The sequence below is a fragment of the Serratia sp. K-E0102 genome, from assembly GCF_029962625.1.
GTDB lineage: Bacteria > Pseudomonadota > Gammaproteobacteria > Enterobacterales > Enterobacteriaceae > Serratia > Serratia sarumanii.
Genome location: NZ_CP124754.1, coordinates 1 through 57530 on the forward strand (window position 1 = coordinate 1; position 57530 = coordinate 57530).

Below are 57530 nucleotides of genomic sequence, written 5' to 3' on the forward strand. Positions count from 1 at the left end.
GTGTCACTTTCGCTTTGGCAGCAGTGTCTTGCCCGATTGCAGGATGAGTTACCTGCCACAGAATTTAGTATGTGGATACGCCCATTGCAGGCGGAACTGAGTGACAACACCCTGGCGCTGTATGCGCCTAACCGCTTTGTGCTGGATTGGGTTCGCGATAAGTACTTAAACAACATCAATGGTCTGCTGAATGATTTCTGCGGCACGGACGCGCCTTTGCTGCGTTTTGAAGTCGGCAGCAAGCCGATCGCGCAGGTGATCAGCCAGACCGTGACCGCCAGCGTCAGCAGCGCCCCTGCGGCTCCCGCGGCGCGCACGGCCGCGCCTTTGCGCCCGAGCTGGGACAACGCGGCGGCGCAACCCGAGCTCTCTTACCGCTCCAACGTCAACCCCAAACACACCTTCGACAACTTCGTCGAGGGTAAGTCCAACCAATTGGCGCGCGCGGCGGCTCGTCAGGTGGCGGACAACCCGGGCGGCGCCTATAACCCGCTGTTCCTGTATGGCGGCACCGGCCTGGGTAAAACCCACCTGCTGCACGCGGTCGGCAACGGCATCATGGCGCGCAAGGCCAACGCCAAAGTGGTCTACATGCACTCGGAACGCTTCGTGCAGGACATGGTCAAAGCGTTGCAGAACAACGCCATCGAAGAGTTTAAGCGTTACTACCGTTCGGTCGACGCCTTGCTGATCGATGACATCCAATTCTTCGCCAACAAGGAGCGTTCGCAGGAAGAGTTCTTCCATACCTTTAACGCTCTGTTGGAAGGCAATCAGCAGATCATCCTGACCTCGGATCGCTACCCTAAAGAGATCAACGGGGTGGAAGATCGTCTGAAGTCGCGCTTCGGCTGGGGGCTGACGGTGGCGATCGAGCCGCCGGAGCTGGAAACCCGCGTGGCGATCCTGATGAAAAAGGCCGACGAAAACGACATCCGCCTGCCGGGCGAAGTGGCGTTCTTCATCGCCAAGCGCCTGCGTTCCAACGTGCGTGAGCTCGAAGGGGCGCTGAACCGCGTGATCGCCAACGCCAACTTTACCGGCCGGGCCATCACCATCGATTTCGTGCGCGAAGCGCTGCGCGATCTGCTGGCGCTGCAGGAAAAGCTGGTCACCATCGACAATATCCAAAAGACGGTGGCGGAGTATTACAAGATTAAAGTCGCGGATTTGCTGTCCAAGCGGCGTTCGCGATCCGTTGCCCGCCCGCGCCAGATGGCGATGGCGTTGGCGAAGGAACTCACCAACCACAGCCTGCCGGAAATCGGCGATGCGTTTGGTGGCCGCGACCATACCACGGTGTTGCACGCCTGCCGGAAGATCGAGCAGCTGCGTGAGGAAAGTCACGACATCAAAGAAGATTTCTCCAATTTAATCAGAACATTATCTTCATAGCGCTATGAAATTTATCGTTGAACGTGAGCATCTGCTAAAACCGCTGCAACAGGTGAGCAGCCCGCTGGGCGGCCGCCCGACCTTGCCGATCCTGGGCAACCTGCTGCTGCAGGTGACGGAAGGCTCCCTGCTGCTGACCGGCACCGATCTGGAGATGGAGATGGTGGCGCGCGTCGCCCTGTCCCAGCCGCACGAGCCGGGCGCGACCACCGTGCCCGCGCGCAAATTCTTTGATATCTGCCGCGGCCTGCCGGAAGGGGCGGAGATCGCCGTCACGCTGGAAAGCGAGCGCATGCTGGTGCGGTCCGGCCGCAGCCGCTTTTCGCTGTCCACGCTGCCGGCGGCGGACTTCCCGAACCTGGACGACTGGCAGAGCGAGGTGGAGTTCACCTTGCCGCAGGCGACGCTGAAGCGCCTGATCGAAGCCACCCAGTTCTCGATGGCCCATCAGGACGTGCGTTACTACCTGAACGGCATGCTGTTTGAAACCGAAGGCGAAGAGCTGCGCACCGTCGCGACCGACGGCCACCGCTTGGCGGTGTGCTCGATGCCGATCGGCCAACAGCTGCCGTCACATTCGGTGATCGTGCCGCGTAAAGGGGTGATGGAGCTGGTGCGCCTGCTGGACGGCGGCGATTCGCTGCTGCAGCTGCAGATCGGCAGCAACAACATTCGCGCCCACGTCGGCGATTTCATCTTCACTTCCAAGCTGGTTGACGGCCGTTTCCCGGACTATCGCCGCGTCTTGCCGAAGAACCCGGATAAAACGCTGGAAGCCGGCTGCGATCTGCTCAAGCAGGCGTTTGCCCGCGCGGCGATTCTCTCGAACGAGAAATTCCGCGGCGTGCGGCTGTACGTCAGCCAGAACCAGCTGAAGATCACCGCCAACAACCCGGAGCAGGAAGAGGCGGAAGAGATCCTCGACGTCAGCTACGACGGCGCGGAGATGGAGATCGGCTTCAACGTCAGCTACGTGCTGGACGTGTTGAACGCGCTCAAGTGTGAAGACGTGCGCCTGCTGTTGACCGATTCGGTCTCCAGCGTGCAGATCGAAGACGGCGCCAGCCAGGCGGCGGCCTACGTTGTCATGCCAATGCGGTTGTAGTCTCGTTACCTTGAATTACAGCACCGTCATCGGTAAAGAGATTGCATGGCTCTGACGCGTTTATTGATTAAAGATTTCCGCAATATCGAGGCGGCGGATTTGGCGCTGGCGCCGGGATTCAACTTCCTGGTCGGCGCCAACGGCAGCGGCAAGACCAGCGTGCTGGAAGCGGTGTATACGCTCGGGCACGGCCGCGCCTTTCGCAGCCTGCAGGCCGGTCGGGTCATTCGCCACGACCAGCCGGAGTTCGTGCTGCACGGCCGCATCGAAGGCGCGGAGCGCGAGCTGTCGGTAGGATTGAGCAAGAGCCGTCAGGGTGACAGCAAAGTACGTATCGATGGCAGCGATGGCCACAAGGTGGCCGAGCTGGCGCAGCTGCTGCCCATGCAGCTGATCACCCCCGAAGGTTTTACCCTGCTGAACGGCGGGCCGAAATTCCGGCGCGCCTTCCTGGACTGGGGCTGTTTTCATAACGAACCCGGTTTTTTCACCGCCTGGAGCAACCTGAAACGGTTACTGAAGCAGCGCAATGCCGCGCTGCGCCAGGTGAGTCGCTATGCGCAGATCCGCGCCTGGGATCAGGAACTGATCCCGCTCGCGGAGCGCATCAGCGAATGGCGGGCGGAATACAGCGACGCGATCGCCGCGGATATCACCGCGACCTGCGCGCAGTTTCTGCCTGAATTCGCCCTGAGCTTCTCCTTCCAGCGCGGCTGGGACAAAGAGAGCGACTACGGCGAGCTGCTGGAGCGCCAGTTCGAGCGCGACAGGGCGTTGACCTATACCGCGGTGGGGCCGCATAAAGCGGACTTCCGCATTCGTGCCGACGGCACGCCGGTAGAGGATTTGTTATCGCGCGGTCAGCTTAAGCTGCTGATGTGCGCGTTGCGCTTGGCGCAGGGTGAGTTTCTCACCCGGCAGAGCGGGCGGCGTTGCCTGTATCTGATTGATGATTTTGCCTCCGAGCTGGACACCGGCCGTCGCCGGTTGCTGGCCGATCGCCTGAAAGCCACCCAGGCCCAGGTTTTTGTCAGCGCGGTGAGCGCTGAACAAGTGACCGACATGGCCGGTGAAAAGGGCAAGATGTTCCGCGTGGAACAGGGTAAAATAGAGGTTCAACCACAGGACTAAAATGAGCGAGAAACGTTGATGTCGAATTCTTATGACTCCTCAAGTATCAAGGTATTAAAAGGGCTGGATGCGGTGCGCAAGCGCCCGGGCATGTATATCGGCGATACCGATGACGGCACCGGTCTGCACCACATGGTATTCGAGGTTGTGGACAACGCTATCGACGAAGCGCTCGCGGGCCACTGTAGTGACATTCAGGTCACCATCCATGCCGACAACTCGGTATCGGTACAGGATGACGGCCGCGGCATTCCGACCGGCATTCACCCTGAAGAAGGGGTTTCAGCCGCAGAGGTCATCATGACCGTGCTGCACGCCGGCGGTAAATTCGACGACAACTCCTATAAGGTTTCCGGCGGCCTGCACGGCGTGGGCGTCTCGGTGGTTAACGCCCTGTCGGAGAAACTGGAGCTGGTGATCCGCCGCGAAGGCAAAGTGCACGAACAGACTTACAGCCACGGCGAGCCGCAGGCGCCGCTGACCGTGGTGGGCGAAACCGAACAGACGGGCACCATGGTGCGCTTCTGGCCGAGCCACCAGACCTTCACCAATGTGACCGATTTCGAGTACGACATTCTGGCCAAGCGTCTGCGCGAGCTGTCCTTCCTCAACTCCGGCGTGTCTATCCGCCTGAAGGACAAGCGCACCGACCGTGAAGATCACTTCCATTACGAAGGCGGCATCAAGGCGTTTGTCGAGTACCTGAACAAGAACAAAACCCCGATCCACCCGAACGTGTTCTACTTCTCGACCGTGAAAGACGACATCGGCGTGGAAGTGGCGCTGCAGTGGAACGACGGTTTCCAGGAAAACATCTACTGCTTCACCAACAACATTCCGCAGCGCGACGGCGGCACGCACCTGGTCGGTTTCCGTACCGCGATGACCCGTACGCTGAACAGCTACATGGAGAAGGAAGGCTACAGCAAGAAGGCCAAGGTCAGCGCCACCGGCGATGACGCGCGTGAAGGTCTGATCGCCGTGGTGTCGGTGAAGGTGCCGGATCCCAAGTTCTCTTCTCAGACCAAGGACAAGCTGGTCTCTTCCGAGGTGAAAACCGCGGTTGAAACGCTGATGAACGAGAAGCTGGTGGATTACCTGATGGAGAATCCGGGCGACGCGAAAATCGTGGTCGGCAAAATCATCGACGCGGCGCGTGCGCGCGAAGCGGCGCGTAAAGCGCGTGAGATGACCCGCCGCAAAGGCGCGCTGGATCTGGCTGGCCTGCCGGGCAAACTGGCGGACTGCCAGGAACGCGATCCGGCGCTGTCCGAACTGTACCTGGTGGAAGGGGACTCCGCGGGCGGCTCTGCCAAGCAGGGGCGCAACCGCAAGAACCAGGCTATCTTGCCGCTGAAGGGGAAAATCCTCAACGTCGAGAAAGCGCGTTTCGACAAAATGCTCTCCTCGCAGGAAGTCGCGACGCTGATCACCGCGCTGGGTTGTGGCATCGGCCGCGACGAGTACAGCCCGGACAAGCTGCGTTACCACAGCATCATCATCATGACCGATGCCGACGTCGACGGTTCGCACATCCGTACGCTGCTGTTGACCTTCTTCTACCGCCAGATGCCGGAAATCATCGAGCGTGGCCACGTGTTCATCGCACAGCCGCCGCTGTACAAGGTGAAGAAAGGCAAGCAGGAGCAGTACATCAAAGATGACGAGGCGATGGATCAGTACCAGATCGCCATCGCGATGGACGGCGCTACGCTGCATACCAATGCCAGCGCACCGGCGCTGGGCGGCGAGCAGCTGGAAAAACTGGTGGCAGAACACTATGCCGTGCAGAAGCTGATCGGCCGCATGGAGCGCCGCTACCCGCGCGCGCTGCTGAACAACCTGATCTATCAGCCGACGCTGAACGAAGGCGATCTCAGCGATGAGGCCAAGGTGAAAACCTGGATCGCTTCGCTGGTGCAGGCGCTGAACGACAAAGAGCAGCACGGCAGCAGCTATGACTTCGTGCTCTTCGAGAACCGCGAACGCCAGATGTTCGAACCGGCGCTGCGCATCCGCACCCACGGCGTGGATACCGACTATAAGCTGGACTTCGACTTCATCCACGGCGGCGAATACCGCAAGATCTGCCAGCTGGGCGAACAGCTGCGCGGGCTGATCGAAGACGGCGCGTTCATCGAGCGCGGCGAACGTCGTCAGCCGGTGGACAGCTTCGAGCAGGCGCTGGAGTGGCTGGTGAAAGAGTCGCGCCGCGGCCTGTCGGTGCAGCGCTATAAAGGCCTGGGCGAGATGAACCCGGAGCAGCTGTGGGAAACCACCATGGATCCGGAAAGCCGCCGCATGCTGCGCGTGACCGTCAAGGACGCCATCGCTGCCGATCAGCTGTTCACCACGCTGATGGGCGATGCGGTTGAGCCGCGCCGCGCCTTTATCGAAGAAAACGCCCTGAAAGCGGCGAACATCGATATCTGATGCGTTAATGGCTGTGAAAATCCGCGCCGGGCGACCCGCGCGGATTTTTTTACGCCTTTTTTGGCGCTGACAGCCAAGGCTGAAACGCGTTAGCATGGGAAAAAACCACTGGGAGAAGCGTTGAATGGCTATTGAACTGATTGCGATCGACATGGACGGCACGTTGCTGGATCCGCAGCACCAAATCACGCCGGCGGTAAAGCAGGCTATCGCGGCGGCGCGGCGCAAAGGGGTGCACGTGGTGCTGGCCACCGGGCGGCCTTATGTCGGCGTGCAGGACTATCTGCGCCAGTTGGACATTCAGGGCCCCGGCGATTTTTGCATAACTTACAACGGTGCGCTGGTGCTGCGCGCGGCCGACGGCGCCTGTATTCTGCAGGAAACCCTGGGTTTTGAGGACTATCTGCACTTCGAGCAGATGGCGCGCGAGCTCGGCGTTCACTACCAGGCGTTTGACTTTGACACCCTGTATACCCCGAACAAAGACATCGGCAAATACACCATACACGAGGCGGAAATGACCGGTATTCCGTTGAAATACCGCAGCGTGGAGGAGATGGATCGCCAGATGCGTTTCCCGAAAGTGATGATGATCGACGAGCCGGCGCTGCTGGACAACGCGATTGCGCGCATCCCGGCGGAAACGCGCGAGCGTTACACCATTCTGAAAAGCGCGCCTTACTACCTCGAAATCCTGCATAAGAACGTCGATAAGGGCGCCGGGGTGAGAATGCTGGCCGAGCACCTCGGCGTGGCGCGGGAAAACATCATGACGCTGGGGGATCAGGCCAACGATACGGCGATGATCGAGTATGCCGGCGTCGGCGTGGCGATGGGCAACGCCATTCCCGAGCTGAAAGCGGTGGCGCAGTTTGTCACCGGCGCCAATACCGAAGACGGCGTGGCGCGCGCCATCGAGAAGTTCGTGCTCAACGCCTGATCAAGTGGGGCGCTGCGGCGCCCCTTTATATTGCCGCCAACACCCCTTTGGCGATCTGCAGATCCTGAATCGCCAGCCCGGTAAGATCGGCGATGGTGATGTGCTGCGGCTCGCTTCGCAACCGCCCGCCCTGCGCCAAGACGGCGCCCATTTCGACGATTGGCGTTGAAATCAGCCTATTTTGCCGATAAGCCGTCGCGATCTCGCCATAGTCAGCGCACTGCGCCAGCGCATCGACCAGCAGTGCGTCCGCGCGAGCCACCAGATCGGTCGCCAGCTCCTGCTTGCCGGGCGCGTCGGCACCCACGGCGGTGATGTGCGTGCCGGGCCGAATATCCGCCGCCTGTAAAATCGGTTCGCGGCTGGGCGTGGTAGTGACGATCAGCTGACAGTGCGCCGCCAGTTCCGCCGCATCCTGCGTAACCCGCACCTGAAAACCTTCGGCCTCGGCTTCGCGCCGATACGCCGCCAGCGCCTGATCGTTGCGGCCCCACACCCACACTTCGCGGCAATCGGTCACCGGTTTCAGACATTGCAGCTGCAGCCGGGCCTGCAGGCCGGTGCCGACCATGCCGATCGCCTGAATATGCGGCGGCGCGCACAGTTCGGCGGCGATGCGGCCGGCCAGTGCGGTGCGCAGCGCGGTCAGCCAGCCCTCATCCTGCAGCAGCGCCCGAGGTTCGCCGGTCTGGGCGGAGAACGCCACCACCAGCCCCTGATTGCTGGCCAAACCGCGTTCGGCGTTGCGATAGAAACCGGCGGAGACCTTGACCACGAACAGCTCTTCGCCTTCCAGCCAGGCGGATTTGATGCAGCAATCGCCGGCGGCTTGTTCGAACAGGAAGTGCTGCACCGGCGGCTGTTGCACCCGCCGTTGCGAATAGGCGATAAAACCCTGCTTAAGCAGCGGGGTTATAGCCTCGGCGTCGAACGCGGCGAGGATTTGCTGCCGATTAAGGATGTGCATCGGCGATGGCCTTGAGGTACTTCTCCAGCACGATGTTTTTACCACACAGCACCACCGCCACTTTTTTTCCCTGGTATTCCGGCGCCAGCTTGATCGCCGCCGCCAGCGCCACGCCGGCCGCGCCTTCGATAATCCACCGATCGCTGGCGGCGATCCGGCGCATCGCGTGCTTGATCTCCGTCTCGCTGACCAGCACTTTGCGGTCGATCAGCTGTTGGCACAGCGGGAAGGTCACGGCGCCCGGCTCGACGCCGCCGGCGGTGCCGTCGGACAGCGTTTCTTGCTCTTCCACCTGGAAGATGTGGCCCGCTTCCAGCGCGCTGTACATGCTGGTGGCGTTTTCCGGCCAGCAGGCGATAAGCTGCGTGTTCGGCGACAATTGCCGCAGAACGGTGCCGATACCGGCGATATAGCCACCGCCGCCGACTGCCACGAACACGGCGTCCAGACCGGTGAGCTGTTCAACCAGCTCCATGCCGCAGGTGCCCTGGCCGGCGATCACCTGCTCATCGTTATACGGCGAGATATAGGTTTTTCCCTGTTCGCGGGCGGCCTGTTCCCCGGCCAGTTCGGCGTTCAGCGCATCGCCCGGCACCCGTTCCACGGTGCCGCCCAGCGCGCGGATGGTGTCTAGCTTGATGCTCGCCGCCGTCTCTGGCGCATAAACCGTGACGCCAACGCCCATCAGCTGCCCCGCCAAAGCGACCGCCTGGCCGTGGTTGCCGGTAGAGGCGGCGATCACGCCGCGCCGGCGTTGCTCGCTATCCAGTAACCGCAACTTGTTGCTGGCGCCGCGAAATTTAAAGGAGCCGGTGTGCTGCAGATGGTCGCATTTCAGATACAGCTCGCAGCCCAGCTGCTGTGAAAGCAGCACGCTGCGCTCCAATGGCGTGACCCGTACCTGAGGGCGCAGCTGTTGATGGGCAGAAACAATGGCATCGAAGAGGGGGTTCATACCGGCTCCAGAGTTTTTGTACTTAAAAATCCAGTTTGTACTTTTTTGTATTGATTGTAAACCCCGTCGCCCGGCCGCCGGGCAAAAGCGGGCACGGCGTAATGTGATCGCACTGGCGGCGAAAAATAATCATTAACGTATAGTTTAGCGGCACGATTTTTTATTTATTTGCGTTAAGGAAGTCGCAACCGCTCATTATTTTAATAAGGGAACGACAATGAAAAAAATATTACTCGCCTCATTAACCTACGCCGCGCTGACACCGTTTGGTTTCGCCGCCAAAGATGTGACCACCCAACCGGAGGTTTATTTTCTGCAAGAGTCGCAATCGATAGACAGCCTGGCGTTATTGCCGCCGCCGCCCGCCGTTGACAGCATCGATTTTATGAATGACAAGGCGCAATATGATGCCGGGAAATTATTGCGTAATACCGAACGGGGCAAACAGGCTTATCACGACGCACACGTAACGGGGGATGGCGTCGCCGCCGCATTATCCGGCGCTTTCGGTACGGAAATCACCCAGGATAATACGCCGGAGCTGTTCAAGCTGGTGATGAAAATGCGTGAAGACGCCGGCGATCTGGCTACCCGCAGCGCCAAAAATCACTATATGCGCATTCGGCCGTTCGCTTTTTACCATGAGCCCACTTGCCGACCGGATGAAGAGAGCACGCTATCGACGAACGGCTCTTATCCTTCCGGGCACACCGCCATCGGTTGGGCGACCGCGCTGGTGCTGGCGGAGATTAACCCTCCCAGGCAGGGGACGATACTGCAGCGCGGCTATGAGATGGGCCAGAGCCGGGTGATTTGCGGTTATCACTGGCAAAGCGACGTGACCGCCGCGCGCTTGGTCGCCTCGGCCATCGTCGCCCGACTGCACGCGGAGCCCACCTTCGCCGCGCAGTTGCAAAGGGCCAAAACGGAATTCAACGCCCTGAAAAAATAACCTTGCTTCACGCGGCAGCGCGCCATATGAAACGCTGCCGCCGATCCGGTAAGATGGCGACTCAGTGCCGGCATGCGCAGGAGAACCGCCATGAGCCATCGGGAAAAACAGCTGACTTTCGACCCTCGCGGGCATCAGTTAACCAATATCAACGTCTGGACGCCGGACAGCCAATGGCTGGCTTATGACGTGCGCCCGCGCGGCGCCTCTTTCACCGGTCTGAGCATCGAGCGGGTCAACGTCGCCAGCGGCGCGGTGGAGGTGGTTTATCGCGCTCAGCACGGCGCCCACGTCGGCGTGGTCACGGTCAGCCCCGATGCGCCGGCGCGCTATGCCTTTATCCATGGGCCGGAGCACCCGGACAGCGCCTGGCAATATGATTTTCACCACCGCCGCGGGGTGATCGTCAGCGAACCGGATCGCGAGTTGGCCATCACCCTCGACGCGCTGGATATCACCGCCCCCTACACCCCCGGCGCGCTGCGCGGCGGCAGCCATGTGCACGTTTTCAGCCCGGACGGCAGCCGCCTCAGCTTTACCTATAACGATCACGTCATGCACGAGTGCGATCCGGCGCGCGATCTGCGCAACGTCGGGGTGGCCGTGCCGCTGCACGGGGTCAATCCGCCGAAACAGCATCCGCGCGAGTATGACGGCAGCCACTATTGCGTGCTGGTCAGCGAGACCGTGCCGCAGCCGCAGCCGGGCAGCGATCAGATCAATCGTGCTTACGAAGAAGGCTGGATTGGCCGCGAAGGTTACCGTAAGGCCGACGGCAGCCGGCAGCGCTGGGCGCTGGCGTTCATCGGCGATACGCTGTCCGCCGCTGGTGAAAAGCTGCCGGAGGTGTTTATCGTCGATCTGCCGGAGAACGATGCCGATTACGCCAGGGCGGGCGCTCTGCCGCTGCAGGGAACGGAAAGCGAGCTGCCGGCGCCGCCGCAGGGCGTCAGGCAGCGGCGGGTGACCTTTACCGGCGATCGTCGTTTTCCGGGCGTGGCCGGCGCACCGCGCCACTGGCTGCGCAGCTCGCCGGACGGCAGCCAGATCGCGTTTTTGATGAAGGACGACGGCGGCGTGGTGCAGCTGTGGACGGTGTCGCCGAACGGCGGGGAGCCGCGCCAGGTGAGCCACAGCGAGCATGATATCCAGTCTGCCTTCAGCTGGCACCCGCAGGGCGGGGCGATTGCCTTGGTGTGTGACAACAGCGTGATGCTGTGCGAGGTCGCCGGCGGCCGTCTGCAGCGTTTAACGCAGCGTAGCGTGCAGCCACCGTCGGGGGACGCCGTGGTGTTTTCACCGGATGGTAAGAAAGTGGCGTTTATGCGCGAGATAGCGGGGTTCAACCAGATCTTTGTGGTTGAGGTGTAAGGCGGGCCTGGCGGCCCGCTGCGTGTGTGATTAGTGTGTGGCGGCGCTGTCGTTGCCTTCGCCGGGATTGCCGGTTGCCGCCAGATTCTGCTGCTCGCTGCGCAGGATGCGCGCTTTTGGCGAGTCTGCGGTGGCGTCGTTGCCGGAACGCAGATAGTCGTAAGGCAGCAGTACGGTGTCCATCACCGCAGAGAACGGCAGATCCAGCGCCACCAGCGGCATCATCGCCCAGCTGGTGTTGTCGTCCTTCAGCATGTCCACGCTGGCGCGGGTGCCGGGATAGTAACCCTGATTCGGGCCGGTATGGCTCATCACGCTGGAGCAACCGCTGGTCGCCAACAACATGCAGCCCGTCGCTATCGCTTTCATCGTCGTCATTAATCCATCCTGCAGGGTTGCTGTGCCCCTAAAATTAAGCTGAGTTATAACATCCTGTCGCTGCTTTAAAAGAAGCAAAATCCCGCTCTGTGGCGGCTCTCTCACTTTAGTGTAAGTGGTAAAAAAACTTTCGCCTAATCGGTGCGAAGTTTTTTTGATCCTCGCCTGTTGAATTGATGAAATCAACCCCCATTTTATCATCAGAGCCGAATTGAGAATTCGCCGTAAGGGAATTCTGGCTTAATTAGCCTGTCCAGAGTGGAAGGCGTATTTATTTCAACCTCGCTGAAGTGCCTTAGGAGGCTGTTTTATGCGTAATTTTGATCTTTCCCCGCTATACCGTTCCGCCATTGGTTTCGATCGCCTGTTCAACGCGCTGGAAGCCGGCCAGAGTCAGGGCAACGGCGGTTATCCGCCTTATAATGTCGAGCTGGTGGACGAAAATCATTATCGCATCGCCATCGCGGTAGCCGGGTTTGCCGAGCAGGAGCTGGAGATCACCACGCAAGATAATCTGCTGATCGTGCGCGGGGCGCACAATAACGAACCGGCAGAAAAAACCTATTTATACCAGGGCATCGCCGAGCGTAATTTCGAGCGTAAATTCCAGCTGGCCGAACATATTCAAATTAAAGGCGCCAAACTGGAGAATGGCCTGTTGTATATCGACATGCAACGCATCGTGCCGGAAACATTAAAACCGCGCCGCATCGAAATTAAATAAATTTCCGTTTCGCCGGCAGGTACGCTGCCGGAAAATAATACCTAGCCTGCCGTCAGGGGGCTGAATAAACACATCTCGCTTAATGAAAGGAGTTGTTCCTATGCGTAATTACGATTTATCCCCGCTTCTGCGTCAGTGGATTGGTTTTGATAAATTGGCCAGCTCAATGGGCGGCCAGGAACCCCAGGGGTTCCCGCCGTATAACATCGAGAAAAGCGATGACAATCACTACCGCATTTCTCTGGCGCTGGCCGGTTTCCGGCAGAGCGAACTGAATATCGAAGTGGAAGGGCCGCGGCTGACCGTCAGCGGTAAACCCACGCCGCCGGAAAAACAGGTCGAATACCTGCATCAGGGCCTGGTGTGCAAAGAGTTCCAGTTGACCTTCACCCTGGCGGAGCATCTGCAGGTGTCGGAGGCCAAATTTGAAAACGGCCTGCTGCACATCGATCTGGTGCGTCAGGTGCCGGAAGCCTTGCAGCCGCAGCGCATCGCCATCGGGGCGACGCCGGAGCTGGAAGCCAAATAACCGACTGAAAAACGGTCATCATCATGCGGGGGAGATCCAGACGGGTCTCCCCCGCTGCGTTATGTGGCGCATGCCACAGTCCCCCCGTTTGTCCGATGTCATAATCCTTGTTAATTGTGTGTCTTTGGCCGCAAATTCCTTTTCAACTTTGGCAAGGATGTGACCTATGAGCGATATCGCCCTGACCGTCAGCATGTTGGCGCTGGCGGCCGTCATTGGGCTGTGGATGGGGAACTGGAAGCTGTACGGCGTTGGGCTGGGCATCGGCGGCGTGCTGTTCGGCGGCATCCTGGTCGGCCACTTCGCCCAGAGCGGGCAAATCAACCTGAACGGGGACATGCTGCACTTTATTCAGGAGTTTGGCCTGATCCTGTTCGTGTACACCATCGGCATTCAGGTCGGCCCCGGTTTCTTCTCTTCGCTGCGCGTCTCCGGGCTGCGCCTCAACGCCTTCGCGGTGCTGCTGGTGCTGACCGGCGGCGTCGTGGCGGCGGCGGTACACAAGCTGTTCGACGTGCCGCTGCCGATCATCCTCGGCGTGTTCTCCGGCGCGGTCACCAACACCCCGGCGCTGGGCGCCGGTCAGCAAATCCTGACCGATCTCGGTTCCGATCCGGCGTTGGTGGACGGCATGGGGATGGGTTACGCCATGGCCTATCCGTTCGGCATATGCGGCATCCTGCTGGTGATGTGGCTGATTCGGCTGTTTTTCCGCATCAACATCGAGCGCGAGGCGCAGGCGTTTGAAAGCAGCCTGGGCAATCAGCGTGAGCTGCTGCACGCCATCAACGTGGCGGTGCGCAACCCCAATCTGCAGGGCATGGCGATCAAGCAGGTGCCGCTGCTCAACGGTGAAGCGATCGTCTGTTCGCGCCTCAAACGCGGGGAGCTGCTGATGGTGCCGGCGCCGCACGAGCGGCTGGAGCTGGGCGACTACCTGCATCTGGTGGGCAAACGCGAAGATCTGGAGAACGCCCGGCTGGTGATCGGCGAAGAGGTGGACGCCTCGCTGTCCACGCGCGGCACCGCGCTGCAGGTGGTGAGGGCGGTGGTGACCAACGAGCAGGTGCTGGGCAAGAAAATCCGCGATCTGAACCTGAAGCAGAAGTATGACGTGGTGATTTCACGCCTCAACCGCGCCGGCGTGGAGCTGGTGGCCGGCAGCAACGTGACGCTGCAGTTCGGCGACATTCTGAACCTGGTCGGCCGGCCGGAGGCCATCGACGCGGTGACGGCAATCGTCGGCAACGCCCAACAAAAACTGCAGCAGGTGCAGATGCTGCCGGTGTTTATCGGCATCGGCCTTGGGGTGCTGCTCGGCTCCATTCCGCTGTTCGTGCCCGGCTTCCCGGCGGCATTGCGGCTGGGGCTGGCCGGCGGGCCGCTGGTGGCGGCGCTGATCCTGGGGCGCATCGGCAGCATCGGCAAGCTGTACTGGTTTATGCCGCCGAGCGCCAACCTGGCGCTGCGCGAACTGGGTATCGTGCTGTTTCTGGCGGTGGTCGGATTGAAGTCGGGTGGCAACTTCATCGATACCTTGCTGCACGGCGAGGGGCTGACGTGGGTCGGGTACGGCGCGTTGATCACCGCCATTCCGCTGCTGAGCGTCGGTATTCTGGCGCGCACGGTGGGCAAGATGAACTACCTGACGCTGTCCGGCATGCTGGCGGGATCGATGACCGATCCGCCGGCGCTGGCCTTCGCCAACGGTCTGCATCCTACCAGCGGCGCCGCCGCGCTGTCTTACGCCACCGTGTATCCGCTGGCGATGTTCCTGCGCATCATGTCGCCGCAGCTGCTGGCGGTGCTGTTCTGGACGCTGTAACGCTGCCCGACTACAGCCGGTAAGGCATTAACACGCCGTTGTCAGTGCCAAAATCTTTGGGGTTGCGGGAGATGAGCGTTCGGAACCCCACCTGCGCGGTGGCCCAGACAATGGCGTCCGGCAGCTTCACATGCTGTGAGTGGCGCAGTTCTACGGCGCGTTCGGCAACTTCATCGGTAATAGGCAGCAGCAGGAATTGCCCTAAAAACTGGCGCGTTTTCAGCTCCAGCGCCGGCCCCTGTTTTTTGGCACCCACCATCACTTCCATCCAGGTGATGGCGCTAATAGCCGGGTTGATGTGGTATTCGGTCAGAACGTCTTTGGCTTGAGGAATGCCGTTGAGATAATCGATCAGGATATTGGTGTCGAATAACGCCCGTTGAGCCACCATTATTCCCACTCCTCGCGCTGACGATTTTCGTAGTCTACGCCATCGCCCATCGCCCCGGACCAGAGCCCGAAAGCATTGCTGGGATCTTCAACGTGGTTCTCCGTCAGATAACGGGAGACGGCCTGACGGATGATTTCGGCCCGGGGAACGTGGCGGATATTTTTCAGATTGTCGAGCTGCCGCAGGTCTTCTTCAGGTAAATCGATCACGATGCGAGTCATCGCTAGCCCTCCAAAAAAAAGATATACGATATATGCATCGTATATCTTTATCGGTCGATTTTCAATCAGCTGGCGTTATCCTTCCTGATGCGCGCGTTCGATCTCTTCCGCCAGGATCGCCACGCCGCGCTCGATTTTCTCCGGGTCGGGCACGTAGTTCATGCGCATGCACTGGTGGGTGTGCGGCCATTCGTGCTCCAGCCCCGGGAAGAAGTAGTGGCCCGGTACCATCAGCACGCCGCGCTTTTTCAGGCGCTGATACAGCACTTCGGTGGTGATCGGCAGATCCTTGAACCACAGCCAGAGGAAGATAGCCCCTTCCGGTTTGTGGATCAGGCAGCGCTCCGGCGACAGGTAACGGCGGATAATCTCGATGGTGTGCTCGACGCGCTGTTTGTAGAACGGGCGAATCACCTCGTTCGACAGGCGTAGCAGATCGCCGCGCGCAATCATTTCCGTCGCCATCGCCGGCCCCATGCTGCCCGGCGACAGGCTGATGATGCCGTTCATGTTGGTCAGCGCGGTGATCACCTTCTCGTCGGCGATCACGATGCCGCAGCGCGAGCCCGGCAGGCCGAGCTTGGACAGGCTCATGCACAGGATGGTGTTCGGGTTCCACAGCGGCGTGGCGTCGCTGAAGATGATGCCGGGGAACGGCACGCCGTAGGCGTTGTCGATCACCAGCGGAATGTCGCGCTGCTGCGCCAGCAGGTCGAGCTTCATCAGCTCTTCGTCGGTGATCACGTTGCCGGTCGGGTTGGTTGGCCGTGAAACGCAGATCATGCCGATGTCGTCGCCGATGGTGAGGTGTTCGAAATCAACGTGATACTTGAACTGGCCGTCCGGCAGCAGCTCGATGTTCGGTTTGGCGGAGACGAACAGCCCTTCGTCCAGCCCGGCGTCGGCATAGCCGATGTATTCCGGCGCCAGCGGGAACAGCACGCGGCGGCGCGAACCGTCGGCGTAGCGGCCGGCGAACAGGTTGAACAAGTAGAAAAACGCGCTTTGGCTGCCGTTCGTCAGTGCAATATTCTGTGGCGAAATCTCCCAGCCGAGCTCGTCGCGCAGCAGATTGGCCAGCGCTTTCAGCAGCGCGTCCTTGCCTTGCGGGCCGTCGTAGTTGCACAGCGCTTCGGTCAGTTTGCCCTGGTCGAGCATCTCCTGGCACAGCTGTTTGAAGTAGGCTTCCATCTCTGGGATCTGCGCCGGGTTGCCGCCGCCGAGCATGATGGCACCGGGGGTGCGCAGGCCTTCGTTCAGGTCGTCCATCAAACGGGTAATGCCCGCATAACGGGTAAATTTTTCGCCGAAAAGTGAGAAAGTCATAGGTGCAGCAGTACTGTTTCTTAGCAGGTAATCCCCCACCATACCGCCAGACAAACCCCGCTGCAATGCGGCCGACAAATCGGCCAATGGGCACAAACTTCGCTCATTGGCCGATTGGTAGCATATTACGCTGGATTATTGTGACCGTTCGCCGGCCCACACCACCATCACCTTATCGTCGCCGAGCCGGCGGCTGAAGGCATAATAGGCGGCGTGCGGTTGCGGGGTTTGCACGCCGGCGCCGATCGCCGGATGGCGAGCGCGGAACTGCCCCAACCGTTGCCAGTGGGCCAGCAGCGGGGCTTTTTCCCCCGGCAGCTCACGCCAGTTCATGTCGGAGCGGGTGCCCTGCAGCGGATCGGAACCGGTGGGGCCGAGCGGGCGGCCGCTTTCATCGCCGTAGTAAATCTGCACCGCGCCCGGCGCCAGCAACAGCAGGTTCGCCGCCCGCTGTTGCAGCGGCAGCGAGCCTTTGGCGTCGCTGGCGAAGAACAGCCGGGTGTCGTGTGAAGAGAGGTAGCTCAGCACGTTGAAATCCTGCAGCCGCTCGGCCATCTGCCGGTAGGTGGCGTCGATGTCGGCAAAGCAGCCCAATGCCTGCGCCGCCTGGTCCTGGAAGTCGAAGTTGATCATCGCGTCGAAGCCGTTTTGGTAATAGTCGCTTTTCATCACCCCGTGGCCCCAGGCCTCGCCGGTCATCCAAAACGGCGCGTCATCCAGCGCCTGCTGCGGATGATCCGCTTTCCACGCCGCCAATGCCGCCGTGGCGCGCTGCTTCAACAGCGCCAGCGTCGGTTTTTCCACGTGCTTGGCGGTATCGACGCGAAAACCGTCGATGCCGTAATCGCGCACCCACTGGCTGAGCCAGACGGTCAGGTAATCGCGGGTGGTGGCGCCGGGAATGTCGCGCGCGGCGGTGTCGGGTTTGTGGCGATAGAACAGCGGCAGGCCGCTGGCGCCGGGCGCTTCGGTTTTGATGTCCGGCAGGAAGGCCAGCGACATCGTCAGATCGTCATAGCCCGGTGAGTCATAGTCGCCGATGTCGGTGCGGATCCAGTTTTTCCCCCACCATTGGCGCCAGCCCGCCTTGTCGCTGAAGTTGATGTAGTCGTTGAAACTGTGCCAGTTTTGCCCTGGCCCGGGGCGCCAGTCGCCCCAGTTTTTCCCCAGGGTTTTCTCCACCTCCGCGCCTTGCAGATACAGCGAGCCGAAGTGAAACGTCTGCATATCTGCCAGCGTGGCGTAACCGACATGGTTCACCACCACGTCGAACAGAATGCGAATGCCGCGCCGATGCGCTTGCTCGACCAGCGTGCGCAGCTCCTGTTCGGTGCCCATGTTGGCGTCGAGGCGAGTCCAGTCGAGCGCGTAATAGCCGTGATAGGCGTAATGCGGGAAATCGCCTTTGGTGCCGCCGCCGACCCAGCCGTGGATCTGCTCCAGCGGCGAGCTGATCCACAAGGCGTTGACGCCGAGCTGCTGCAGATAATCCAGTTTTTGCGTCAGGCCGGCCAGATCGCCGCCGTGAAAGGTGCCTATTTCCTGCAGGCCGTCGCTGCGGCGCCCGTAGCTGTGGTCATTGGCCGGATTGCCGTTCTCAAAGCGATCGGTCAGCACGAAGTAGACCGTGGCGTTATGCCAGCTGAACGCCGCCGGTTTCGCCGTGGTGGCGGACTCCAGCAGCAACAGGCCGCCGCTGGCGGCGGCGGGCTGCAGCGTGATTTTTCCCTGGTTCACCTGCGCCGTTTGGCCGGAATAGAAATCGCGCAGCGTTTCGCCTTCGGCGAAGGTGGAGGCGACGTCGACCGTGACCGGTTTGCCGTCCCAGCGCGGGCAGCTGCGGGCAACAACGGCGGCGCTTTCCGGCGCACTGCGCAGGCTGAGCTGCAGCGTCGGCGTGCCGCTGCGGGTGTCGATGCGCACCTGATAGTCGCCGGCGCGGAACTGTCGCCAGCTGGCCGGCGGATGGGCGCCGCAGGGCTGCAGCGACAGCGTCTGGTTAAGCTTCACCGCCTCGGCCGGCTGCCAACAGTGGTTATCCTGATACAGGCGCAGCGGCAGCTGGCCTTTGGGCAGCGCGGCCTGGCTGGTAAACAGCCCGGCGGCAGTTTCGTCGAAGGCCGGGAAACCCGGCAGCGTCCAGCCGGCCAGCGCCGAAGGCGACAGCAGCATCAACAAGGGCAGGGGTAACAGTTTCATGGCTCTCCTTACGCGCGGCAGGAAGCGTTTTTCTCGCAGGGTAGCGCCCAGTGTGGCAAACGGCGGAAAAATAGCCTCCTCCCTGCGAGGGTTTTTTGGGGAGGAGAGAAAGGGCGGAGCGTTTTCGGATTGATTCGGCTTGGCTTTGCGCGCGCGCTGCGGCAGATTAAACGATGAACATCAAAGGAGGTTAGCAATGACGGACAAAAACTGGCGAGAAGAGATCGTTCAGGCAATTCAGGATGCCGAATTGCAGCACTTCGCCGAAGAACATCAGCTGCAGGCGCTGTTCGCGCCGCAGCAGGAAGAGCAACACGGCCGGTTATCCGCAGACCACCGGCCGCGCTGAGTTATTTCCGCAACAGCTGCGGGTTGACGCAGTTTTCTTTCACCGTGCCGGTCAACGCGGCGATCAAATTATCCACCGCGCAGGCGGCCATGCCGTAGCGCGTTTCATGGGTGGCGGAGCCGATGTGCGGCAACGCCACCACGTTCGGCATGCTGAGCAGCGGTGAGTTGGCCGGCAGCGGCTCTTTCTCGAACACGTCCAACCCGGCGGCGTGGATCACGCCGTTTTGCAGCGCTTCGATCAGCGCCTGCTCATCCACCACCGGCCCGCGGCCGGCGTTGATCAGAATGCCGCTTTTCTTCATCTTCGCCAGCTGATCGCGGCCGATCATGTGGAAGGTTTGTTCGGTCAGCGGCAGCGTGATGCACACGAAATCCGACTCGGCCAGCAGGGTATCCAGATCGCAGCGGCGTGCGTTAAAGCGCTGCTCCGCCTCTTCGTGCGTGCGGCGGGCATTGTACAGCACCGGCATGCCGAAGCCGAAGTGCGCGCGCTGCGCCAGCGCCAGGCCGATGCGCCCCATGCCGAGGATGCCGATGGTTTTATGGTGCACGTCGACGCCGAACCAGTCCGGCCCGATGCTGCCGCGCCATTCGCCGGCCTTCACCCGCTCCGCCACTTCCACCACCCGGCGCGCGGTCGCCAGCACCAGGCTCATGATGGTGTCGGCGACGGTTTCGGTCAGCACCGTCGGGGTGTGCATCAGCAGCACGTTATGGGCGTTGAGCGCCTCGACGTCGAAGTTGTCGTAGCCGACGGAAACGGTCGAGGCCGCGCGCAGTTTGGGCGCCTGCTTCAGGAAGGCTTCGTCAATTTTACCGCCGGAACCGATGATCCCTTCGGCCTGCTGCAGCGCCTGGCGCAGTTCGTCGCGGTTCTCCGGCTGCAGGCCGTTGAAGGCGTGCACGGTGAAGTGCTGTTCCAGACGTTCACGCAGATCGGCGGGCAGGCTTTTGTACAATACGATAGAAGGCTTCATCACGAACTCCAGCTGGGCCAAAGGGGGCATGGCGCCCCCCGGTTGGGTTAACAGATAAAAAGTATAACCGGATCAAGCCAATTGCGGCTGGATCTCGTTGCGGGCGGGTTTGACGATCAGCGTCAACACCACCGCCACCACCAGTGCGATGGCCATAAACATGTAAGAGGCCGCCGGGCTGCCGGTGGCGCCATTCAGATAGCCGACGAACCACGAACCGAAGAACGACCCCAGCGCGCCCATGCTGTTGATCAGCGCCATGGCGCCCCCGGCGACGTTTTTCGGCAGCATTTCCGGAATGATGGCGAAGAACGGCCCGTAGGGGGCGTACATCGCGGCGCCGGCGACCACCAGCAGGCCGTAGGAGATCCAGAAGTGGTTGGCGCCGACGGCGTAAGAGCCGAAGAACGCCAGCGCGCCGATCAGCAGCAACGGCCAGACGAACAGCTTGCGGTTTTGCATTTTGTCCGACGCCCAGGAGACCACGATCATGGCGATGGTGGCCGCCAGGTAAGGCACCGCCGACAGCCAGCCGGCTTCCACCATGCCCATCTGCATGCCGCTGCGCAGGATGGAAGGCAGCCACAGCACGAAGCCGTACACGCCGATGCTCCAGGCGAAGTACTGCACGCACAGCAGGATCACGTTGCGCGAACGGAAGGCTTCGCCGTAGTTGCGCACGGCCTTGATGCCTTTCTGCTCTTCGTCCAGCTGCTGTTGCAGCGCCTGTTTCTCATCGGCGCTCAGCCAGCCGGCCTGCGCCGGTTTGTCTTTCGCCAGCACCCACCAGCAGAACGCCCAGATAACCGCCGGAATGCCCTCGATGATGAACATTTCACGCCAGCCGAAGGCGTGGATCAGGTAGCCGGACACCACCGACATCCACAGCACCGTCACCGGGTTGCCGAGGATCAGGAAGGTATTGGCGCGTGAGCGCTCCGATTTGGTGAACCAGTTGCTGATGTAGATCAGCATCGCCGGCATTACCGCCGCTTCCACCACGCCGAGGATAAAGCGGATGGCGGCCAGCATCGGAATATTGCTCACCACGCCGGTCAGCGAGGCGCAGCCGCCCCACAGGATCAGGCACCAGAAGATCAGTTTTTTGACGCTGCGACGTTCGGCGTAGATGGCGCCGGGAATTTGGAAGAAGAAATAACCGAGGAAAAACAGCGCGCCCAGCAGCGAGGACATGCCTTTGGTGATGCCGAGATCTTCATTAATGCCGGCGGCAGAGGCGAAGCTGAAGTTGGCGCGATCGAGATAGGCCAGGCTGTAGGTGATAAACACGATGGGCATGATGTACCACCAGCGTTTGGCCGCGACAGTCGCTTTGTTCATGTTCAGTATCCTTCAGTGGTGTTGCGTCCCCTTCGCCCGGCACGCTGGGCATGCAAGAGGAAGGGGCAGATGCTCTCCCGACGCGTCCCGGTTGTAGGGCCAGAGGCTGACGTCATGCGGAGAAGTCGTTTTTTTATTGTTATTCGGCCAGCGCCGCGCGGGTCGGCAGGCCCTCGCTGTCGCCGATGGCCTGGATCGCCAGCGAACCGATTTTGTTGCCGCGCTGCACCGCCTGTATCAGCGTTTTGCCTTCCAGCAGGGCGCTGAGGGTGCCGACGGCAAAGCCGTCACCGGCGCCGACGGTATCCACCACGTTGTCGACCTTGACCGCGGCCACCGCCGCCTTGTCGCCGGCGGCGGTTTTAAACCAGGCGCCGTCCGGGCCGGTTTTGATGATCACCGCCTGCACGCCGCGTTCCAGATAGAAATCGGCGATGCCTTCCGGCGTCGATTGGCCGGTGAGGATCTGCCCCTCTTTCAGCCCCGGCAGCACCCAGTCGGCGGCGAACGCCAGCTGGTTCAGCTGCTCGATCATCACCTCGCGGCTGGGCCACAGCACCGGGCGCAGATTGGGATCGAATGAAATGGTTTTGCCCATGGCGCGCATCTCGCGCGCCGCATGGTGGCACAGCGCCAGCGATTCGCTGGACAGCGCCGCCGCCACGCCGCTCAGGTGCAGGTGGCGCGCGGAACCGAAATACTCAGGGTTGAAATCGGCGACCGACAGGTGGCTGGCCGCCGAGCCTTTGCGGAAGTATTCCACGCTGGGATCGGTACCATCGGCGGTTTTGGATTTCACCTGAAAGCCGGTGGGATAGTGGCCGTCGACCGTCACCTGCCGGTAGTTGATGCCTTCTTTTTTCAGCTGCTGCAGGGTGAAGCGGCCGAACGAATCGTTGCCGACGCGGCTGACCCAGCCGACATTCATGCCCAGGCGCGCCAGGCCGATCGCCACGTTCAGCTCGGCGCCGGCGATGCGTTTGGTGAAGGTTTCCACCTCCGCCAAATCGCCGGTTTGCGCCGCCACGAACATCGCCATGGCTTCGCCCAGCGTGACCACATCCAGGGGCGCCTGCTGCGCCGTGGTTGCCGTTAACGTTGTCATCATGGGGTTACTCCGCACGCAAAATATTGACGTAATGGCGGGTGACGGCTTCCAGATCATCGCCCTGCAACGGGAATTCGATGCCGCGCGGTGCATCGTGCGGCAGGCGGGCCAGCAGATCGCGCCAGCTGCCGTCGGTATCGTCCAGCGCGACGGCGCGCCAGCCGCGCGGGCCTTGGGTGGCGGCTTTGACGTGCACGTAACCGACGTGGCGGGCCAGGCGTTCGGCGGCGGCGAAAGCGTCTTGCCCCACCCATAGCCAGTTGGCCATATCGAAGGTCATGCTGACCGGCAGGTGGCTATCTTCCGCGGCGTGGAAAAAGGCGTTCAGCATCGACAAAATGCCGCAGTCCGGCGTCTGATCGTTTTCGACCACCAGTTTGACCGGCTGCTGCTCCAGCGCCACTTTCAGCTCGGTAAAATCAAAACCGGGGCGGAAATGGCCGAGGGACAACTTCAGATGGCGCGCGTTCAGCGCCTGCGCTTCCGCCAGCAGCGCCGCCAGGTTGGGGTTCAGCGTATGTTGCGGGGTGAACAGCGCCTCAGGGGCGGAGTAGACGGCGAACAGCTGTTGGCGTTCGATTTCTTGCGCCAGGGCCGGCAGGCTGTCCAATTCGCCGGCGGCGAACAGTTCGCGGCGGATCTCCACCCCGTCGGCGCCCGCGCCGGCGATGATGGGCAACAGCGCGCGCTGGCCGCCGTATTGTTTGACGGTATCGGTGCCGTAGGCGCCGGTGACCACGATGATTTCTGTTTTCATTTTGACTCCTGAGGCGGCATTGTCGCCGCCGCTGCTGTTACCGTTACGTTAAATGGAACCGGTTCCAGCGAAAAGCGACAGAGTGTAAAAATATGATCGCAATCACGAAGCTGAGCAAAAAACAGCCGATGAGGGCGGGGCGGGCAACGGCCCCGAAGAAGGCGGGTTAGCGGGTGGTGGAGCCGCGGACGATCAGCTCGCCGGAGAACATCTGCTCGCCGCTGGGGGCGGCCAGGCCCTGAATGCGCTGCACCAGCCGCTCCAGTGCCGCGTGCCCCATTTGGTAGGTGGGCTGTTTCAGCGTGGTGATGCCGACGCCCGCCAGCTCCGCCCACTCCAGCTCGTCGAAGCCCAGCAGGCCGATGTCGTTGCCCCACTGAATGCCGAGCCGGCGCATGGCGCGCGCCACCTGCAGCGTCAGGGCGCCGTTGGCGGAGATCACCGCCTTGCGCATGCCGCGATGGCGGCCGCTGAAATCGCTCAGCACCTGCTCCAGCTTCTGCCGATCGTTGAGCGGCGTTTCGGCCTGCTCCGCCGACAGCGTGGGGTGCTGCGCCATGGTATGTCTGAAAGCGTGCAGGCGCTCGAGACGGGTATTGACCGTACCGAGCGGCTCGCTGAGGAACAAAATCGCTTCGAAACCTTGTTGCAGCAGGTGTTCGGTGGCGACGGTGGCGGCTTCGCGGTTGTTCAGGCCCACCACGTCGCAGGCGAAATCGGGGATTTTGCGGTCGATCAGTACCATCGGCAGCATCGACTGCTGCAGCGTGGATAACGCTTCCTCGCGCATGCCGACCGCGTTGACCACGATGCCCTCCACCCGGTAACTGCTGAGCAGCTGCAGGTAGTGCTGTTCCTGATTGACTTCGTTGTTGGTGTTACACACCAGCAGGGTAAAGCCGTGCTGGCGGCAGGCGGCCTCGATGCCGCGCATCACGTCCACCGAATAGGGGTTGGTGATATCGGCGAGGATCAGGCCGATCAGGCGGGTCTGGCCGCCCTTCAGGCTGCGCGCCATTTGGCTTGGCCGGTAGTCGAGCTGCTGGATCGCCTGTTCGATGCGCTGTTTGAGATCGTCGGAAAGCAGGTGTTGTTCACCATTCAGATAGCGCGACACGCTGGTCTTGCCGGTTTTGGCGATGCTGGCCACATCGCTGATGGTGGCGCGCCCTGAGGCGCGCGTTGCCTTGCCTGTGCTCACAGCCGATCCCTCCTGCGGTTAATTGTCAAGGAGACTACCATACCCGATGTGCGTGCGGGAATGTTGAAGGGTAAGGAGAAAATCGCAGGGAGGCGGCGGGGCGCCGGTGGCGCCCCGCACGAGATTACTGCAGCGGGCTGAGGGTGATCTCGACGCGGCGGTTTTGCGCCTTGCCTTCCGCGGTGCTGTTGGAGGCGATCGGGTTGTCCGGGCCGGCACCGGTGGTGCGGATACGGTTCGCCGCCACGCCTTGGGTGATCAGCGCGCTGGCTACGCCGTCGGCGCGCTGCTGCGACAGGTTCATGTTGAGCGAGCGGGAGCCGGTGCTGTCGGTGTAGCCGACAACGTTGACTGCGGTTTTCGGATACTCTTTCAGCACCATGGCGACGCCGGTCAGGGTGTTGGCGCCCGCCGGTTTCAGCGTGGCGCTGCTGCTGTCGAAGGTCACGTTGTTCGGCATGTTCAGCACGATGTTGTCGCCCTGACGGGTGACGCTGACGCCGGTGCCCTTCATCTTGTCGCGCAGTTTGGCTTCCTGCACGTCCATGTAATAGCCTGCGCCGCCGCCGAGGGCTGCACCGGCCGCTGCGCCGATCAGCGCGCCTTTGCCGCGATCTTTCTTGGAAGAGGACAGCACGCCGACGCCGGCGCCCAGTGCGGCGCCGAGGCCCGCGCCGATGCCGGATTTACCGGCTTCGGATTCGCCGGTGTAAGGGTTGGTGGTACAGGCCGACAGCGCGAGCGTGAGGCTCACGGCGCCGGCAATAATTGCAATGCGTTTTTTCATGTTCTTGTCCTTAATGGCATCAGAATCTGTACGCGCCGGCCCAAAGCGGGGACGCAAAAAAAAAGTGGGTGACGCAGGGAGCCCGCGTCGCCGCGCTACCTATGACGCGCGGTTTCGCCGGCAGTTCCGGAGAAAAACGTGACAAATGATGAGCGCGGGTAAGTGCTGGGGGAGTTATGCGGTAAAACGCCGGGCGGCGCTATGCAGCGGATTCTTAATTGTGCGCATCCGGAGTGCGGATGCGCCTTTTTTAAGCATAACAGGTTGAATTTTCGACTGCCGGCCAGTTCATGATCAGCGTATAGGCCTGGGTTTCATCATTGAACAGGCGCTGCGTCACCTGAAAACCGTGCCTGTGGTAGAACGCGCAGGCGCGCAGGTTCTGCTGGTACACCTCCAGGCTGAGCCGGCGGTAGCGCTGCTGCACGTGCGTCATCAGCGCCTGGGCGACGCCGCGGCCGTGAAACGCCCGCTCGACAAACAGCGCGCCGATGAACTGCTCGTCCAGCACGCTGATAAAGCCGACGATCTCGTCGTCATGCCAGCAGGCCCAGCTTTGCGCGCGCGGCAGGTAGTTTTCACGCACCAGCGCGGCGCTCTCACGCCAGTATTTTTCCGCCACGAACGGATGAGCGGCGATGGTGCTGGGCAGCCACAGCGCCATCAGCCGGTCGATATCCTCCGGGCCACAGGGGCGGATCACCGTGGCTTTGGGTAGCACATGCATCCCGTGAGATGATCGTTCACCAGCCCGCTGGCCTGCATGAAGGCGTAACAAACGGTGGAGCCGATAAACTTGAAGCCGCGTTTTTTTAGCGCCTTGGACATGGCGTCGGACTGCTCGGTTTTGGCCGGCACCTGGTTCAGCGCCTGCCAGCGGTTGAGCTGCGGCCTGCCGCCGACGAAGTCCCAAATGAAGGTAACGAAATTCTCGCCGGCCGCCTCCATCGCCAGATAGGCTTTGGCGTTGGTGATGATGGCTTCTATCTTGCCGCGGTGGCGGATGATGCCGCTGTCCTGCAGCAGGTTTTCCACGTCTTGTTCGGTCATGGCGGCGACCCGCTGCGGATCGAAACCGTGGAAAGCGCGGCGGTAGTTCTCGCGCTTTTTCAGCACGGTGATCCAGGAAAGGCCGGCCTGCTGCCCCTCGAGGCACAGCATTTCAAACAGCTCGCGCGCGTCGGTGGTGGGCGCACCCCATTCCTGGTCGTGATACTCGAGATACAACGGATCGGCCGTCACCCAACCGCAACGTTCGTCTGCCATCCTGACTGTCCTTATGCTGTATTTATGAACAGTAATCATCGCTCGAAGCGCCGAACTTGGCAAGCCTCTGATTGTTTTGTCATCAGCCCGCTTGACGTGACGAAAAAGCCGACAATAGTTACTACATGGCCGGTGGGAAACCGGCCAACGATAAAAACGACATTGCCTTCATTTGCAGGCTCTCAGGAGTCGATTCATGCCTCTAAAAATAACGTGCATGCCCCGCCCGGCGGCGCTTGCAGTGGCGTTGCTTTGCAGTGTGACCCTTCCGGCTCAGGCGTACGATCAACTCTACGTCTTTGGCGATAGCCTGAGCGATACCGGCAACAACGGCCGGTTCACCTATGACGGTAACCAGCACCTGCTGTACGACGAAGCGTTGGCGCAACGCATCGGGGCGGCGCTGGTGGCTTCGGACAACGGCGGTGAGAACTACGCCGCCGGCGGCGCCGTGGCGATGCCGGGCCTGAACCCGGCCGATAACACCCAGGATCAGGTGCAGCGCTATCTGAACCGGGTCAACGGCCAGGCCGACGGCGACGGTTTGTACGTTCATTGGATCGGCGGCAATGATCTGGCGGCGGCGGCATTAAATGCCGCTACCGCGCCCGGCGTGGCCTATAACAGCGCCGCCGCGGCAGCCGCGCAGGTGCATTCGCTGCTGAACGCCGGTGCCGGCACGGTGATCGTGCCGACGGTGCCGAACATCGGCTCCACGCCGCAGCTGATGGAATTGATCATTCAACAGGCGCTGTCGCCGGTGCAGGGAGCGGCGATCCAGGCGGCCTATGCCACGCTTAATTCGGTGGCGACGCCGGACAACGCTTCACGCACGCAGGCGATTCATGCGGCGTTGGCCGCCGCGGCGAAGCAGGGCAGCGCCATTCCTCAGGTGCAGCAGGCGATCGCCACGCAGCTTATTGCGGCGTATGACAGCCTGAGCGAGCAGGCCGCCCAGCTGACCGATTTCTATAATCAAAGTGAAGACCTTTTGCTGGCGCAGGGCGGCGGCAATATCGTGCGGGTGGACGTCAACAAGCTGTTCGCCGAAGCGATCGCCAATCCGGCGCAGTTCGGCTTCGCCAACACCGCCGGCATGGCTTGCCCGCCGGGCGTTTCCTCGGCGGTCTGCAGCTCCGATATGCCCGGCTTCGACGCCGGCCAGTCCTATCTGTTCTCCGACCATTTCCACCCGAGCCCGCAGGCGCACCTGCTGATTGCGGATTATATCCAGGCGGTGTTGGATGGCCCGGCGCAGGTGGTGGCGCTGAATCAGGCGACGGCGGCGATGGCGCGCGACAGCCGCGCCACGCTCGACAGCCGCTTCCAGCAGCTGCGCCACGGCGAAAACCCGCAGGGTTCGCTGGGCGTGTTCGGCGGTTACGCCGGCCAGCACTATGACTATGCCGATAACCGGGCGGCGGGGGACGGCAACGCCACCACCCACAACCTGACCGTCGGGGTGGACTATCAGCTGACCGACGGCTGGCTGATCGGCGCGTTGATCGCCGGTTCCAACGACGATCAACATCCTTCCAGCCGCTTTGATTACAAGGCGCGCGGACTGCTGCTGTCGGCTTTCAGTTCACTGGCGATATTCGAGCAGGGCTGGGTCAACGCCGATTTGCACTATGCGACGATGGATTATGACGACATCCGCCGCAGCCTGCGGCTGGGGCCGCTGACGCGCACCGAAACCGGTTCGACCACCGGCAGGCAGTGGGGCGCGCGCGTGACCGCCGGCTATGACTTCCCGATCGCTTCTTACCTGACCACCGGGCCGGTGGCGCAGTTCGCCTGGGATTACAGCCACGTTTCCGGCTACAGCGAAGATGGCGATGACAGCACCGCCATGCGCTTCAACGATCAAACCTACCACTCGCAGATCGGCGCGTTGGGCTGGCGGCTGGATACGCAATTCGGCGTGTTTAACCCTTATGCGGAAGTGAGTTATCAGCACCAGTTCGGCGACGACGTCTACCGCGCCGGCGGCGGCCTGAAATCGACGCAAACCTCGTTCACCCGCGACAGTGCGGGCCAGGACAAAAACTGGGTGGATGTCACGTTGGGGGCCAACATGCCGTTGACGGACAGGGTATCGGCCTTCGCCACCGTCTCGCAAACCGGCGGGCTAAGCAGCGGCGAGCAGTTTATGTATAACGTAGGCGTCAGCGCGCGCTTTTGAACGAATCGGACAGAGAATGAGGCTAATGGAAGGCGGGGTGGCAAGGCGGTGCATGTGAGTGAGACTGTACTTTAGTACAACTATCATTTGTCGCTAAAAGCTCTTATCGTTGTTGCATAACGATAAAATACAGCACTACAAAAAAAAACTGATCCTATAAAGGATCAGGTAGCCACTTGGCCAACACCAGGGAAAATTTTGGTTATTATTGTATATCCAAATCTTCACTGTCAATGGCTTTCTCCCTTCATCATTGGATGTGGGGCGTTTTTGCCTGCCTGCCTCATACCTCCCATCTTCAGCTCGACAGAACAATTTTTGTCAGATTCACGTCATGATGCTGAGTTGTTATGGTTTTGTTTTATTTGTGTTTATCCGCCGTGCCATGCCTTCTATCGGCCCTTCTTCAGTGAAGCGCTTATTTCACGATTAAATTAATTTCCCCTCCGAAATTATTTAAATTTACGCTTTAAAGCGCATGGCCATTATTAACGCATCCTCTATGTCTGCCAGATTAATTTACTTGGCAGCGCAACCGGGTTATACTCTTCTGCGTTTTATAGTATTGTTATTTCTTGAAGAGGATGGGTGAGTGTCTAACTTTTTTTTCAATAATGAAACCATTAATGCCTCTATCAAAGAAGAGTTGGAACGTGGTCTGAGTAAATACAATAATATAAAATATGCCTATGCTATAATGAATAAAAGAAATCCGGCTAATTTCTCAATCGTTTCCAATAGAACGGAGTGGTTTGAGTTTTATATCAAGAATAACTATCAGTTTATTGATCCCGTTTTGATTACCGCATCGCATAGAATTACCCCGTTTACCTGGGATAAAGATTTGGAAATTGGCTCAGGGTTAAAGTTGCCAAAGATTTTCGATATGGCTAAGAACTACAATATTATTAATGGATATACTTTTGTGTTGCACGATCATCATCATAATCTGGTGGTGTTATCCATTATGCTGGATAAGCATTGTGATACAGATGTTGAACAGCAGATTGACAATAATAAGGCCGAAATTCAAATGCTGCTGATTACCATGCACGGAAAAATGACGGCGCTCTACCAGGAAATGAGCACGCCTGCTGACTTTGAAAAGATGAATCAGCGGGAGTTTTTCTCCAAGCGTGAAAATGAGATTATTTACTGGGCGAGCTTAGGTAAGTCCTACCAAGAAATTGCACTTATCTTGGGAATAAAACTCACTACGGTAAAATATCACATTGGCAACGCTGTCAAAAAGCTTGGCGTCACCAATGCCAAACATGCCATCAGGTTAGGTGTGGAGCTGCAACTCATCCGGCCGCTTCTCGCAGATGCGGAAGGATAATGGCCATGCATCCAACGGGTTATCCCATTTTGTGGCGTGTTGGTTGATGCGCGCTAGCAATCTGTTCCGGTTGGCATCGTCTATCGGCATGTAGATCAGGTAAATATTTTTATTTTTCTCGGAACATCCGGTTTTTACCACCGAGATATGCCAGCCGGAACGTTGGAAAATGATGCGCATCGGGTGACTGATAATGGCGTAAATGCCTTCGTAGCCGCAGCTTCTTACATAATTTATCATCGATAGAAAAAGCATGGCGCTAATCGGCGCTTGATGGAGTTGAAGTGCTTGAATGCGAGCCTTATCTATAAATAATCTGCTGGCTTCAACGTAATTTCCATCGGGGAGTTTTATATCGTTAAAGTAATTGTTGAACACACCATCGCTGATCATGTTTGGGTGTTTCGTTTCGATAAATCGCAAGCTGCAAATGACGTGATTCTGGTAGGTGCCGAAAATATAGGTGGCGTGACGATTGTCGTATTCGTCAAATTCCATGTTGTTTTCACAATTAACGAGCCAGTCTAAACGGTCTTTAAACGTTTTTTTTCTTAAAGAGAATAGTTCTTTCGATCTGTTATCTGGCAGCAAATTATAGTCTACGTCAAAGAGTTCTATCATTTTCAATCTTTTTCCTAAGCGACTTAAATGGTTTTTTAGCTGCGGCTGTCATTTGTTTTTATTATACTACCAGAGTCATTATGGCAAGTAAATTTCAGGCGGTGCGGCATCGGCGAGAATAAAGTAGTATATAACACTGAGTTATGTTTTTTTTCATTCTATTCACTTATTTGAATGTTTTTCAACACGCCTGTAGTTTGACGAAGAGGCGTCAAGCTGACGGTAGTAGAGCATGTAGGGTATGACGCGATATTTCTCTCAAGCAAACCAGTCGAGTCTGCGATAGCGGTGCTGTTGCCTCGCCCCTGAGGACGGTGGAGGCAGTACCGGGGATTTACCGCGCTGATGTCGCCGGCGGTTTCCGTGGCTGAAGGGTGAAAATCCAGCGCTTCTCGTCCCGATTCGCACTTGTTGCCGGATTCTGGCTGTATATCTTACGGTCAAAGGGTATACTGGCGCATTCCATCTAAATCCACTTGTATCGCGTGCGAATTCAACATGCAAAAGTTTGATACCAAGACCTTCCAGGGCCTGATCCTGACACTGCAGGATTATTGGGCGCGCCAGGGCTGCACCATCGTTCAACCATTGGACATGGAAGTCGGCGCGGGAACCTCACACCCGATGACGTGCCTGCGCGCACTGGGGCCGGAGCCGATGGCCGCCGCCTATGTGCAGCCATCCCGCCGCCCGACCGACGGCCGCTACGGTGAAAACCCGAACCGTCTCCAGCACTACTACCAGTTCCAGGTGGTGATTAAGCCATCGCCGGACAACATTCAGGAACTCTACCTGGGCTCGCTGAAAGAGCTGGGTCTGGATCCGACCATCCACGACATTCGCTTCGTGGAAGACAACTGGGAAAACCCGACGCTCGGCGCCTGGGGCCTGGGTTGGGAAGTGTGGCTGAACGGCATGGAAGTGACGCAGTTCACCTACTTCCAGCAGGTCGGCGGCCTGGAGTGCAAGCCGGTGACCGGCGAGATCACCTACGGCCTGGAGCGCCTGGCGATGTACATCCAGGGCGTGGACAGCGTATATGATCTGGTGTGGAGCAACGGCCCGCTGGGCGTCACCACCTACGGCGACGTGTTCCACCAGAACGAAGTGGAGCAGTCCACCTACAACTTCGAATACGCCGATGTCGACTTCCTGTTCTCCTGCTTCGAGCAGTACGAGAAAGAAGCCCAATCGCTGCTGGCGCTGGAAAAACCGCTGCCGCTGCCGGCCTACGAACGCATCCTGAAGGCGGGCCATACCTTCAACCTGCTGGACGCGCGCAAGGCGATTTCGGTGACCGAGCGTCAACGCTACATTCTGCGCATCCGCACGCTGACCAAAGCCGTTGCCGAAGCCTACTACGCTTCCCGCGAAGCGCTGGGCTTCCCGATGTGCAACAAGAAGAACGAGAACTAAGAGGCAGCCATGACTCAACAGACTTTCCTGGTGGAAATCGGCACGGAAGAGCTGCCGCCGAAGGCTCTTCGTTCCCTGGCGGAATCTTTCGCCGCCAACTTCACCGCCGAGCTGGACAACGCCGGCCTGGAACACGGTGACGTGAGCTGGTTCGCCGCACCGCGCCGTCTGGCGCTGAAAGTGGCCAACCTGAGCGCGGCGCAGGCCGATCGCGAAATTGAAAAACGCGGCCCGGCGATCGCCCAGGCGTTCGACGCCGAAGGCAAACCGAGCAAAGCGGCCGAAGGCTGGGCGCGCGGCTGCGGCATCACCGTCGATCAGGCTGAACGCCTGGTGACCGACAAGGGCGAGTGGTTGATGTACCGCGCCCACGTCAAAGGCCAGTCGGCGCAGGCGCTGCTGGCCGGCATGGTCAGCACCGCGCTGGCTAAACTGCCGATTCCGAAACTGATGCGTTGGGGCGACTCCGACGTGCAGTTCGTGCGTCCGGTGCACACCGTCACGATGCTGCTGGGCGCCGATCTGATCCCGGGCACCGTGCTGGGCATCGACTCTGCGCGCACCGTGCGCGGCCACCGCTTCATGGGCGAAGCCGAGTTCACCCTCGACAACGCCGACCAATACCCGCAGATCCTGCTGGAGCGCGGCAAAGTGGTCGCCGATTATGAAGCGCGTAAAGCCCTCATCAAGCGCGACGCCGAGCTGGCGGCGCAGAAGATTGGCGGCAAGGCCGATCTGAGCGACAGCCTGCTGGAAGAAGTGGCCTCGCTGGTGGAATGGCCGGTGGTGCTGACCGCCAAATTCGAAGAGAAATTCCTGGCGGTGCCGGCGGAAGCGCTGGTGTACACCATGAAGGGCGACCAGAAGTATTTCCCGGTGTACGACGCCGCGGGCAAACTGCTGCCGAACTTTATCTTCGTGGCCAACATCGAGTCGAAAGACCCGCAGCAGATCATCTCCGGTAACGAGAAAGTGGTGCGTCCGCGTCTGGCCGACGCCGAGTTCTTCTTCAACACCGACCGCAAGAAACGCCTGGAAGACAACCTGCCGCGCCTGGAAACCGTGCTGTTCCAACAGCAGCTGGGCACCCTGCGCGACAAGACCGACCGCATTCAGGCGCTGGCGGGCTGGGTTGCCGGCCAGATCGGCGCCGACGTCAACCACGCCACCCGCGCGGGCCTGCTGTCGAAGTGCGACCTGATGACCAACATGGTGTTCGAATTCACCGACACCCAGGGCGTGATGGGCATGCACTATGCGCGCCACGACGGTGAGGCGGAAGACGTCGCCGTTGCGCTGAACGAGCAGTATCAGCCGCGCTACGCCGGCGATGCGCTGCCGCAGTCGCTGGTGGCCTGTTCCCTGGCGATCGCCGACAAGATGGACACCCTGGCCGGCATCTTCGGCATCGGGCAGCATCCGAAAGGCGATAAAGACCCGTTCGCGCTGCGCCGCGCCGCGCTGGGCGTATTGCGCATCATCGTCGAGAAAAACCTGCCGCTGGATCTGCAGACCCTGACCGAAGAGGCCGTGCGCCTGTACGGCAGCAAGCTGACCAACGCCAAGGTGGTCGACGAGGTGGTGGAATTCATGCTGGGCCGCTTCCGCGCCTGGTATCAGGAAGAAGGCCACGCTGTCGATACCATTCAGGCGGTGCTGGCGCGCCGTCCGACCAAGCCGGCCGACTTCGACGCGCGCGTCAAGGCGGTCTCCCACTTCCGTACGCTGGAAGCGGCGGCGGCGCTGGCTGCGGCCAACAAACGCGTCTCCAATATTCTGGCCAAGTCTACCGAAACGCTGAACGACAGCGTGCGCGCCTCGGTGCTGAAGGACGCGGCGGAGATCCAGTTGGCGACTCACCTGGTGGTGCTGCGCGACAAGCTGCAGCCGTACTTCGCGGCGGGCAACTACCAGGAAGCGCTGGTGGAGCTGGCTGCGCTGCGCGAGCCGGTGGATGCGTTCTTCGACAACGTGATGGTCATGGCGGACGATGCGGAAGTGCGCGTGAACCGTCTGACGCTGTTGAGCAAGCTGCGCGAACTGTTCCTGCAGGTGGCGGATATCTCCGTGCTGCAGTAAGTGGCCTCTCTGCTGTGACAAGGCGCCTGCGGGCGCCTTTTTTTATTTCCGTTTCCTGGGGGCGAAGGCAAGGTCGCCTGGCGACTTGAGGGGCGACTTGGGGAAATTGAAGCGTCCGGTCGCCGACGGCAATGAACCTCAGTGCGTTTTGCGCACGATTTTCAACCGCATCCGGCCGGGGCAATGCTCATCGCAAGCGGAATCGCGTATCGGAATGCCGCCAGTTGATCTATTCTTATAGGCGCACGGAGTGCGGTAAAAGGGGCGGAGTCCAATGAAAAAGCAGGTTTATAACAGGAGTTATGTCACATGGCGGTAGGGATCCAGAGCAGAGGTTTCGCGCGTTGGTTGGCACCGGTATTGGCATTGTTGGTGGTCATGCAATTGACCGCCTGCGGCGATAAAGAGCCGGAACAGCGCAAAGCATTTATCGATTACTTACAGAATACCGTGATGCGCAGCGGGGCGAACATCCCCACGCTGAGCGAAGACCAGAAGCAGAAGTTCGGCAACTATGCCGGCGATTACGCGATTTTGGTCGGCTTTTCGCAGCAGCTGTCCAAGTCGGTCGGCGCCAGCCTGACGCCGGCGCTGGATCAGATTAACCAGATCCGCACCGCGCAGGACTACCTGAACAAACGCGACGCGCTGCAGCAATCGGTCGGCGCGTTGAACCTGCTGGGCCAACAGATCCAGTCCGCTAAATCGCAGGCGGATACCGCCCGCGCGGCGCTGAAGCAGCCCGACGATCTGAAGGCGGTGTACAACCAGGCCTATGACAAGATCGTTACCGCACCGGCCAACGCCTTGATGCCGGCGATCCCGACCACCGCCGGCTTCGTGCAGGATCTGGTGCAGGTTGGCGATTTCCTGCAGAGCCAGGGCAATCAGGTCAGTTTCAACAACAACGGCGTGCAGTTCCGCACCGCGCAGCAGGTGGCGCAGTACAACACCATGATGTCGAATCTGGTGGCCAAGCAGCAGAACCTGCTGAATGCGCAGAAAGCCGTTCAAAGCGTGACGCAATAACGCACCGCATTCACGACATACGGGCCGGCATTGCCGGCCCGTTTTATTTCCCCTCAGCGCTTCCAATAGCTTGCTGGTTTATTGCGCAGGCTTCTGTACTACACTTCAATTAATCCATTCATTCGGCAATGTAGTTTTCTTTCATTCATCACTTCGCTAGTTCCCGGCGGGATGAATGCTCACAGGGATGATCAAACAGAGCGTCGCGATCGGCGCCGCAGTTGAAAATAAATTGTGATGTTTATCACAATTCAAAAACAAACAATCAGCTTAAAAATGTGATCAACATCACTTTATTGTGGGTTTTCAGGCGATTTTTTTCTCACTGTGCTTTTTTTACACGCCATAAGTGTGATCTTTATCACTATAAAGGGTGGTTTGTTGGGGTGTTGTGTGTGATTTGTGTCACAAAAAATCCGTGAAGTTCGCGTGACAAAAACAGCGTGATAGAGTCCGTTTCGCATACAGCGGCAACACGGCTGGATCGTCACAACAATAATCACGCGCTCTATTGTCAGCGCGTAACAATAGGGGTGTGTTTTATGTTTTCACCAGACATCAAGGTTAAAGTACAAAACTTTGGCCGCTTCCTGAGCAACATGGTGATGCCCAACATCGGCGCCTTTATCGCCTGGGGGATTATCACCGCGCTATTCATTCCAACCGGCTGGCTGCCGAATGAAACCTTAGCCAAGCTGGTCGGCCCGATGATCACCTACCTGCTGCCATTGCTGATCGGTTATACCGGCGGGCGGCTGGTGGGCGGCGAGCGCGGCGGTGTGGTCGGCGCTATCACCACCATGGGCGTCATCGTCGGCGCCGACATGCCGATGTTCCTCGGCTCGATGATCGCCGGTCCGCTGGGCGGCTGGGCTATCAAGCACTTTGACCGCTGGGTGGACGGCAAGATCAAAAGCGGTTTTGAAATGCTGGTGAACAACTTCTCCGCCGGCATCATCGGCATGCTGCTGGCGATCCTGGCTTTCCTGGGCATCGGGCCGCTGGTGGAGGTGCTCTCCAAGCTGCTGGCGGCGGGCGTGCACGTGATGGTGAAGAACAACCTGCTGCCACTGGCGTCCATCTTCGTTGAACCGGCGAAAATCCTGTTCCTGAACAACGCCATCAACCACGGCATCTTCTCGCCGCTGGGTATCCAGCAGGCCACGGAAGTCGGCAAGTCGGTATTCTTCCTGATCGAAGCCAACCCAGGCCCGGGCATGGGCGTACTGATGGCCTACATGTTCTTCGGTCGCGGCAGCGCCAAGCAATCCGCCGGCGGTGCGGCAATCATTCACTTCTTGGGTGGCATCCACGAAATCTACTTCCCTTACGTGCTGATGAACCCACGCCTGCTGCTGGCGGTGATCCTGGGTGGCATGACCGGCGTCTTCACCCTGACGATGCTGAACGGCGGCCTGGTTTCTCCGGCTTCTCCGGGTTCGATCCTGGCAGTGCTGGCGATGACCCCGAAAGGCGCCTACTTCGCCAACATTGCGGCGGTGTGCGCAGCCTTTGCCGTCTCCTTCGTGGTGTCCGCTTTCCTGCTGAAAACCTCCAAGGTGAAAGAGGATGACGATCTGGAAGCTGCGACCCGTCGCATGCAAGAGATGAAATCGCAGTCCAAAGGCGGCGCGGCGGCGCCGGCATCGGTCGACGGCGATCTGAGCACCGTGCGCAAAATCATCGTCGCCTGCGATGCGGGCATGGGTTCCAGCGCCATGGGCGCCGGGGTGCTGCGTAAGAAAGTGGCCGACGCCGGGCTGAAGAACATCTCGGTGACCAACAGCGCCATCAACAGCCTGCCGGACGATGTGGATCTGGTGATCACCCACCGCGATCTGACCGAGCGTGCGATGCGCCACGCGCCGCAGGCCCAGCACATCTCGCTGACCAACTTCCTCGACAGCAAGCTGTACAGCGATTTGGTCGACCGTTTGCTGGCGGCCAACAAAACCAGCGACAACCAGCAGAAGGTACTGGGCGCGCTGGACGACAGCTTCGAAGCCGGTGAATCGAACCTGTTCAAGCTGAGCGAGAGCAACGTGTTCCTCAACCTGCAGGCCAGCGACAAAGAGCAGGCGATCCGCTTCGCCGGCGAGCAGCTGGTGAAAGGCGGCTACGTCGAGGCGGAGTACGTGCCGGCGATGCTGGAGCGCGAGAAACTCACCTCCACCTACCTGGGCGAGTCGATCGCCGTGCCGCACGGCACCATCGAGGCCAAAGACCGGGTGCTGCGCACCGGCGTGGTGTTCTGCCAGTACCCGCAGGGCGTGCGCTTCGGCGAGGAAGAGGATGAAGTGGCCCGTCTGGTGATCGGCATCGCCGCGCGCAACAACGAGCATATTCAGGTGATCACCAGCCTGACCAACGCGCTGGATGACGAGAGCGTGATCGAGCGGCTGGCGAATACCACCAGCGTCCAGGAAGTGCTGGACCTGCTCGGCGGCAAAAAAGCCGGATAACAGAATCATTTTAAAGGGTGCAGCTTGCTGCACCCTTCGACATTAAGAAGGTAGAGTTATGAAAGCATTACATTTTGGCGCAGGGAACATCGGCCGCGGTTTTATCGGCAAGCTGCTGGCGGACGCCGGGGTTGAGCTGACCTTCGCCGACGTCAATCAAACGGTGCTGGATCTGTTGAACAGCCGTAAAAGTTATCAGGTGCACGTGGTGGGCGAGCAAGAACGCGTGGAGAGCGTCAACAACGTCAGCGCCGTCAACAGCGGCAGCGAGGCGGCGGTGGCGCTGATCGCCGAGGCGGATCTGGTGACCACTGCCGTTGGCCCGCAAATTCTCGGCAAAATCGCCGGCACGATCGCCAAAGGGCTGGTGCTGCGTCATCAGCAGGGCAATGAGCAGCCGCTGAACATCATCGCCTGCGAGAATATGGTGCGCGGCACCAGCCAGCTGAAGCAGCATGTGCTCGCCGCGCTGCCGCAGGACGAGCAGGCATGGGTTGAGCAGCACGTCGGCTTCGTCGATTCGGCGGTCGACCGCATCGTGCCGCCGGCGGACAGCAGCGATCCGCTGGAAGTGACGGTGGAAACCTTCAGCGAATGGATCGTCGATCAGACCCAGTTCAAAGGCCAGCCTCCGGCGATCGCCGGCATGGAGCTGACCGACAACCTGATGGCGTTCGTCGAGCGCAAGCTGTTCACCCTCAATACCGGTCACGCCATCACCGCCTACCTTGGCCAACGGGCCGGGCTGCAAACCATTCGCGACGCCATTCTCGACCCGGCGATCCGCCGCGTGGTGAAAGGAGCGATGGAAGAGAGCGGTGCGGTGCTGATCAAGCGCTACGGCTTCGACGCCGACAAGCACGCCGCCTACATCAACAAAATCCTCGGCCGCTTCGAAAACCCGTATCTGCACGACGACGTCGAGCGCGTGGGGCGCCAGCCGCTGCGCAAACTGAGCGCAGGCGATCGCCTGATCAAACCGCTGCTGGGCACGCTGGAATACGGCCTGCCGCACGCCAACCTGATCCAGGGCATCGCCGCCGCCATGAGCTACCGCAGCGAACAGGATCCGCAGGCGCAGGAGTTGGCGGAATTGCTGAACACGCTCGGGCCGAAAGCCGCGCTGGCGCAAATTTCCGGCCTGCCGGCGGAAAGCGAGGTTGTAGAAGAGGCCGTTGCTGTGTATAACGCCATGCACAAGTAGAATCGTGATGATGAACACCCGAGCGCAGCTTGCTGCGCTCCTGCAATCCGAGTTCGACATCGACGGCCCTCCCCACGCCTTTCGAAAAGCGATGATGGAAGAAGCACAGGCATTTGAAAATCAGGTTCTGGAAAAGCTGAACGCGGGCAAAACGGTGCGCAGTTTCCTGATCGCGGCGGTAGAGCTGCTGGCGGAAGCGCTCAATGTGCTGGTGGTGCAGGTATTCCGCAAGGACGACTATGCGGTGAAATATGCCGTCGAACCGCTATTGTCCGGCAGCGGCCCGCTGGGGGAGCTGTCGGTGCGCCTGAAGCTGATGTATGGGCTGGGGGTGATCTCCCGCCACGAATATGAAGACGCCGAGCTGCTGATGGCGATGCGCGAAGAGCTGAATCACGACGGTGCGGAATACCGCTTCGTCGACGACGAAATCCTCGGGCCCTTCGGCGAGCTGCACTGCGTGGCCGCGCTGCCGCCGGCGCCGACCTTCCTGCAGCCGGGCGAAGCGGATGAAGCGCTGATCGCCATGCAGCGTCAGCGCTATCAGCAGATGGTGCGCTCCACCATGGTGCTGTCCATTACCGATCTGATCGCCGGCATCGGCGCCAAACAACCTTCCCGACTCTCTCCTCTCGGCCGCGGCTAAGCAAAGGCCGCGCGCCACTCGTCGAACAGCAACCACAGCGCGGTGGCGGCCATCAGGCCGGACATGACGCCGTTAAACGCGCGCAGCTTCCAGGCGACCTGGAGCGCGTTGCGCAACCGGTCGCCCAGCACCGCCCACAGCAGCACACAGGGTAAATTCAGCACGACGAAACCTGCGATGACGCTCAGCGTATGGAAGAAGGTGGCGCCTTCGCGCGGGGTGAACAGGATCGCCACGTTGATCACCATCAGCCAGGCCTTGGGGTTGACCGCCTGAAACAGCGCGCCGTTGAGGAAACTCATTGGCCTCACCTGCTCTTTGGCGTCCGGCGAGGCTGCCTTGAACAGTTTCCATGACAGCCACAGCAGGTAGGCGCAGCCGATCACCGCCAGCGGGAAGCGGATGACGCCGGCCCAGCTCAGCGCCAGCGCCAGCAGCGGGATAATGATAGCCAACTGCACCGCACAGCCGGCGCCGATGCCGAACAGCATCGGCAGGGTGCGGCGCAGGCCGAAGTTGACGCCCGACGAGGCCAGCAGCAGGTTGTTGGGGCCGGGGGTAATCGACATGACGGTGACGTAGCTGACAAAGGCGGAGTCCAGCATGGCAGGTTCCTTGAAAATGACGGTAATAACGAGAGGATCAGCATAATCGCTGCGATGGGGTGGTGACAGAACCACAAATTGGATATTGTTATGGTTACAGTTGTGCAAAATGTAAACTGTACCCATTGCCTGGAGAGAAACTGTGACCCTGCTCGATGAAACCCCGGATACCCGTTACCTGCAGCTGGCGGATACGCTGGCCGAGGCCATTCGCCGCGGCACGCTGCTGCCCGGCGACCGCTTGCCTTCGGTGCGGCGCTGTGCGCAAACCCATCGCGTCAGCATTAATACCGTGGTGTCGGCTTACCGCACGCTGGAGGATCGCGGGCTGATCGAAGCGCGGCCGCAATCAGGGTTTTATGTCCGCAGCACGCTGCCGGCGCTGAAGATGGCCTCGGCGCCCAGCGGCCGCATCGAGCCGCCGGCGGACGACGTGCTGGCGCTGATCGATACCGTGTTCGCCGCCCAGCAGAATCCGGCCTTCACCAACATTGCGCTGGCCTGCCCGCAGACCAGCGATTTTTATCCCGGCGGCAAGCTGGGGCGCATGCTGTCCTCTCAGCTGCGCCGTCAACCGGATCTGATCGGACAGTATTCGTTGCCGCCCGGCAGCCTGCGGCTGCGTCAGCAGATCGCCCGCCGTTCGATGACGCTGGGCATGCTGCTGGAGCCTGGCGACGTGGTGCTGACCCACGGCTGCATGGAGGCGTTGCAGCTGGCGCTGCGCGTCACCACCAAACCGGGCGACTGCGTCGGGCTGGAGTCACCGACCTACTTCTACCTGCTGCCGCTGCTGGCCAGCCTGGGGCTGAAAGCGCTGGAAATCCCCACCGATCCGCAGCTGGGGCTGTCGCTGGACGCGCTGGAGCTGCTATTGAACGAGAAACGGCTGAACGCGGTGATTGCCATGCCGACGGTGCAAAACCCGCTGGGCTGCACCATGCCGCTGGCGGCGAAAAAGCGGCTGGCGCGGCTGATGAACGATCATCAGGTGCCGTTGATTGAAGACGGGCTGTATGCCGAGATCCAGTTCGGCGGCGCGCTGTCGCCGGCGGTGAAGGCGTTCGATCGTGACGGCTGGGTGCTGTTTTGCTCCAGCTTCACCAAAACGCTGGCGCCGGATTTTCGCGTCGGCTGGATCTGCGGCGGCCGCTTTCACGAGGCGTTGCGCAAGCTGAAGGCGGTGTCGTCGATGTCCGAGTCGCAGCTGCTGTCGGAAACGCTGGCGACCTTCCTGGAGAGCGGCGGCTACGATCACCATTTGCGCAACCTGCGCAAGCGCTATGCGGCGCAGGTAGACGAGGCGCGGGCGCTGATCGCCCGGCATTTCCCGCGCGGCACGCGGGCCACGCAGCCGGCGGGCGGCTTCGTGTTTTGGGTTGAGTTCCCCCCCAACGTGGACAGCGTAGCGCTGTTCCACCAACTGCTGGAAGAGCAGATCTGTTTGACGCCGGGCACCCTGTATTCCCCCAGCGGGCGCTACCGCAACGCGCTGCGGCTCTCCTGTTGCTACCCGTTCAACGCGCGCTACACCCAGGCGTTGGCTCGGCTCGGCGCCAGGGCCTGCGAGATGAGCGGCCTGCCGCCCGGCATTGCGCAGGACGGGTAACGGCGCGCGCCTTTTGCTACAATGCCGGTATCATTGATTAGCGTGCCATTTTGGGCACAACGGGCCAGAGACCATGAAAGAGAAAGAAAAGGCAGAGATCAAGCGCCTGAGCGACCTGCTGGACGCCTTGAACCACAAAGATGCCACCGTGATCCAACAGGGCAACCCTGAGTTGATTGCGCAGCACACCAAAGAGAAAGAGAAGCTGGCGACGGAGATCGAGCGCCTGAAAAACGTGCGCGGCGAGAAGCTGAGCGCCGAAGCGCAGAAGCTGAGCAAGCTGCCGTTCAGCCGCGAAATCACCAAGAAAGAGCAGGCCGACATGGGCGCGCTGAAGAAAAGCGCGCGCGGGCTGATCGTGGTGCATCCGATGACCGCGCTGGGCCGCGAGATGGGCCTGAAAGCGGTCACCGGTTACGCCAAGAAAGCGTTCTGAACCCCCGGGCGTCAGACCTTGGTGGTGAAATACGCCTTGGTCTGATAGGGCACGGTGACCGTGTCCTGGCCCCGTAGCTCCTCTTCTTCCGCCACCAGCTGGCGCAATTGATCGATAACCTGCTCCTGTTGCGGCTGCGGCAGCGCGGCGATAAAGCTGGTTGAACGCACCCGGTTGTAGATCACGTCCTCCACCGCGCCGCGGTGGCTCAACATAAAGACCTGCTCCTGCAGCGGTTCAAAGCCTTTGAACGGGAAGAACTTGCGCCATTCGCCGGTATAGAAACGCGGCGCATCGCCTTCGTGGCGATCGACGATCTGATTCAGTTTACGCACCCAGCCGACGCGCGCATCGCGCATGTTCCACACCAGACCGAGTTTGCCACCGGGTTTGAGAATGCGCCGGATCTCCGCCAGCGCCTGCGGCGTGGCGAACCAGTGGAAGGATTGGGCGCACACTACCGCATCGACCGACTCGTCCGGCAACGGGATCGCCTCGGCGGTGCCCGCCAGCGTTTTCACCTGCGGCAGCGCCGCCGACAGTTTTTCCAGCATTTGCGGCACCGGTTCGACGGCGATCGCCTGAGCGCCGGTTTCCAGCAGGCGCGGGGTGAACTTGCCGGTGCCGGCGCCGAGATCGATGACCGTCATGCCGGCGTGCAGGCCGATAGTCTCGCGCAGCCAGGCGGCGATTTCCGGCGGATAATCCGGCCGGCCTTTCATATAGCGATCGGCATTGGCCTGATAGCCCTCGGCGGCGGCGTGATGAATCGAATGGGTCGGGGTGGTCATTACCTTGCTCCTGGCTGAAAAACACGCGGCTACAGTATAGGCGGAAGAACAGGGTTAACGCGGCATTCGGCGCACGTTTTTCATCTTTTCCGCCCGCGCTTTCAACGGCCGAGCAGGCGGCGGTTGAAGTCCTCAAGGTGCCCTTCGGCAAGCCGCGTGAGCATGGTCTTGCTCCAGCTGGCGGAGAGGCCGGCGACCGCCAACAGGCGGCGATACTGTTCCGCGTCGAACGGCATATGCCAGGCGATGGCGATGGCTTCGGCCACCGACACGTCGCTGTTGCGCGCCGCCAGCGCCAGCGGACGATCGCCGCTGACCGCGCCCGGCGACACCACCCGATACAGCCAGCCGCAGCGGCCGCTTTGCTGCATCAGCACCGAAATGTCCTCGATGGCGAAGTGATAATTGAGCTTGAAGCACGGCGAGCGCGGCTGAGTGACCTGGATCAGCGCCTCGCCCCAGCGGAAAATGTCGCCCATAAACACATTGTGTTCGGTCAGCCCTTCGGTGGAGATATTCTCGCCGAAGGCCGGGGCGCAAAATTGCTCGGCCTGCGCCGGAAACTGCGCGCGCCAGTGGGCGTAATGCTCGCGCGGGTAGTGGCACAGCGCACGGTCCGGCCCGCCGTGGTAGCTTTTTTCCGCCTGCTCGTCGCCTTCCAGGCCGAGCGGCGTGAGCCGGATGGCGCCATCCACCTGGCGTTTGGCGATGGCGCTGGGGCGCCCGCCTTCATAGGGTTGGATGCTGCCGATGTAAACGTCTGGGTGATGCATGTGCGCCTCCGTGTCTCGCGTCGAGGGCTCAGCATAGCCTGAGTTGTGCCGGGGGGACATAACAACCCGCCCGAAAATCCTCGGGCGGGCGGCGGGGCGTCAGAAGGTGGTCCAGTTATCTTCCGCTGCGGCGTTGGCGGCTGCGGGTTTTACCGCCGGCGCTTTCGGCGCGGCGGCTTTCACGGCGGCGGGTTCGGTCTGCTCCGCCAAACGGAACACCGAGACGCTCTGCAGCAGCATGTCGGCCTGTTCTTCCAGCGAATCGGCGGCGGCGGCGGACTCTTCCACCAGCGCGGCGTTCTGCTGGGTGGTGTGGTCCATCTCGACGATCGCCTGGCCAATCTGGGCGATGCCGCGCGTCTGCTCATCGGAAGCGGCGGCGATTTCAGCCATGATGTCGCGCACGTGGGTGACCGAGCGGACGATCTGTTCCATGGTGTTGCCGGTGCTTTCCACCAGCTCGGTGCCGGTTTTCACCCGGCTGACCGATTCGGCGATCAGCCCTTCGATCTCCTTGGCCGCCTGGGCGCTGCGGCTCGCCAGGCTGCGCACTTCGCTGGCGACCACCGAGAAGCCGCGGCCCTGTTCGCCGGCGCGCGCCGCTTCCACCGCGGCGTTGAGCGCCAGGATATTGGTTTGGAAGGCAATACCGTTGATCAGGGTGGTAATTTCGGCGATACGCTGCGAACTGCTGGAAATATCGCGCATGGTGCTGACCACGTTTTCCACCAGCTTGCCGCCCTGCTGCGCGGTCTGCGAGGCGTCGGTGGCCAGCTGATTGGCGTGATGGGCGTTGTCGGCGTTCTGTTTTACCGTGGCGGTCAGCTGTTCCATGCTGGCGGCGGTTTCCTCGACCGCCGCCGCCTGCTGTTCGGTGCGTGAGGAGAGGTCGGTGTTGCCGGCGGCGATTTCCGCCGAGGCGGTGGAGACCTGGCTGACCCCCATCTGGATCTTCTCAATCATGGTGCGCAGGTTTTGGCTCATCGCCGCCACCGCGTTCAGCAGTTGCCCCAGCTCGTCGCGGCGGGTGCTGGTCTGCGCCTGGCGCAGGTCGCCGCCGGCGATGCGTTCCGCCATGGCCAGCGTGCTGTGCAGCGGACGGGTGATCTGCAGGGTGATGCGCCAGGCGATAAGCACCCCGGCGATGATGGCGATCAGCGTGGTGATGCCCATCTGCAGCTGCGCCAGATTGATATCATTGTGGGTCTGCGCCAGCTCGTCCTGCATAAAGGCGTTCACCAGCATGCCGATCGCCTGCGCGCGTTCGCCGAGCCGCCGGCTGATTTGCTGTTCGTGCTCATAGGCAGGCAGGTAGGCCGCGATGCGGTTTTTGTAATCGTCCAGCGCGGCCAGCAGCGGTTGCAGCTGCGGGCGCTGCGCGTCGCTGACCCGGCGGCTCAAGGCATTGGCCGCGTCGCGCGCATCGTCGATGGCCGCCATCAGCGGGGCTTCGGTTTCCTTGTTCAGGCTCAGCAGCAGGCCGCGCGCGCCGTAGCGCACCTGGGTCAGCTTCTGGTTCAGCTGGATGAAGGCCAACTGCAGATCGCCGTTGGTCAGCTGGCGCTCCACCTGGCTCAGGCTGGCCTGCACTTCCGACATGTTCCAGCTCTGGCGCACCGCGTCTTTCGCCGTGACCGCCTGTTCAAACTCTTTTTGCTGCTGCTGATATTCCCCGATCAGCGTCACCAGACGCTGCAGATCCTTGCGGCTTTGGGCGTCCCAGTCCAGCGCCTGCCCGTGGTCTATCAGTTTGACGGCGTTTTCAATATTGGCGCGGTTGTTCTGAATATACTCCGGCCGGTAGGTCTGGCCGTACATGGCGCGGTTGTATTTGGCCTGGTTGATCTCTTCGTTCAGCCGGTTGCTGAAGTCGATGCGATCGGCGCGTGATTCGATGATATGCAGATATTGCGCCCCGGTGCCGGCGATGATGACCGCCAACAGCAGCAACAGTGCGAAGCCGAGACCGAGCTTTTTACCTACGGTGAGATGAGTGAACTTTCCTGCCAATGCTTGCAATGCCGCCATAGCGTTTTTTCCTTCTCCGGGCGAACGTCAATTGAACAAACCATCGGCAAGACGTGGTCAAACTTTAGCGGATTTCAGGCAAAAAAATACCCGCCGGTGGCGGGCATCTTCATCAACGGGGGCGAATTACTTCTTCGCGGCGAAGCGTGCGGCGGCTTCATCCCAGTTGACCACGTTCCAGAACGCCTTGATGTAGTCAGGACGTTTGTTCTGATATTTCAGGTAGTAAGCGTGTTCCCACACGTCCAGGCCGATGATTGGGAAACCGGAAGCGCCGGCGACCGCTTCGCCCATCAGCGGGCTGTCCTGGTTAGCGGTAGACACCACGGCCAGTTTGCCGTCTTTCAGCACCAGCCAGGCCCAACCGGAACCGAAGCGGGTGGCAGCGGCTTTCTCGAACTCTTCCTGGAATTTCTCAACGCTGCCGAAATCGCGCTCGATGGCTGCTTTCAGATCGCCGCCCAGCGTGGTGCCGGTTTTCAGGTTTTTCCAGAAGAAGCTGTGGTTGGCGTGGCCGCCGGCGTTGTTGCGCATGAAGGTGCGTTTGTCGGCAGGCACTTTATCCAGATCCTGGATCAGCTCTTCAACGCTGTATTTGGCCAGCTCAGGGTAGGCTTCCAGCACGGTGTTTGCGTTGTTGACGTAGGTCTGATGGTGTTTGGTGTGATGGATTTCCATCGTCTGCTTGTCGAAATGCGGTTCCAGTGCGTCGTAAGCGTACGGCAGGGATGGCAGTGAATAACTCATAATCATCATCTCCAGTGGTGTATGGGCGGCGCAAAGCGTGAGCACCGCGTAAGCAGTCGGATCATTATAGTTAATTAAATGATATTGAAAATGATTATCAATGCCCTGTGAACTGTGTGGTTAACGATCAAATCGCTGCGCTAACCTACTGATAGAAGAAGGGGCGGATGGCTGCGTGAAGCCGTCGCCCCGGCGCGCGGGTTACTCTCTATACTGTAGGGAGCGCCAACGCCGAAATGTATCGAAATGTGCCAAAGCGTTCACTGAATGAGCACGAGTGTGTAACAACCACAAGCACGCTGTGGTAATATGGCCGGCGTTCGTAGCAAGCATAACAACAGTGACATTCGCGTTTGCCGCGCTAGCGGGCAGGCGCCTTTGAACAATGTGACAATCGAGAGTAAAGGAGACCCCCATGCAGGTCAGCAGAAGGCAGTTCTTTAAGATCTGCGCTGGCGGTATGGCAGGAACGACGGTGGCCGCGCTGGGCTTTGCCCCCGAAGTGGCGTTGGCGGAAACCCGGCAGTACAAACTGCTGCGCGCCCGCGAGACCCGTAATACCTGTACGTATTGTTCCGTCGGCTGTGGGCTGTTGATGTACAGCCTTGGTGATGGCGCCAAAAACGCCAAAGAAAGCATTTTCCATATCGAAGGGGATCCGGATCATCCGGTAAACCGCGGCGCGCTTTGCCCGAAAGGCGCCGGCCTGGTTGACTTCATCCACAGCGAAAGCCGCCTCAAGTACCCGGAATACAGGGCGCCAGGATCGGACAAATGGCAACGCATCAGCTGGGACGACGCCTTTACCCGCATCGCCAAGCTGGTGAAAGAAGACCGCGACGCCAACTTCATCAAAACCAACGATCAGGGCGTTACCGTCAACCGTTGGCTGACCACCGGCATGCTGTGCGCCTCGGCCGCCAGCAACGAAACCGGTTTTCTGTCGCAAAAATTTAGTCGCGCTCTCGGCATGCTTGCCGTAGACAACCAGGCGCGTGTCTGACACGGACCAACGGTAGCAAGTCTTGCTCCAACATTTGGTCGCGGTGCGATGACCAACCACTGGGTTGATATCAAGAACGCGAATTTGATTATCGTCATGGGCGGTAATGCGGCGGAAGCGCATCCGGTGGGGTTCCGCTGGGCGATGGAAGCCAAAATACACAACAATGCCAAGCTGATCGTGATCGATCCGCGCTTTACCCGAACCGCATCGGTGGCGGACTTCTACACGCCGATCCGCTCCGGGACCGACATCGCTTTCCTGTCGGGCGTGTTGCTGTATCTGATGACCAACAACAAGTTTAACCGCGAGTACGTCGAGGCCTACACCAACGCCAGCCTGCTGGTGCGGGAAGACTTTGCCTTCGAAGACGGCTTGTTCAGCGGCTACGATGCGGAAAACCGCAAGTACGACAAAACCACCTGGAACTACCAGTTCGACGAGAACGGCTTCGCCAAGCGCGACGTCACGCTGCAGGATCCGCGCTGCGTGTGGAACATGCTGAAACAGCACGTGAGCCGCTACACGCCTGACGTGGTGACCAACATCTGCGGCACGCCGAAGGACGATTTCCTCAAGGTGTGCGAATACATCGCCGAAACCTGCGTCGCGGATAAAACCGCTTCGTTCCTGTACGCCCTGGGCTGGACTCAGCACTCGGTCGGCGCGCAGAACATCCGCACCATGGCGATGATCCAACTGCTGCTCGGCAATATGGGCATGGCGGGCGGCGGCGTCAACGCGCTGCGCGGCCACTCCAACATTCAGGGTCTGACCGATCTCGGCCTGCTGTCGCAGAGCCTGCCGGGCTACCTGACGCTGCCGTCGGAGAAACAGACCGATCTCGACACCTACCTGAAGGCCAACACGCCGAAGGCGCTGCTGCCGGGCCAGGTTAACTACTGGGGCAACTACCCGAAATTCTTCGTCAGCATGATGAAGACCTTCTACGGCGACAAGGCGCAGAAGGACAACAGCTGGGGCTTTGACTGGTTGCCGAAGTGGGACAAAGGCTACGACGTGCTGCAGTACTTCGAGATGATGGCGCAGGGCAAGGTCAACGGCTACTTCTGCCAGGGCTTTAACCCGGTGGCGTCGTTCCCGAACAAAAACAAGGTGGTGGCTTCGCTGTCCAAGCTGAAGTTCCTGGTGACCATCGATCCGTTGAACACCGAGACCTCCAACTTCTGGCAGAACCACGGCGAGTTCAACGAGGTGGATCCTGCGCAGATCCAGACCGAAGTGTTCCGCCTGCCGTCCACCTGCTTCGCCGAAGAGAACGGCTCGATCGTCAACTCCGGCCGCTGGCTGCAGTGGCACTGGAAAGGCGCGGACGCCCCGGGCGAAGCGCTGAACGACGGCGAGATCCTGGCGGGCATCTTCAGCCGCCTGCGCGAGATGTATGCGCGCGACGGCGGTGCGGTGCCGGAACAGGTGCTGAACATGACCTGGGACTACCTGACGCCGGACAACCCGGCGCCGGAAGAGGTGGCGCAGGAAAACAACGGCAAGGCGCTGGCGGATCTGCTGGATGCCGACGGCAAGGTGCTGGTGAAAAAAGGCGAGCTGCTCAGCTCGTTCGCGCAGCTGCGCGACGACGGCACCACCGCCAGCGGCTGCTGGATCTTCGCCGGCAGCTGGACGCCGGCCGGCAACCAGATGGCGCGGCGCGACAACGCCGATCCGTCCGGCCTCGGCAATACGCTGGGCTGGGCCTGGGCATGGCCGCTCAATCGCCGCATCCTGTATAACCGCGCCTCGGCGGATCCGCAGGGTAAACCGTGGGATCCGAAACGCCAGCTGCTGGAGTGGGACGGCGCCAAGTGGGTCGGGGCCGATATCCCGGACTACAGCACCGCCGCGCCGGGCAGCGACGTCGGGCCGTTCATCATGCAGCCGGAAGGCATGGGCCGCCTGTTCGCCACCGACAAGATGGCGGAAGGGCCGTTCCCTGAACACTACGAGCCGTTCGAAACGCCGCTCGGCACCAACCCGCTGCACCCGAACGTGGTGTCCAACCCGGCGGCGCGCGTGTTCAAGGACGATCTGGCGGCGATGGGCAAATCCGACAAGTTCCCGTATGTCGGCACCACCTATCGTCTGACCGAGCACTTCCACTACTGGACCAAGCACGCGTTGCTGAACGCCATCGCGCAGCCTGAGCAGTTTGTGGAGATCGGCGAGAAGCTGGCGGAGAAAAAAGGCATCAAGCACGGCGATACCGTGAAGGTCAGCTCCAACCGCGGCTACATCAAGGCCAAGGCGGTGGTGACCAAGCGTATTCGCACGCTGCAGGTGCACGGCCAGGAAGTCGACACCATCGGCATCCCGATCCACTGGGGTTACGAAGGGGTGGCGAAGAAAGGCTTTATCGCCAACACGCTGACGCCGTTTGTCGGCGACGCCAATACGCAAACGCCGGAGTTCAAGGCGTTCCTGGTCAACGTGGAAAAGGTGTAACGGAGACGAATTATGGCCATGCAATCTCAAGACATCATTCGTAAATCCGCCACCAATGGTTTCACGCCGGCGCCGCGTGCCCGTGACCACCAGGAAGAAGTGGCCAAACTGATCGATGTCACCACCTGTATCGGCTGCAAGGCCTGTCAGGTGGCCTGTTCCGAATGGAACGACATCCGCGACGAAGTGGGGCACAACGTCGGGGTGTACGATAACCCCGCCGATCTGACCGCCAAGTCGTGGACGGTGATGCGCTTCTCCGAGGTGGAGGAAAACGGCAAGCTGGAATGGCTGATCCGCAAGGATGGCTGCATGCACTGCGCCGATCCGGGCTGCCTGAAGGCCTGCCCGTCGGAAGGCGCGATCATTCAGTACGCCAACGGCATCGTCGACTTCCAGTCCGAGCACTGCATCGGCTGCGGCTACTGCATCGCCGGCTGCCCGTTCGACGTGCCGCGCATGAACAAGGACGACAACCGGGTGTACAAGTGCACCCTGTGTGTCGACCGCGTGGACGTCGGCCAGGAACCGGCCTGCGTGAAAACCTGCCCGACCGGCGCCATTCACTTCGGCACCAAGGAAGCGATGAAGCAGGTGGCGGCGGATCGCGTCAGCGAGCTGAACACCCGCGGCTACCAGAACGCCGGTCTGTACGATCCGGCGGGGGTGGGCGGCACGCACGTGATGTACGTGCTGCACCACGCCGACAAACCGCAGCTGTACCACGGTTTGCCGGACAACCCGAGCATCAGCCCGGCGGTGACCTTCTGGAAGGGCGTGTGGAAACCCCTGGCGGCCATCGGCTTTGCCGCCACCTTCGCGGCCAGCGTGTTCCACTATGTCGGCGTCGGGCCTAACCGCGTCGAAGATGAGGACGAGCACGACGAGTCGCACGACGAGGAGACGCGCAAATGAGAAAGGAAAAGCCCATTCAGCGTTACAGCGCACCGGAGCGCATCAACCACTGGATCGTGGCGTTCTGCTTTGTGTTCGCCGCCATCAGCGGGCTGGGGTTCTTCTTCCCCTCCTTCAACTGGCTGATGAACATCTTCGGGACGCCGCAGCTGGCGCGCATTCTGCACCCGTTTGTCGGGGTGATCATGTTTGCCGCGTTCCTGCTGATGTTCCTGCGCTACTGGAAGCATAACCTGATCAACCGGGAAGATATCGTCTGGGCCAAGAACATCCACAAAATCGCCATGAACGAGGAAGTGGGTGACACCGGGCGCTATAATTTCGGCCAGAAGTGCGTGTTCTGGGCGGCGATTATCAGCCTGGTGCTGCTGCTGGCCAGCGGCGTGGTGATCTGGCGGCCGTATTTTGCGCCGTCGTTCTCCATCCCGCTGATCCGCATCGCGCTGCTGGTGCATTCGCTGGCCGCGGTCGGCCTGATTATCGTGATTATGGTGCACATTTACGCCGCATTGTGGGTAAAAGGCACCATTACCGCGATGGTGGAAGGCTGGGTGCCGGCGGCCTGGGCCAAGAAACATCATCCGCGCTGGTACCGCGAGGTCCGCGAGAAACGACAGGAAGATAAACCCTGATGAGTATCCGCATCGTTCCTAAAGAGCAGTTAGGGGCACAGCGTGAGAAGTCCTCAACGGCGGAGAACATCCCGCCGTTACTTTTCGCCAACCTGAAAAGCCTGTACAGCCGCCGCGCCGATCGCCTGCGTCAGCTGGCTGTCGACAATCCGCTGGGCGACTATCTGAACTTCGCCGCCGAGCTGGCGCAGGCGCAGCAGCATGCGCTGCACGATAATCCGCTGCAGCTCGATCTGAGCGAAGCGCTGGCGCAGGGTGCCGCCAGCGGCAAACCGCCGCTCGATCTGAGCGTGTTCCCGCGCAGCGAGCACTGGCGCAAGCTGCTGGCGTCGCTGATCGCCGAGCTGCGCCCGCAGGCGCCGGAGCATATCCTGGCGGTGCTGGACAACCTGGAGAAAGCCTCGGCGCATGAGCTGGAGCTGATGGCCGACGCCTTGCTCAACCGCGAGTTCGGCAAGGTAGGCAGTGAGAAGGCGCCGTTCCTCTGGGCCGCGCTGTCGCTCTATTGGGCGCAGATGGCCAGCCTGATCCCCGGCAAGGCGCGCGCCGAATACGGCGAGCAGCGCCAGTTCTGCCCGGTGTGCGGCAGCATCCCGGTCTCCAGCATGGTGCACATCGGCACCGTCAACGGCCTGCGCTACCTGCACTGCAACCTGTGCGAAAGCGAATGGCACGTGGTGCGGGTGAAGTGCAGCAACTGCGAGCAGACCCGCGATCTCAACTACTGGTCGCTGGACAGCGAGCAGGCGGCGGTGAAGGCGGAAAGCTGCGGCGACTGCGGCACTTACCTGAAGATCCTGTATCAGGAAAAAGACCCGCAGGTCGAAGCGGTGGCCGACGATCTGGCTTCGCTGGTGCTGGACGCCCGCATGGAAGAAGAAGGCTTCGGCCGCAGCAGCATCAATCCGTTCCTGTTCCCGGCGGAGTAACCGCCCGGCCCCGTTCGCGCGGGGCCGGATCAGCAATTTCAGCACGGGCTTCTGGCATTCGCCCGGACGAGTTGCTACGTTTAGGCCATAACGCGCCAAGCGAAAGGAACCACGATGTTAAACACCCTGGCAAAACTGACCGCGGTCGCCGTGCTGGCGGTCGGACTGGCGGCCTGCGACAACAAAGACGACACCAAACCGGCGGTGCCGCCACCGGACACCAAGCCGACCGTGACGCAGCCCGCGCCACCGCCGCCGCCTGCGCCGGTAGAAACCCCGCCCGCGCCGCCGGGGCTGAACGTGTCGCTGCAGAAGGGCAAAATCACCTTCGAGCTGCCGCCGGGCTTTAGCGATCAAACGCTGAACAGCGGCATCATCAACGACAGCACCTCCACCATTCAGCGTTTTCTCGACGGCAAGTCGCGCCAGAGCGCGGTCTCTTCCGAAGTGATCCCGCCGGACGGCATGAAGCTCAACACCAGCGACAAAATGCTGAAAGAGCTGGCGCAGAGCGCCATCACGGTGCTGGCCGAGCGCTATCAGAATATCCAGACCACCAAAGAAGAGAACTTCAGCGTCGGCAAACAGAAGTTTCGCCGGGTGGATACCGAGCAGACCGTCAACGGGCAAAAGGTGGTCTCCACGCTGGTGTTGACGGTGTTCAACAAGCGGGTGGTGACGCTGCAAATGCTGTCGCCGGCCAAAACGCCGGAAGTGCATCAGGCGCTGGTGCAGCGGATTATCGATACCCTGGCGGTGAAGTAAGGGCGCCGCGCTGCGGCCAGGACGAAGCGGAGGAGACCGGATGAAGCTTATCGGTAGTTACACCAGCCCCTTTGTGCGCAAGATTTCCGTGATGCTGCTGGAAAAAGGGATCGCGTTCGAATTCGTCAACGATCCGCCGTATGAGCCCGGTAGCCGGGTGAAGGCGTTGAACCCGCTTGGCAAGGTGCCGGTGCTGATCGCCGATGACGGCGAGGTGTTTTACGACTCGCCGGTGGTGGCCGAATACCTTGAGCTGCTGACGGTGGAGCCGGCGTTTTTGCCGGCCGAACGCGCCGCCGCGCTGCGCGTCCGCCAGGTGGCGGCGCTGGCGGATGGCGTGACCGAAGCGGCGGCGACCCTGTTTCGCGAAAGCCGGCGCGCGCCGGAAAAACAGGACGAAAACTGGATGCTGCGCCAGCGTGACAAACTGACGCACGGGTTGGATGCGCTGGAGGCGCTGGCGCGGGACAAAACGTGGCTCAATGCCGAGCGGCTGACGCTGGCGGATATCGCCACCGGCTGCGCGCTGGGCTACCTCAATTTCCGCCGCATCCTGCCCAACTGGTGCGTCGGGCGCCCGGCGCTGGTCAAGCTGGCCGAACGCCTGTTCGCCCGTGAAAGCTTCGCCCGCACCGCGCCGCCCTGAACGTTCTTTTCTCCCCGCCGCGGCGGGGTTTTGCTATGCCGATACGTCTAAATTGAAAACCGAGCGACCATGAGCACTGAATCCCACCTTCTTTACAGCCAACTGCCCGCCATCGACCGCCTGCTGCGTGAACCCGCGATTGAACCGCTGGTGGCGCAGCATGGCCAGACGCTGATCGGCGAACTGCTGCGCCGGCTGCAGGCCCAGGCGCGCGACGCGATCGGGCAACAGCAACGTTTACCCGCCTGGTGCGGCGACTGGCCGCAGGCGCTGCGGGCCGAGCTGGCCCGGCAGCAACGCCCGGCTTTGCTGCCGGTGTTCAACCTCAGCGGCACCGTGCTGCACACCAACCTCGGGCGCGCCCTGCTGGCGCAGCCGGTGAAGGAGGCGGTGAGCGCGGTGATGGGGGAGGCGGTGACGCTGGAGTACGATCTGGACGGCGCCGGGCGCGGCCATCGCGATCGGGCGGTGGCGGATCTGCTGTGCCGGCTGACCGGCGCGGAGGACGCCTGCATCGTCAATAACAACGCGGCGGCGGTGCTGCTGATGCTGGCGGCGATCGCCCCCGGCAAAGAGGTGGTGGTGTCGCGCGGCGAGCTGGTGGAGATTGGCGGCGCATTCCGCATACCCGACGTGATGCGCCAGGCCGGCTGCCAACTGGTGGAGGTCGGCACCACCAACCGCACCCATCTGAAAGATTACCGCCAGGCCATCAACGAACAGACCGGCCTGTTGATGAAAGTGCACACCAGCAACTACAGCATTCAGGGTTTTACCGCGGCGGTCGACGAGGCTGAACTGGCGCAGCTCGGAGCCGAACAGGGCGTGCCGACCGCCACCGATCTGGGCAGCGGCTCGCTGATCGACATGGCGCAGTACGGCCTGCCCGCCGAACCGATGCCGCAGCGGCTGCTGGCCGCCGGCGTCGACTTGGTGACGTTCTCCGGCGATAAGCTGCTGGGCGGCCCGCAGGCCGGGATCATCGTCGGCAAAAAGGCGCTGATCGCCCGCCTGCAGCAGCATCCGCTCAAGCGCGCGCTGCGCGTCGGCAAGCTGACGCTGGCGGCCCTGGAGGCCACGCTGCGGCTCTATCTGCAGCCGGAAAAACTGGCTGAGCAGCTGCCGACGCTGCGGCTGCTGACCCGCCCGCAGCAGGAGATGCAACAGGCGGCCGAACGGCTGCTGGCGGCGCTGGCACCGCGGTTCACCGCCGATTTCGAGCTGCGCGCCGAACCGTGCTGGTCGCAAATTGGCAGCGGTTCGCTGCCGGTGGATCGCCTGCCCAGCTATGCGCTGACCTTCACGCCGCGCGACGGCCGCGGCGCCACGCTGGAAGCGTTGGCCGAACGCTGGCGCCGCCTGCCGCAGCCGGTGATCGGCCGCCTCGGTGACGGCCGGCTGTGGCTGGATCTGCGCTGTCTGGAACAGGAAGGGGCGCTGATGGACGCGCTGAGCGCCTCATGATCATCGCCACCGCCGGCCATGTCGATCATGGCAAAACCACCCTGCTGCAGGCGATCTCCGGGATCAACGCGGATCGCCTGCCGGAAGAGAAGCGCCGCGGCATGACCATCGATCTGGGTTACGCCTACTGGCCGCAGCCGGACGGCCGGGTGCTGGGCTTTATCGACGTGCCCGGCCACGAGAAATTCCTCGCCAACATGCTGGCGGGCGTCGGCGGCATCGACCATGCGTTGCTGGTGGTGGCCTGCGACGACGGCGTGATGGCGCAAACCCGCGAACATCTGGCGATCCTGCGCCTGAGCGGGCGCCCGGCGCTGACGGTGGCGCTGACCAAGGCCGACCGGGTGGACGCGGCGCGTGTCGGCGAGGTACGCCGCCAGGTGCGCGACGAACTGGCGCGCCAGGGCTGGCCCGATGCACCGCTGTTTGTTACCGCGGCGGCGGCGGGAGAGGGTATCGAGGCGCTGCGCGCGCATTTGCTGGCGCTGCCCTCCGGCGAGCACGCGCTGACGCGCCGTTTTCGCCTGGCGGTAGACCGTGCGTTCAGCGTCAAAGGGGCGGGGCTGGTGGTGACCGGCACCGCGCTCGGCGGCCGGGTGCAGGTGGGAGATTCGCTGTGGCTGACCGGCGCCGACGCGCCGGTGCGGGTGCGTGGCCTGCACGCCCAAAATCAGGCCGTGGAACAGGCCCAGGCCGGGCAACGCATCGCGTTGAACATCAGCGGCGATGTCGATAAAGACCGTGTCGCGCGCGGCGACTGGCTGCTGGCGCAGCGTCCGCCGGAGGCGGCGGAACGCATTCTGGTGGCGCTGGAAGCGGATCGGCCGATCCGCCATTGGCAGCCGCTGCACCTGCACCATGCCGCCAGCCACATCACCGGGCGCATTTCGCTGCTGAACGACGGGCTGGCGGAACTGATCCTCGATCGCCCGCTGTGGCTGGCGGAGAACGATCGGCTGGTGCTGCGCGATATCGGCGCACGGCAAACGCTGGGCGCGGCCCGGGTGCTCAGGCTGAGCGCGCCCAAGCGCGGCAAGCGCCAGCCGGACTACCTGGTATGGCTGCAGGCCCTGGCGAACGCGCAGGACGATGCGCAGGCGCTGACGCTTGAGCTGCCGCACGGCGCGCTGTCTCTGACGGCGTTCGCCTGGGCGCGTCAGTTGACCGACGACGGCCTGGCGGCACTGCTGGCGAACCGCGATCTGCTGATCGTCGGTGACCGGGCGCTGGCGCAGGAGCAGGTGCAACAGGCGGAAAGTCGGCTGCTGCAGGTGCTGGCGGAGTACCACCAACAGCACGCCGATCAGTTGGGGTTAGGGCGCGCCCGTCTGCGGCGCATGGCCCTGCCCCAGCAGCCGGAAACGCTGGTGTTTATGATGATCGATCGGCTGCTGAAGGCCGGCGCGCTGCGCAATACGCGCGGCTGGCTGCACCTGCCGGAACACGGTCTGGCGTTCAGCGCCGAAGAGGCGCCGCTGTGGGCGCGCATCGAACCGCTGTTCGGCGACGAGCCGTGGTGGGTGCGCGATCTGGCGAGCGAGTTGGGTGAGGAAGAGAGCCGGGTACGGGCGCTGCTGCGCAAGGCGGCCCAGCTGGGCCATGTGACGGCGGTGGTGGTGGATCGCTATTACCTCAGCCGACGCATCGAGCAGTTCGCGGCGCTGATCCGCGAGCTGGATGCGGAGCGGGGCGGCGCCAACGCCGCCGACTTCCGCGATCGGCTCGGCGTCGGGCGCAAGCTGGCGATCCAGGTGCTGGAGTTCTTCGATCGCAGCGGCTTTACCCGCCGCAAGGGTAACGAGCATCTGCTGCGCGACGGCGGGTTGTTCGGCAACTGATTGCGTGTTTTTTGTTCTCTGATGGCGGTATAATCAGCTTTAATCACTTTGATTGATGTCGATTGTATTGAGGATCAAGACGATGAATACGAAAGTCATCACCGCTCATGTGCCGCTGCCTTTGGCTGAAAAGGTGGATGAAATGGCCGCCAAACTTGAACGCTCACGGGGATGGATAGTGAAGCAAGCCCTCACCGCCTGGCTCGAGCAAGAGGAAGAGCGCCGTCGATTAACGCTGGCGGCGCTGGCCGATGTCGAACAGCAAAACGTTATCGATC

51 protein-coding genes (1 of these 51 running past the window's edge) are annotated in these 57530 nt (G+C 61.2%); 30 read left to right on the forward strand and 21 right to left on the reverse strand.

Annotated elements, in window-relative coordinates; genetic code table 11:
• From dnaA to yidA, 5 genes are all read left to right on the forward strand, one after another.
• Nucleotides 1-1395 (forward strand): chromosomal replication initiator protein DnaA, encoded by a 1395-nt coding sequence (gene dnaA / locus SSARUM2_RS00005; RefSeq protein WP_049235245.1) that lies wholly within the window; start codon nt 1-3, stop codon nt 1393-1395.
• Between the two features lie 4 nt (nt 1396-1399).
• Complete coding sequence (gene dnaN, locus SSARUM2_RS00010; RefSeq protein ID WP_004933892.1) at nt 1400-2500, forward strand: DNA polymerase III subunit beta; 1101 nt, start codon at nt 1400-1402, stop codon at nt 2498-2500.
• A 45-nt stretch (nt 2501-2545) separates the two neighbouring features.
• The gene (gene recF / locus SSARUM2_RS00015; RefSeq protein WP_004933895.1) at nt 2546-3631 is read left to right on the forward strand and encodes a DNA replication/repair protein RecF; all 1086 of its coding nucleotides are present in this window, start codon (nt 2546-2548) and stop codon (nt 3629-3631) included.
• Between the two features lie 18 nt (nt 3632-3649).
• Nucleotides 3650-6064, forward strand: coding sequence for a DNA topoisomerase (ATP-hydrolyzing) subunit B (gene gyrB, locus SSARUM2_RS00020; RefSeq protein ID WP_049197089.1), 2415 nt, complete (start codon nt 3650-3652; stop codon nt 6062-6064).
• A 124-nt stretch (nt 6065-6188) separates the two neighbouring features.
• Nucleotides 6189-7004 carry a sugar-phosphatase gene (yidA, locus tag SSARUM2_RS00025; protein WP_033649554.1) on the forward strand — a complete coding sequence of 272 codons (816 nt, stop codon included), beginning with the start codon at nt 6189-6191 and terminating at the stop codon, nt 7002-7004.
• A gap of 25 nt (nt 7005-7029) precedes the next feature.
• Here the strand turns inward: yidA and SSARUM2_RS00030 are convergent, their stop codons facing one another.
• Complete coding sequence (locus SSARUM2_RS00030) at nt 7030-7971, reverse strand: ornithine cyclodeaminase family protein (protein WP_049197087.1); 942 nt, start codon at nt 7969-7971, stop codon at nt 7030-7032.
• The gene (locus SSARUM2_RS00035; RefSeq protein ID WP_049197085.1) at nt 7958-8926 is read right to left on the reverse strand and encodes a threonine/serine dehydratase; all 969 of its coding nucleotides are present in this window, start codon (nt 8924-8926) and stop codon (nt 7958-7960) included. Before SSARUM2_RS00035 ends, SSARUM2_RS00030 begins: the two co-directional genes overlap by 14 nt.
• A 217-nt stretch (nt 8927-9143) precedes the next feature.
• On the opposite strand from SSARUM2_RS00035, the gene SSARUM2_RS00040 reads away from it, so the two are divergent.
• Complete coding sequence (locus SSARUM2_RS00040) at nt 9144-9878, forward strand: phosphatase PAP2 family protein (protein WP_033636536.1); 735 nt, start codon at nt 9144-9146, stop codon at nt 9876-9878.
• Between the two features lie 90 nt (nt 9879-9968).
• Nucleotides 9969-11249 carry a DUF3748 domain-containing protein gene (locus tag SSARUM2_RS00045; RefSeq protein ID WP_047569945.1) on the forward strand — a complete coding sequence of 427 codons (1281 nt, stop codon included), beginning with the start codon at nt 9969-9971 and terminating at the stop codon, nt 11247-11249.
• 30 nt (nt 11250-11279) lie between these two features.
• Here the strand turns inward: SSARUM2_RS00045 and SSARUM2_RS00050 are convergent, their stop codons facing one another.
• On the reverse strand, nt 11280-11627 hold the full coding sequence (locus SSARUM2_RS00050; protein ID WP_033636538.1) for a YceK/YidQ family lipoprotein: 348 nt from the start codon (nt 11625-11627) through the stop codon (nt 11280-11282).
• 310 nt (nt 11628-11937) lie between these two features.
• On the opposite strand from SSARUM2_RS00050, the gene ibpA reads away from it, so the two are divergent.
• The 3 genes from ibpA (at nt 11938) to SSARUM2_RS00065 (ending at nt 14705) form a co-directional block, all read left to right on the forward strand.
• On the forward strand, nt 11938-12351 hold the full coding sequence (gene ibpA, locus SSARUM2_RS00055; protein WP_004933919.1) for a small heat shock chaperone IbpA: 414 nt from the start codon (nt 11938-11940) through the stop codon (nt 12349-12351).
• 100 nt (nt 12352-12451) lie between these two features.
• Nucleotides 12452-12880, forward strand: a complete 429-nt coding sequence (gene ibpB, locus SSARUM2_RS00060; protein ID WP_004933922.1) for a small heat shock chaperone IbpB — start codon at nt 12452-12454, stop codon at nt 12878-12880.
• A gap of 166 nt (nt 12881-13046) precedes the next feature.
• Complete coding sequence (locus tag SSARUM2_RS00065; RefSeq protein WP_033649549.1) at nt 13047-14705, forward strand: putative transporter; 1659 nt, start codon at nt 13047-13049, stop codon at nt 14703-14705.
• A 10-nt stretch (nt 14706-14715) separates the two neighbouring features.
• On the opposite strand, the gene SSARUM2_RS00070 is transcribed toward SSARUM2_RS00065, so the two are convergent.
• From SSARUM2_RS00070 to SSARUM2_RS00085, 4 genes are all read right to left on the reverse strand, one after another.
• Entirely contained in the window at nt 14716-15096 is a 381-nt protein-coding gene (locus tag SSARUM2_RS00070) for a type II toxin-antitoxin system VapC family toxin (RefSeq protein ID WP_033649548.1), read from the reverse strand.
• Nucleotides 15096-15317, reverse strand: coding sequence for a ribbon-helix-helix domain-containing protein (locus tag SSARUM2_RS00075; protein ID WP_004933932.1), 222 nt, complete (start codon nt 15315-15317; stop codon nt 15096-15098). Before SSARUM2_RS00075 ends, SSARUM2_RS00070 begins: the two co-directional genes overlap by 1 nt.
• 75 nt (nt 15318-15392) lie before the next feature.
• Complete coding sequence (locus SSARUM2_RS00080; protein WP_033645138.1) at nt 15393-16643, reverse strand: valine--pyruvate transaminase; 1251 nt, start codon at nt 16641-16643, stop codon at nt 15393-15395.
• Nucleotides 16644-16778: 135 nt separating this feature from the next.
• Nucleotides 16779-18842 carry an alpha-amylase gene (locus SSARUM2_RS00085; protein ID WP_060439328.1) on the reverse strand — a complete coding sequence of 688 codons (2064 nt, stop codon included), beginning with the start codon at nt 18840-18842 and terminating at the stop codon, nt 16779-16781.
• 196 nt (nt 18843-19038) lie between these two features.
• Between SSARUM2_RS00085 and SSARUM2_RS00090 the strand changes: the two genes are divergently transcribed.
• Nucleotides 19039-19191: a hypothetical protein gene (locus SSARUM2_RS00090; RefSeq protein WP_019455508.1), complete on the forward strand. Its 153-nt coding sequence runs from the start codon at nt 19039-19041 to the stop codon at nt 19189-19191.
• A gap of 1 nt (nt 19192) precedes the next feature.
• Here SSARUM2_RS00090 and ghrB read toward each other — a convergent pair whose 3' ends face one another.
• From ghrB to SSARUM2_RS00130, 8 genes are all read right to left on the reverse strand, one after another.
• Entirely contained in the window at nt 19193-20170 is a 978-nt protein-coding gene (gene ghrB / locus SSARUM2_RS00095) for a glyoxylate/hydroxypyruvate reductase GhrB (RefSeq protein ID WP_033636542.1), read from the reverse strand.
• Nucleotides 20171-20242: 72 nt separating this feature from the next.
• Entirely contained in the window at nt 20243-21511 is a 1269-nt protein-coding gene (locus SSARUM2_RS00100; protein ID WP_033636543.1) for an MFS transporter, read from the reverse strand.
• A 139-nt stretch (nt 21512-21650) separates the two neighbouring features.
• The gene (locus SSARUM2_RS00105; RefSeq protein WP_033649579.1) at nt 21651-22616 is read right to left on the reverse strand and encodes a sugar kinase; all 966 of its coding nucleotides are present in this window, start codon (nt 22614-22616) and stop codon (nt 21651-21653) included.
• 7 nt (nt 22617-22623) lie between these two features.
• Nucleotides 22624-23376, reverse strand: a complete 753-nt coding sequence (locus SSARUM2_RS00110) for a hypothetical protein (RefSeq protein ID WP_060439326.1) — start codon at nt 23374-23376, stop codon at nt 22624-22626.
• A gap of 166 nt (nt 23377-23542) precedes the next feature.
• On the reverse strand, nt 23543-24577 hold the full coding sequence (locus tag SSARUM2_RS00115) for a LacI family DNA-binding transcriptional regulator (protein ID WP_033653960.1): 1035 nt from the start codon (nt 24575-24577) through the stop codon (nt 23543-23545).
• Between the two features lie 124 nt (nt 24578-24701).
• Entirely contained in the window at nt 24702-25364 is a 663-nt protein-coding gene (locus tag SSARUM2_RS00120; protein WP_033631402.1) for an OmpA family lipoprotein, read from the reverse strand.
• Between the two features lie 250 nt (nt 25365-25614).
• Complete coding sequence (locus tag SSARUM2_RS00125) at nt 25615-26067, reverse strand: N-acetyltransferase (RefSeq protein ID WP_041037311.1); 453 nt, start codon at nt 26065-26067, stop codon at nt 25615-25617.
• Nucleotides 26064-26630, reverse strand: coding sequence for a DNA-3-methyladenine glycosylase I (locus SSARUM2_RS00130; RefSeq protein WP_033636547.1), 567 nt, complete (start codon nt 26628-26630; stop codon nt 26064-26066). The genes SSARUM2_RS00125 and SSARUM2_RS00130 overlap by 4 nt, the downstream gene beginning before the upstream one ends.
• A 196-nt stretch (nt 26631-26826) precedes the next feature.
• Between SSARUM2_RS00130 and SSARUM2_RS00135 the strand changes: the two genes are divergently transcribed.
• Together SSARUM2_RS00135 and SSARUM2_RS00140 are read left to right on the forward strand one after the other, a co-directional pair.
• A complete protein-coding gene (locus SSARUM2_RS00135; RefSeq protein ID WP_060439324.1) occupies nt 26827-28815 on the forward strand; it encodes an autotransporter domain-containing protein in 1989 nt (662 codons plus the stop codon).
• 592 nt (nt 28816-29407) lie between these two features.
• Nucleotides 29408-30154, forward strand: coding sequence for a LuxR family transcriptional regulator (locus SSARUM2_RS00140; protein WP_049211658.1), 747 nt, complete (start codon nt 29408-29410; stop codon nt 30152-30154).
• Here SSARUM2_RS00140 and SSARUM2_RS00145 read toward each other — a convergent pair.
• The gene (locus tag SSARUM2_RS00145; RefSeq protein ID WP_049211656.1) at nt 30101-30775 is read right to left on the reverse strand and encodes an acyl-homoserine-lactone synthase; all 675 of its coding nucleotides are present in this window, start codon (nt 30773-30775) and stop codon (nt 30101-30103) included. The two genes, SSARUM2_RS00140 and SSARUM2_RS00145, sit on opposite strands and share 54 nt — an antisense overlap.
• A 498-nt stretch (nt 30776-31273) precedes the next feature.
• On the opposite strand from SSARUM2_RS00145, the gene glyQ reads away from it, so the two are divergent.
• From glyQ to SSARUM2_RS00175, 6 genes are all read left to right on the forward strand, one after another.
• A complete protein-coding gene (glyQ, locus tag SSARUM2_RS00150; protein WP_004933966.1) occupies nt 31274-32191 on the forward strand; it encodes a glycine--tRNA ligase subunit alpha in 918 nt (305 codons plus the stop codon).
• A gap of 9 nt (nt 32192-32200) precedes the next feature.
• Complete coding sequence (gene glyS / locus SSARUM2_RS00155; protein WP_033649541.1) at nt 32201-34270, forward strand: glycine--tRNA ligase subunit beta; 2070 nt, start codon at nt 32201-32203, stop codon at nt 34268-34270.
• A gap of 309 nt (nt 34271-34579) precedes the next feature.
• Nucleotides 34580-35299, forward strand: a complete 720-nt coding sequence (locus SSARUM2_RS00160; protein WP_033636551.1) for a DUF3053 domain-containing protein — start codon at nt 34580-34582, stop codon at nt 35297-35299.
• Nucleotides 35300-35841: 542 nt separating this feature from the next.
• Nucleotides 35842-37761, forward strand: a complete 1920-nt coding sequence (locus tag SSARUM2_RS00165; protein WP_033636552.1) for a PTS mannitol transporter subunit IICBA — start codon at nt 35842-35844, stop codon at nt 37759-37761.
• A 58-nt stretch (nt 37762-37819) separates the two neighbouring features.
• A complete protein-coding gene (mtlD, locus tag SSARUM2_RS00170; RefSeq protein WP_033653964.1) occupies nt 37820-38965 on the forward strand; it encodes a mannitol-1-phosphate 5-dehydrogenase in 1146 nt (381 codons plus the stop codon).
• 91 nt (nt 38966-39056) lie between these two features.
• Complete coding sequence (locus SSARUM2_RS00175) at nt 39057-39611, forward strand: MltR family transcriptional regulator (RefSeq protein ID WP_033638634.1); 555 nt, start codon at nt 39057-39059, stop codon at nt 39609-39611.
• On the opposite strand, the gene SSARUM2_RS00180 is transcribed toward SSARUM2_RS00175, so the two are convergent.
• Entirely contained in the window at nt 39608-40216 is a 609-nt protein-coding gene (locus tag SSARUM2_RS00180; protein ID WP_033649537.1) for a LysE family translocator, read from the reverse strand. The two genes, SSARUM2_RS00175 and SSARUM2_RS00180, sit on opposite strands and share 4 nt — an antisense overlap.
• Before the next feature lie 142 nt (nt 40217-40358).
• Here SSARUM2_RS00180 and SSARUM2_RS00185 point away from each other — a divergent pair, with 142 nt between their 5' ends.
• Together SSARUM2_RS00185 and SSARUM2_RS00190 are read left to right on the forward strand one after the other, a co-directional pair.
• Nucleotides 40359-41825: a PLP-dependent aminotransferase family protein gene (locus tag SSARUM2_RS00185; RefSeq protein ID WP_041037299.1), complete on the forward strand. Its 1467-nt coding sequence runs from the start codon at nt 40359-40361 to the stop codon at nt 41823-41825.
• 73 nt (nt 41826-41898) lie between these two features.
• Nucleotides 41899-42261 carry a YibL family ribosome-associated protein gene (locus tag SSARUM2_RS00190; RefSeq protein ID WP_004933989.1) on the forward strand — a complete coding sequence of 121 codons (363 nt, stop codon included), beginning with the start codon at nt 41899-41901 and terminating at the stop codon, nt 42259-42261.
• An 11-nt stretch (nt 42262-42272) separates the two neighbouring features.
• On the opposite strand, the gene SSARUM2_RS00195 is transcribed toward SSARUM2_RS00190, so the two are convergent.
• The 4 genes from SSARUM2_RS00195 to sodA all read right to left on the reverse strand — a co-directional run bounded on the left by SSARUM2_RS00195 (nt 42273) and on the right by sodA (nt 46600).
• Nucleotides 42273-43052, reverse strand: coding sequence for a class I SAM-dependent methyltransferase (locus SSARUM2_RS00195; RefSeq protein WP_041037296.1), 780 nt, complete (start codon nt 43050-43052; stop codon nt 42273-42275).
• Between the two features lie 101 nt (nt 43053-43153).
• Nucleotides 43154-43825, reverse strand: coding sequence for a 6-hydroxyaminopurine reductase (gene yiiM, locus SSARUM2_RS00200; protein ID WP_033649535.1), 672 nt, complete (start codon nt 43823-43825; stop codon nt 43154-43156).
• Between the two features lie 99 nt (nt 43826-43924).
• Entirely contained in the window at nt 43925-45853 is a 1929-nt protein-coding gene (locus SSARUM2_RS00205) for a methyl-accepting chemotaxis protein (RefSeq protein WP_060431138.1), read from the reverse strand.
• A gap of 126 nt (nt 45854-45979) precedes the next feature.
• The gene (gene sodA / locus SSARUM2_RS00210; protein ID WP_004934003.1) at nt 45980-46600 is read right to left on the reverse strand and encodes a superoxide dismutase [Mn]; all 621 of its coding nucleotides are present in this window, start codon (nt 46598-46600) and stop codon (nt 45980-45982) included.
• Between the two features lie 415 nt (nt 46601-47015).
• On the opposite strand from sodA, the gene fdnG reads away from it, so the two are divergent.
• The 9 genes from fdnG to SSARUM2_RS00255 form a co-directional block, all read left to right on the forward strand.
• Complete coding sequence (gene fdnG, locus SSARUM2_RS00215) at nt 47016-50063, forward strand: formate dehydrogenase-N subunit alpha (protein ID WP_094887892.1); 3048 nt, start codon at nt 47016-47018, stop codon at nt 50061-50063.
• A gap of 12 nt (nt 50064-50075) precedes the next feature.
• Nucleotides 50076-50978 (forward strand): formate dehydrogenase subunit beta, encoded by a 903-nt coding sequence (gene fdxH / locus SSARUM2_RS00220; protein ID WP_004934014.1) that lies wholly within the window; start codon nt 50076-50078, stop codon nt 50976-50978.
• The gene (gene fdoI / locus SSARUM2_RS00225; protein WP_004934017.1) at nt 50975-51610 is read left to right on the forward strand and encodes a formate dehydrogenase cytochrome b556 subunit; all 636 of its coding nucleotides are present in this window, start codon (nt 50975-50977) and stop codon (nt 51608-51610) included. The genes fdxH and fdoI overlap by 4 nt, the downstream gene beginning before the upstream one ends.
• Entirely contained in the window at nt 51610-52539 is a 930-nt protein-coding gene (gene fdhE / locus SSARUM2_RS00230) for a formate dehydrogenase accessory protein FdhE (protein WP_033649531.1), read from the forward strand. Before fdoI ends, fdhE begins: the two co-directional genes overlap by 1 nt.
• 114 nt (nt 52540-52653) lie before the next feature.
• Nucleotides 52654-53304, forward strand: a complete 651-nt coding sequence (locus SSARUM2_RS00235) for a DcrB-related protein (protein ID WP_033636562.1) — start codon at nt 52654-52656, stop codon at nt 53302-53304.
• 40 nt (nt 53305-53344) lie between these two features.
• On the forward strand, nt 53345-53950 hold the full coding sequence (locus SSARUM2_RS00240; protein ID WP_060452988.1) for a glutathione S-transferase: 606 nt from the start codon (nt 53345-53347) through the stop codon (nt 53948-53950).
• Between the two features lie 69 nt (nt 53951-54019).
• Nucleotides 54020-55414 (forward strand): L-seryl-tRNA(Sec) selenium transferase, encoded by a 1395-nt coding sequence (gene selA / locus SSARUM2_RS00245; protein WP_060452989.1) that lies wholly within the window; start codon nt 54020-54022, stop codon nt 55412-55414.
• Nucleotides 55411-57252, forward strand: coding sequence for a selenocysteine-specific translation elongation factor (selB, locus tag SSARUM2_RS00250; RefSeq protein ID WP_060452990.1), 1842 nt, complete (start codon nt 55411-55413; stop codon nt 57250-57252). The genes selA and selB overlap by 4 nt, the downstream gene beginning before the upstream one ends.
• An 82-nt stretch (nt 57253-57334) precedes the next feature.
• A protein-coding gene (locus tag SSARUM2_RS00255) for a ribbon-helix-helix domain-containing protein (protein WP_033649526.1) crosses the window boundary here: on the forward strand, nt 57335-57530 show its 5' portion. It continues 65 nt past the right edge of the window; only the first 196 of its 261 coding nucleotides appear in the window; it begins with the start codon at nt 57335-57337; its stop codon lies off the right edge, out of view.

Bases quoted from the DNA above. Each gene is read 5' to 3' on its own strand.
- SSARUM2_RS00050 (WP_033636538.1), bottom strand. From the start codon at position 11,627: ATGACGACGATGAAAGCGATAGCGACGGGCTGCATGTTGTTGGCGACC.
- SSARUM2_RS00030 (WP_049197087.1), bottom strand. From the start codon at position 7,971: ATGCACATCCTTAATCGGCAGCAAATCCTCGCCGCGTTCGACGCCGAG.
- fdhE (WP_033649531.1), top strand. From the start codon at position 51,610: ATGAGTATCCGCATCGTTCCTAAAGAGCAGTTAGGGGCACAGCGTGAG.
- glyS (WP_033649541.1), top strand. From the start codon at position 32,201: ATGACTCAACAGACTTTCCTGGTGGAAATCGGCACGGAAGAGCTGCCG.
- SSARUM2_RS00205 (WP_060431138.1), bottom strand. From the start codon at position 45,853: ATGGCGGCATTGCAAGCATTGGCAGGAAAGTTCACTCATCTCACCGTA.
- yiiM (WP_033649535.1), bottom strand. From the start codon at position 43,825: ATGCATCACCCAGACGTTTACATCGGCAGCATCCAACCCTATGAAGGC.
- SSARUM2_RS00130 (WP_033636547.1), bottom strand. From the start codon at position 26,630: ATGGCAGACGAACGTTGCGGTTGGGTGACGGCCGATCCGTTGTATCTC.
- glyQ (WP_004933966.1), top strand. From the start codon at position 31,274: ATGCAAAAGTTTGATACCAAGACCTTCCAGGGCCTGATCCTGACACTG.
- gyrB (WP_049197089.1), top strand. From the start codon at position 3,650: ATGTCGAATTCTTATGACTCCTCAAGTATCAAGGTATTAAAAGGGCTG.
- SSARUM2_RS00080 (WP_033645138.1), bottom strand. From the start codon at position 16,643: ATGACTTTCTCACTTTTCGGCGAAAAATTTACCCGTTATGCGGGCATT.
- SSARUM2_RS00160 (WP_033636551.1), top strand. From the start codon at position 34,580: ATGGCGGTAGGGATCCAGAGCAGAGGTTTCGCGCGTTGGTTGGCACCG.
- SSARUM2_RS00165 (WP_033636552.1), top strand. From the start codon at position 35,842: ATGTTTTCACCAGACATCAAGGTTAAAGTACAAAACTTTGGCCGCTTC.
- sodA (WP_004934003.1), bottom strand. From the start codon at position 46,600: ATGAGTTATTCACTGCCATCCCTGCCGTACGCTTACGACGCACTGGAA.
- SSARUM2_RS00145 (WP_049211656.1), bottom strand. From the start codon at position 30,775: ATGATAGAACTCTTTGACGTAGACTATAATTTGCTGCCAGATAACAGA.
- SSARUM2_RS00235 (WP_033636562.1), top strand. From the start codon at position 52,654: ATGTTAAACACCCTGGCAAAACTGACCGCGGTCGCCGTGCTGGCGGTC.
- ibpA (WP_004933919.1), top strand. From the start codon at position 11,938: ATGCGTAATTTTGATCTTTCCCCGCTATACCGTTCCGCCATTGGTTTC.
- SSARUM2_RS00240 (WP_060452988.1), top strand. From the start codon at position 53,345: ATGAAGCTTATCGGTAGTTACACCAGCCCCTTTGTGCGCAAGATTTCC.
- SSARUM2_RS00065 (WP_033649549.1), top strand. From the start codon at position 13,047: ATGAGCGATATCGCCCTGACCGTCAGCATGTTGGCGCTGGCGGCCGTC.
- SSARUM2_RS00120 (WP_033631402.1), bottom strand. From the start codon at position 25,364: ATGAAAAAACGCATTGCAATTATTGCCGGCGCCGTGAGCCTCACGCTC.
- selA (WP_060452989.1), top strand. From the start codon at position 54,020: ATGAGCACTGAATCCCACCTTCTTTACAGCCAACTGCCCGCCATCGAC.
- fdxH (WP_004934014.1), top strand. From the start codon at position 50,076: ATGGCCATGCAATCTCAAGACATCATTCGTAAATCCGCCACCAATGGT.
- SSARUM2_RS00070 (WP_033649548.1), bottom strand. From the start codon at position 15,096: ATGGTGGCTCAACGGGCGTTATTCGACACCAATATCCTGATCGATTAT.
- recF (WP_004933895.1), top strand. From the start codon at position 2,546: ATGGCTCTGACGCGTTTATTGATTAAAGATTTCCGCAATATCGAGGCG.
- SSARUM2_RS00105 (WP_033649579.1), bottom strand. From the start codon at position 22,616: ATGACAACGTTAACGGCAACCACGGCGCAGCAGGCGCCCCTGGATGTG.
- SSARUM2_RS00110 (WP_060439326.1), bottom strand. From the start codon at position 23,376: ATGAAAACAGAAATCATCGTGGTCACCGGCGCCTACGGCACCGATACC.
- SSARUM2_RS00135 (WP_060439324.1), top strand. From the start codon at position 26,827: ATGCCTCTAAAAATAACGTGCATGCCCCGCCCGGCGGCGCTTGCAGTG.
- SSARUM2_RS00100 (WP_033636543.1), bottom strand. From the start codon at position 21,511: ATGAACAAAGCGACTGTCGCGGCCAAACGCTGGTGGTACATCATGCCC.
- SSARUM2_RS00085 (WP_060439328.1), bottom strand. From the start codon at position 18,842: ATGAAACTGTTACCCCTGCCCTTGTTGATGCTGCTGTCGCCTTCGGCG.
- dnaN (WP_004933892.1), top strand. From the start codon at position 1,400: ATGAAATTTATCGTTGAACGTGAGCATCTGCTAAAACCGCTGCAACAG.
- SSARUM2_RS00090 (WP_019455508.1), top strand. From the start codon at position 19,039: ATGACGGACAAAAACTGGCGAGAAGAGATCGTTCAGGCAATTCAGGAT.
- SSARUM2_RS00195 (WP_041037296.1), bottom strand. From the start codon at position 43,052: ATGACCACCCCGACCCATTCGATTCATCACGCCGCCGCCGAGGGCTAT.
- SSARUM2_RS00175 (WP_033638634.1), top strand. From the start codon at position 39,057: ATGATGGAAGAAGCACAGGCATTTGAAAATCAGGTTCTGGAAAAGCTG.
- mtlD (WP_033653964.1), top strand. From the start codon at position 37,820: ATGAAAGCATTACATTTTGGCGCAGGGAACATCGGCCGCGGTTTTATC.
- ibpB (WP_004933922.1), top strand. From the start codon at position 12,452: ATGCGTAATTACGATTTATCCCCGCTTCTGCGTCAGTGGATTGGTTTT.
- SSARUM2_RS00040 (WP_033636536.1), top strand. From the start codon at position 9,144: ATGAAAAAAATATTACTCGCCTCATTAACCTACGCCGCGCTGACACCG.
- yidA (WP_033649554.1), top strand. From the start codon at position 6,189: ATGGCTATTGAACTGATTGCGATCGACATGGACGGCACGTTGCTGGAT.
- SSARUM2_RS00045 (WP_047569945.1), top strand. From the start codon at position 9,969: ATGAGCCATCGGGAAAAACAGCTGACTTTCGACCCTCGCGGGCATCAG.
- SSARUM2_RS00075 (WP_004933932.1), bottom strand. From the start codon at position 15,317: ATGACTCGCATCGTGATCGATTTACCTGAAGAAGACCTGCGGCAGCTC.
- SSARUM2_RS00035 (WP_049197085.1), bottom strand. From the start codon at position 8,926: ATGAACCCCCTCTTCGATGCCATTGTTTCTGCCCATCAACAGCTGCGC.
- SSARUM2_RS00190 (WP_004933989.1), top strand. From the start codon at position 41,899: ATGAAAGAGAAAGAAAAGGCAGAGATCAAGCGCCTGAGCGACCTGCTG.
- selB (WP_060452990.1), top strand. From the start codon at position 55,411: ATGATCATCGCCACCGCCGGCCATGTCGATCATGGCAAAACCACCCTG.
- SSARUM2_RS00180 (WP_033649537.1), bottom strand. From the start codon at position 40,216: ATGCTGGACTCCGCCTTTGTCAGCTACGTCACCGTCATGTCGATTACC.
- fdoI (WP_004934017.1), top strand. From the start codon at position 50,975: ATGAGAAAGGAAAAGCCCATTCAGCGTTACAGCGCACCGGAGCGCATC.
- ghrB (WP_033636542.1), bottom strand. From the start codon at position 20,170: ATGAAGCCTTCTATCGTATTGTACAAAAGCCTGCCCGCCGATCTGCGT.